General features: G+C 67.6%; 55 protein-coding genes, 1 tRNA gene and 1 riboswitch (1 of these 57 running past the window's edge). Of the genes, 37 read left to right on the forward strand and 19 right to left on the reverse strand.

What is annotated here, in order from left to right; genetic code table 11:
• From AC5RVS_RS05645 to AC5RVS_RS05655, 3 genes are all read left to right on the forward strand, one after another.
• Positions 1-263, forward strand: partial view of a FecCD family ABC transporter permease gene (locus tag AC5RVS_RS05645; RefSeq protein ID WP_494107862.1) — the 3' portion only. The gene continues 814 nt to the left of window position 1, outside the view; the window shows 263 of its 1,077 coding nt (coding positions 815-1,077); its start codon lies off the left edge, out of view; the stop codon is at positions 261-263.
• On the forward strand, positions 264-1,133 hold the full coding sequence (locus tag AC5RVS_RS05650) for an ABC transporter ATP-binding protein (protein WP_494107469.1): 870 nt from the start codon (positions 264-266) through the stop codon (positions 1,131-1,133). It abuts the gene before it with no gap.
• Between the two features lie 99 nt (positions 1,134-1,232).
• The gene (locus AC5RVS_RS05655) at positions 1,233-2,282 is read left to right on the forward strand and encodes a siderophore-interacting protein (RefSeq protein WP_494107470.1); all 1,050 of its coding nucleotides are present in this window, start codon (positions 1,233-1,235) and stop codon (positions 2,280-2,282) included.
• A gap of 214 nt (positions 2,283-2,496) precedes the next feature.
• Here the strand turns inward: AC5RVS_RS05655 and AC5RVS_RS05660 are convergent, their stop codons facing one another.
• Both AC5RVS_RS05660 and AC5RVS_RS05665 read right to left on the reverse strand, forming a co-directional pair.
• Entirely contained in the window at positions 2,497-3,885 is a 1,389-nt protein-coding gene (locus tag AC5RVS_RS05660) for an aspartate aminotransferase family protein (protein WP_494107863.1), read from the reverse strand.
• Positions 3,886-3,959: 74 nt separating this feature from the next.
• Positions 3,960-4,454: an Lrp/AsnC family transcriptional regulator gene (locus AC5RVS_RS05665; protein WP_493989620.1), complete on the reverse strand. Its 495-nt coding sequence runs from the start codon at positions 4,452-4,454 to the stop codon at positions 3,960-3,962.
• Between the two features lie 369 nt (positions 4,455-4,823).
• Between AC5RVS_RS05665 and AC5RVS_RS05670 the strand changes: the two genes are divergently transcribed.
• The 16 genes from AC5RVS_RS05670 to AC5RVS_RS05745 all read left to right on the forward strand — a co-directional run bounded on the left by AC5RVS_RS05670 (position 4,824) and on the right by AC5RVS_RS05745 (position 19,675).
• Positions 4,824-6,047 (forward strand): ABC transporter substrate-binding protein, encoded by a 1,224-nt coding sequence (locus AC5RVS_RS05670; RefSeq protein WP_493989619.1) that lies wholly within the window; start codon positions 4,824-4,826, stop codon positions 6,045-6,047.
• The gene (locus tag AC5RVS_RS05675) at positions 6,047-7,210 is read left to right on the forward strand and encodes an ABC transporter ATP-binding protein (protein WP_494107471.1); all 1,164 of its coding nucleotides are present in this window, start codon (positions 6,047-6,049) and stop codon (positions 7,208-7,210) included. Before AC5RVS_RS05670 ends, AC5RVS_RS05675 begins: the two co-directional genes overlap by 1 nt.
• Positions 7,210-8,145 (forward strand): ABC transporter permease, encoded by a 936-nt coding sequence (locus AC5RVS_RS05680; protein WP_494107472.1) that lies wholly within the window; start codon positions 7,210-7,212, stop codon positions 8,143-8,145. The genes AC5RVS_RS05675 and AC5RVS_RS05680 overlap by 1 nt, the downstream gene beginning before the upstream one ends.
• 11 nt (positions 8,146-8,156) lie before the next feature.
• Positions 8,157-8,954, forward strand: a complete 798-nt coding sequence (locus tag AC5RVS_RS05685) for an ABC transporter permease (protein ID WP_494107473.1) — start codon at positions 8,157-8,159, stop codon at positions 8,952-8,954.
• A 32-nt stretch (positions 8,955-8,986) separates the two neighbouring features.
• Positions 8,987-10,342, forward strand: coding sequence for a transaminase (locus AC5RVS_RS05690; RefSeq protein ID WP_494107474.1), 1,356 nt, complete (start codon positions 8,987-8,989; stop codon positions 10,340-10,342).
• Positions 10,343-10,381: 39 nt separating this feature from the next.
• On the forward strand, positions 10,382-10,717 hold the full coding sequence (locus tag AC5RVS_RS05695) for a YnfA family protein (RefSeq protein ID WP_494107475.1): 336 nt from the start codon (positions 10,382-10,384) through the stop codon (positions 10,715-10,717).
• 96 nt (positions 10,718-10,813) lie between these two features.
• Positions 10,814-11,596: an SGNH/GDSL hydrolase family protein gene (locus AC5RVS_RS05700; RefSeq protein WP_493989613.1), complete on the forward strand. Its 783-nt coding sequence runs from the start codon at positions 10,814-10,816 to the stop codon at positions 11,594-11,596.
• A gap of 121 nt (positions 11,597-11,717) precedes the next feature.
• Complete coding sequence (locus AC5RVS_RS05705) at positions 11,718-12,209, forward strand: MarR family winged helix-turn-helix transcriptional regulator (RefSeq protein WP_493989612.1); 492 nt, start codon at positions 11,718-11,720, stop codon at positions 12,207-12,209.
• A gap of 413 nt (positions 12,210-12,622) precedes the next feature.
• Complete coding sequence (gene rpmB, locus AC5RVS_RS05710) at positions 12,623-12,859, forward strand: 50S ribosomal protein L28 (protein ID WP_136785732.1); 237 nt, start codon at positions 12,623-12,625, stop codon at positions 12,857-12,859.
• Positions 12,859-13,026, forward strand: coding sequence for a 50S ribosomal protein L33 (gene rpmG / locus AC5RVS_RS05715; protein ID WP_127512989.1), 168 nt, complete (start codon positions 12,859-12,861; stop codon positions 13,024-13,026). The genes rpmB and rpmG overlap by 1 nt, the downstream gene beginning before the upstream one ends.
• A gap of 2 nt (positions 13,027-13,028) precedes the next feature.
• Positions 13,029-13,334: a 30S ribosomal protein S14 gene (rpsN, locus tag AC5RVS_RS05720; protein ID WP_493939214.1), complete on the forward strand. Its 306-nt coding sequence runs from the start codon at positions 13,029-13,031 to the stop codon at positions 13,332-13,334.
• A 353-nt stretch (positions 13,335-13,687) separates the two neighbouring features.
• A complete protein-coding gene (locus AC5RVS_RS05725; protein WP_493989611.1) occupies positions 13,688-13,972 on the forward strand; it encodes an HU family DNA-binding protein in 285 nt (94 codons plus the stop codon).
• Positions 13,973-14,119: 147 nt separating this feature from the next.
• Positions 14,120-14,731, forward strand: coding sequence for a hypothetical protein (locus AC5RVS_RS05730; protein WP_494107476.1), 612 nt, complete (start codon positions 14,120-14,122; stop codon positions 14,729-14,731).
• A 36-nt stretch (positions 14,732-14,767) separates the two neighbouring features.
• Positions 14,768-15,445: a copper resistance CopC family protein gene (locus AC5RVS_RS05735; RefSeq protein WP_494107477.1), complete on the forward strand. Its 678-nt coding sequence runs from the start codon at positions 14,768-14,770 to the stop codon at positions 15,443-15,445.
• Positions 15,438-17,639 carry a bifunctional copper resistance protein CopD/cytochrome c oxidase assembly protein gene (locus AC5RVS_RS05740; RefSeq protein WP_493989608.1) on the forward strand — a complete coding sequence of 734 codons (2,202 nt, stop codon included), beginning with the start codon at positions 15,438-15,440 and terminating at the stop codon, positions 17,637-17,639. Before AC5RVS_RS05735 ends, AC5RVS_RS05740 begins: the two co-directional genes overlap by 8 nt.
• Entirely contained in the window at positions 17,636-19,675 is a 2,040-nt protein-coding gene (locus AC5RVS_RS05745) for an NHL domain-containing thioredoxin family protein (protein WP_493989607.1), read from the forward strand. Before AC5RVS_RS05740 ends, AC5RVS_RS05745 begins: the two co-directional genes overlap by 4 nt.
• A gap of 80 nt (positions 19,676-19,755) precedes the next feature.
• On the opposite strand, the gene AC5RVS_RS05750 is transcribed toward AC5RVS_RS05745, so the two are convergent.
• Entirely contained in the window at positions 19,756-20,742 is a 987-nt protein-coding gene (locus tag AC5RVS_RS05750) for a hypothetical protein (RefSeq protein WP_494107478.1), read from the reverse strand.
• A gap of 114 nt (positions 20,743-20,856) precedes the next feature.
• On the opposite strand from AC5RVS_RS05750, the gene AC5RVS_RS05755 reads away from it, so the two are divergent.
• Positions 20,857-21,336, forward strand: a complete 480-nt coding sequence (locus tag AC5RVS_RS05755; RefSeq protein ID WP_493989605.1) for a nucleoside deaminase — start codon at positions 20,857-20,859, stop codon at positions 21,334-21,336.
• 9 nt (positions 21,337-21,345) lie between these two features.
• On the opposite strand, the gene panD is transcribed toward AC5RVS_RS05755, so the two are convergent.
• Positions 21,346-21,762 carry an aspartate 1-decarboxylase gene (gene panD, locus AC5RVS_RS05760; protein ID WP_494107479.1) on the reverse strand — a complete coding sequence of 139 codons (417 nt, stop codon included), beginning with the start codon at positions 21,760-21,762 and terminating at the stop codon, positions 21,346-21,348.
• A 137-nt stretch (positions 21,763-21,899) separates the two neighbouring features.
• On the opposite strand from panD, the gene AC5RVS_RS05765 reads away from it, so the two are divergent.
• Complete coding sequence (locus tag AC5RVS_RS05765; protein WP_494107480.1) at positions 21,900-22,778, forward strand: hypothetical protein; 879 nt, start codon at positions 21,900-21,902, stop codon at positions 22,776-22,778.
• A 70-nt stretch (positions 22,779-22,848) separates the two neighbouring features.
• Here the strand turns inward: AC5RVS_RS05765 and AC5RVS_RS05770 are convergent.
• From AC5RVS_RS05770 to AC5RVS_RS05790, 5 genes are all read right to left on the reverse strand, one after another.
• A tRNA-Gly gene (locus tag AC5RVS_RS05770) sits at positions 22,849-22,922 on the reverse strand.
• Positions 22,923-22,996: 74 nt separating this feature from the next.
• Positions 22,997-24,265 (reverse strand): ABC transporter ATP-binding protein, encoded by a 1,269-nt coding sequence (locus AC5RVS_RS05775; protein WP_493989602.1) that lies wholly within the window; start codon positions 24,263-24,265, stop codon positions 22,997-22,999.
• A gap of 24 nt (positions 24,266-24,289) precedes the next feature.
• On the reverse strand, positions 24,290-25,132 hold the full coding sequence (locus AC5RVS_RS05780; RefSeq protein ID WP_493989601.1) for a carbohydrate ABC transporter permease: 843 nt from the start codon (positions 25,130-25,132) through the stop codon (positions 24,290-24,292).
• Positions 25,132-26,082, reverse strand: a complete 951-nt coding sequence (locus AC5RVS_RS05785) for a carbohydrate ABC transporter permease (RefSeq protein ID WP_494107864.1) — start codon at positions 26,080-26,082, stop codon at positions 25,132-25,134. The genes AC5RVS_RS05780 and AC5RVS_RS05785 overlap by 1 nt, the downstream gene beginning before the upstream one ends.
• Positions 26,083-26,105: 23 nt before the next feature.
• Entirely contained in the window at positions 26,106-27,425 is a 1,320-nt protein-coding gene (locus tag AC5RVS_RS05790) for an extracellular solute-binding protein (RefSeq protein ID WP_494107481.1), read from the reverse strand.
• A gap of 221 nt (positions 27,426-27,646) precedes the next feature.
• Here AC5RVS_RS05790 and AC5RVS_RS05795 point away from each other — a divergent pair, with 221 nt between their 5' ends.
• From AC5RVS_RS05795 to dcd, 4 genes are all read left to right on the forward strand, one after another.
• A complete protein-coding gene (locus tag AC5RVS_RS05795; protein ID WP_494107482.1) occupies positions 27,647-28,462 on the forward strand; it encodes a DUF1684 domain-containing protein in 816 nt (271 codons plus the stop codon).
• 51 nt (positions 28,463-28,513) lie between these two features.
• The gene (locus AC5RVS_RS05800; protein WP_494107483.1) at positions 28,514-29,131 is read left to right on the forward strand and encodes a DinB family protein; all 618 of its coding nucleotides are present in this window, start codon (positions 28,514-28,516) and stop codon (positions 29,129-29,131) included.
• A 94-nt stretch (positions 29,132-29,225) separates the two neighbouring features.
• A complete protein-coding gene (gene kynA, locus AC5RVS_RS05805; RefSeq protein WP_494107484.1) occupies positions 29,226-30,083 on the forward strand; it encodes a tryptophan 2,3-dioxygenase in 858 nt (285 codons plus the stop codon).
• Between the two features lie 201 nt (positions 30,084-30,284).
• On the forward strand, positions 30,285-30,866 hold the full coding sequence (gene dcd, locus AC5RVS_RS05810) for a dCTP deaminase (protein ID WP_494107485.1): 582 nt from the start codon (positions 30,285-30,287) through the stop codon (positions 30,864-30,866).
• A gap of 25 nt (positions 30,867-30,891) precedes the next feature.
• Here dcd and AC5RVS_RS05815 read toward each other — a convergent pair whose 3' ends face one another.
• Positions 30,892-32,268, reverse strand: coding sequence for an MFS transporter (locus tag AC5RVS_RS05815; RefSeq protein WP_494107486.1), 1,377 nt, complete (start codon positions 32,266-32,268; stop codon positions 30,892-30,894).
• Positions 32,269-32,485: 217 nt separating this feature from the next.
• Between AC5RVS_RS05815 and AC5RVS_RS05820 the strand changes: the two genes are divergently transcribed.
• Genes AC5RVS_RS05820 through mnhG form a run of 6 tightly spaced genes read left to right on the forward strand, consistent with a single transcriptional unit; the run spans position 32,486 to position 38,929 of the window.
• The gene (locus AC5RVS_RS05820) at positions 32,486-35,488 is read left to right on the forward strand and encodes a Na+/H+ antiporter subunit A (RefSeq protein WP_493989653.1); all 3,003 of its coding nucleotides are present in this window, start codon (positions 32,486-32,488) and stop codon (positions 35,486-35,488) included.
• Positions 35,485-35,958, forward strand: coding sequence for a Na(+)/H(+) antiporter subunit C (locus tag AC5RVS_RS05825; protein WP_493989594.1), 474 nt, complete (start codon positions 35,485-35,487; stop codon positions 35,956-35,958). The genes AC5RVS_RS05820 and AC5RVS_RS05825 overlap by 4 nt, the downstream gene beginning before the upstream one ends.
• Complete coding sequence (locus AC5RVS_RS05830) at positions 35,955-37,577, forward strand: Na+/H+ antiporter subunit D (RefSeq protein WP_493989593.1); 1,623 nt, start codon at positions 35,955-35,957, stop codon at positions 37,575-37,577. Before AC5RVS_RS05825 ends, AC5RVS_RS05830 begins: the two co-directional genes overlap by 4 nt.
• Positions 37,574-38,134 carry a Na+/H+ antiporter subunit E gene (locus AC5RVS_RS05835; RefSeq protein ID WP_493989592.1) on the forward strand — a complete coding sequence of 187 codons (561 nt, stop codon included), beginning with the start codon at positions 37,574-37,576 and terminating at the stop codon, positions 38,132-38,134. Before AC5RVS_RS05830 ends, AC5RVS_RS05835 begins: the two co-directional genes overlap by 4 nt.
• The gene (locus AC5RVS_RS05840; RefSeq protein WP_493989591.1) at positions 38,131-38,415 is read left to right on the forward strand and encodes an MrpF/PhaF family protein; all 285 of its coding nucleotides are present in this window, start codon (positions 38,131-38,133) and stop codon (positions 38,413-38,415) included. The genes AC5RVS_RS05835 and AC5RVS_RS05840 overlap by 4 nt, the downstream gene beginning before the upstream one ends.
• Positions 38,405-38,929: a monovalent cation/H(+) antiporter subunit G gene (gene mnhG / locus AC5RVS_RS05845; protein WP_493989590.1), complete on the forward strand. Its 525-nt coding sequence runs from the start codon at positions 38,405-38,407 to the stop codon at positions 38,927-38,929. The genes AC5RVS_RS05840 and mnhG overlap by 11 nt, the downstream gene beginning before the upstream one ends.
• Positions 38,930-39,079: 150 nt before the next feature.
• Here the strand turns inward: mnhG and AC5RVS_RS05850 are convergent, their stop codons facing one another.
• On the reverse strand, positions 39,080-39,340 hold the full coding sequence (locus AC5RVS_RS05850; RefSeq protein WP_494107487.1) for a DUF4235 domain-containing protein: 261 nt from the start codon (positions 39,338-39,340) through the stop codon (positions 39,080-39,082).
• A gap of 170 nt (positions 39,341-39,510) precedes the next feature.
• A riboswitch (TPP riboswitch) is annotated at positions 39,511-39,644 on the forward strand.
• 43 nt (positions 39,645-39,687) lie between these two features.
• Here AC5RVS_RS05850 and AC5RVS_RS05855 point away from each other — a divergent pair.
• From AC5RVS_RS05855 to AC5RVS_RS05865, 3 genes are read left to right on the forward strand one after another with little or no spacing between them, the layout of a single operon-like run.
• The gene (locus AC5RVS_RS05855) at positions 39,688-40,308 is read left to right on the forward strand and encodes an ECF transporter S component (protein WP_493989588.1); all 621 of its coding nucleotides are present in this window, start codon (positions 39,688-39,690) and stop codon (positions 40,306-40,308) included.
• 8 nt (positions 40,309-40,316) lie between these two features.
• Entirely contained in the window at positions 40,317-41,834 is a 1,518-nt protein-coding gene (locus AC5RVS_RS05860; RefSeq protein ID WP_494107488.1) for an ABC transporter ATP-binding protein, read from the forward strand.
• Entirely contained in the window at positions 41,831-42,628 is a 798-nt protein-coding gene (locus AC5RVS_RS05865) for an energy-coupling factor transporter transmembrane component T family protein (RefSeq protein ID WP_493989586.1), read from the forward strand. Before AC5RVS_RS05860 ends, AC5RVS_RS05865 begins: the two co-directional genes overlap by 4 nt.
• A 51-nt stretch (positions 42,629-42,679) precedes the next feature.
• On the opposite strand, the gene AC5RVS_RS05870 is transcribed toward AC5RVS_RS05865, so the two are convergent.
• Complete coding sequence (locus AC5RVS_RS05870; RefSeq protein ID WP_494107489.1) at positions 42,680-43,855, reverse strand: zinc-dependent alcohol dehydrogenase; 1,176 nt, start codon at positions 43,853-43,855, stop codon at positions 42,680-42,682.
• A gap of 215 nt (positions 43,856-44,070) precedes the next feature.
• Positions 44,071-44,946: an aminodeoxychorismate lyase gene (locus AC5RVS_RS05875; RefSeq protein WP_494107490.1), complete on the reverse strand. Its 876-nt coding sequence runs from the start codon at positions 44,944-44,946 to the stop codon at positions 44,071-44,073.
• Positions 44,947-45,032: 86 nt separating this feature from the next.
• Here AC5RVS_RS05875 and cls point away from each other — a divergent pair, with 86 nt between their 5' ends.
• Complete coding sequence (gene cls / locus AC5RVS_RS05880) at positions 45,033-46,511, forward strand: cardiolipin synthase (RefSeq protein ID WP_494107491.1); 1,479 nt, start codon at positions 45,033-45,035, stop codon at positions 46,509-46,511.
• Positions 46,512-46,600: 89 nt separating this feature from the next.
• Here the strand turns inward: cls and AC5RVS_RS05885 are convergent, their stop codons facing one another.
• From AC5RVS_RS05885 to AC5RVS_RS05910, 6 genes are all read right to left on the reverse strand, one after another.
• Positions 46,601-47,239 (reverse strand): HD domain-containing protein, encoded by a 639-nt coding sequence (locus AC5RVS_RS05885; RefSeq protein WP_494107492.1) that lies wholly within the window; start codon positions 47,237-47,239, stop codon positions 46,601-46,603.
• A gap of 123 nt (positions 47,240-47,362) precedes the next feature.
• Entirely contained in the window at positions 47,363-48,343 is a 981-nt protein-coding gene (locus AC5RVS_RS05890) for a GlxA family transcriptional regulator (RefSeq protein WP_494107493.1), read from the reverse strand.
• Between the two features lie 62 nt (positions 48,344-48,405).
• Complete coding sequence (pabB, locus tag AC5RVS_RS05895) at positions 48,406-50,433, reverse strand: aminodeoxychorismate synthase component I (protein WP_494107494.1); 2,028 nt, start codon at positions 50,431-50,433, stop codon at positions 48,406-48,408.
• A gap of 130 nt (positions 50,434-50,563) precedes the next feature.
• Positions 50,564-51,184, reverse strand: coding sequence for a LysE family transporter (locus tag AC5RVS_RS05900; protein ID WP_494107495.1), 621 nt, complete (start codon positions 51,182-51,184; stop codon positions 50,564-50,566).
• Positions 51,185-51,219: 35 nt separating this feature from the next.
• A complete protein-coding gene (locus AC5RVS_RS05905; RefSeq protein ID WP_494107496.1) occupies positions 51,220-52,797 on the reverse strand; it encodes a phytoene desaturase family protein in 1,578 nt (525 codons plus the stop codon).
• Positions 52,798-52,824: 27 nt separating this feature from the next.
• Positions 52,825-53,631, reverse strand: a complete 807-nt coding sequence (locus AC5RVS_RS05910) for a class I SAM-dependent methyltransferase (protein WP_493989577.1) — start codon at positions 53,629-53,631, stop codon at positions 52,825-52,827.
• A gap of 346 nt (positions 53,632-53,977) precedes the next feature.
• Between AC5RVS_RS05910 and dnaK the strand changes: the two genes are divergently transcribed.
• The gene (dnaK, locus tag AC5RVS_RS05915; RefSeq protein WP_493989576.1) at positions 53,978-55,852 is read left to right on the forward strand and encodes a molecular chaperone DnaK; all 1,875 of its coding nucleotides are present in this window, start codon (positions 53,978-53,980) and stop codon (positions 55,850-55,852) included.
• Positions 55,853-55,854: 2 nt separating this feature from the next.
• Positions 55,855-56,520 carry a nucleotide exchange factor GrpE gene (locus AC5RVS_RS05920; protein ID WP_494107497.1) on the forward strand — a complete coding sequence of 222 codons (666 nt, stop codon included), beginning with the start codon at positions 55,855-55,857 and terminating at the stop codon, positions 56,518-56,520.
• Positions 56,521-56,562: the final 42 nt, after the last annotated feature.

The following is a 56,562-nucleotide window of genomic DNA, read 5'->3' on the forward strand; positions in this document are numbered from 1 at the left end:
CGGCGGCAGGCCCGGTGGCGTTCATCGCGTTCCTGTCCGGGCCGATCGCCCGCCGGTTGCTGGGCGGTGCGGCATCGCTGCCGGCGGCCGCGCTGGTGGGCGCCCTGATCGTGCTGGCCGCCGACTTCGCCGCGGCCAACCTGATTCCGATGTATGTGACCGATGGCGCCTCGCTGCCGGTCGGGGTAGTGACGGGTGCGCTGGGCGCGCCGTTCCTGCTCTGGCTGCTGGTCAACACCAACCGCCGAGGCCAAGGAGGCTAAGTGCGAACGCTCGAATCCCGCGACCTCACGCTGGCATACGACCAGCGCACCGTGGTGCAGGACCTCACCGTCCGGCTGCCAGAGGGCAAGGTGACGATCATTGTCGGGGCGAACGCCTGCGGCAAGTCGACGCTGCTGCGTGGACTGGCTCGGCTGCTCAAGCCGGTTGGCGGGTCCGTGCTGCTGGACGGCAAGGACATCCACCGGCAGTCCACCCGCGAGGTCGCGAAGGTGCTGGGCCTGCTGCCGCAAAGCCCGGCGGCCCCGGACGGCATCACGGTGGCGGAACTGGTGGGCCGCGGCCGGTACCCGCACCAGGGCTGGTTCCGGCAGTGGACCCGCGAGGACGACGACGCCGTGGACGCGGCTCTGACGGCCACCGACACCTTGGAGCTGGGCGACCGGAACGTGGACGAACTTTCTGGTGGCCAGCGCCAGCGGGTGTGGATTGCGATGGCGCTCGCGCAGGAGACCGATGTGCTGCTGCTGGATGAGCCGACCACTTTCCTGGACGTGTCGCACCAGGTGGAGGTGCTGGACCTGATCACTGACTTGAATCGGCGCCGGGGCACCTCGGTGGCCATCGTGCTGCACGACCTGAACCTGGCCGCCCGTTACGCCGACCAACTCGTGGCGATGAAGGGGGGCCAGGTGGTGGCCGAGGGCGCACCGGCCGACGTGGTCACCGAGGAGCTGGTGCAGACGGTGTTCGGACTGGAATCACGGGTGATCCCGGACCCGGTGTCCGGAACGCCGATGGTGGTTCCGGTGGGCCGCCACCACTGCGAGGCCTCCGCCCCGGCTGGAGAACCAGCCACCGCGCCGGTCCTCTCCACGGCGGACCTCGAGCACAAAGAACCTGCGGCGTGAGCGGGGCCGGACGGCGTCACCGACTGCCCGCACAGGCCCCTGCTGCGCTGAAGGGACCCGCCGGCGCAGCCGATGGAACAACATGGAGAACGGAGCACGATGACCGCCGTAGCAACTGAGACATCCGCCGTAGTGCCCGTGCTGGCCTTCGGCGTCGCCGTCGCCCGGGTAGAGGACCTCTCGCCGAGCTACCGGCGGGTCACGTTTTCCGGGGAGTCACTCCGCCGTTTCGGCGTGGACGGGCCCACGCTGGATCTGCGGATCAAGGTGATGATCCCGTCCACCGGCCCCGACGGACATCCGCTGCCGCTGCCGGCATTCGGCGGCCCCGTGCCCGCGGCCAACCCCGGATCCACGGCCACCCAGGGAGCCACGGCGGTCACCACCGGCACCGCGGTGGAACTGGGCGGCGGCTGGTACCAGCAATGGCTGGCCATGGACCCGGCCCGACGCGGCTCCATGCGCACCTATACCGTCCGCGGATTCCGGCCGGCGGAAGGCGGCCGGGGCGCGGAACTGGACGTGGACTTTGTGCTGCATTTCGACGCCGAGGGAAAGGGCGGCCCGGCGTCGTGCTGGGCGGCCGCTGCCGCCCCGGGCGACGAGGTCACCATCATTGGGCCGAACGCCGCCGCGGCCAATTGCGCGACGGCCAAGAGCTACGGCGGCATTGAGTGGCGTCCCGGGCTGGCTTCGCACGTGCTGCTCGCCGGCGACGAAACCGCCGTTCCCGCCATCGCGGCCATTCTGGAAAGCCTCCCGGAGCACATGACGGGCCACGCCGTGCTCGAGGTTCCCGACCCGGCGGATTTCCAGGACATCCGGACTGCCGCGGACGTGCAGATCTCCTGGCTGGCGCGGGCCGGCCGCCCCCACGGCGAGTTGCTGGACGAGGCGGTGCGCGCCGCCGTCGTTGTGCCCGGAGCCGGCCTGGCCCCGGCCACGGGGGAGGACCCCGAAGACGTGGATATCGACCAGGTGATCCTGTGGGAAACCACCGCAGGTTCCACCCGGCCCTTCTATGCGTGGATTGCCGGGGAGGCGGCGGTCATCCGCGGGCTGCGCCGCTACCTGGTCCGGGACGTGGGAGTGGACCGCAAACAGGTGGCGTTCATGGGCTATTGGCGGGCCGGCAAGGCCGAACTGTAGGGGTTCCGTACCGGCCCGTCCTCCATCGCGGCGCACTTGGCTGGCGGCGGACACGAGAGTCGGTAAACGGGCCCGGTGGTCGCGCCTGGCCGGACGGCGCGCGTGGCTGCGGCAGGTCCGCGGCGAAGCCGGATGAAGGCGGCGGGTGCCCTGCCCGGCCACCCGCCGCCTTGCCGTCCCGGGGATAAGCTCCCTCCACCGGGGGTCCTGCCGGTCAGAGATGGTTCATCCCCTCCATGAGGACGGAGCGCAGGATTTGCTCGATCTGGTCGAATTCGCGCTGGCCGATGGTCAGCGGCGGAGCCAGTTGGACCACGGGATCACCCCGGTCGTCGGCGCGGCAGTACAAGCCGGCGTCGAACAGCGCGTTGGACAGGTAGCCGCGCAGCAGGTGCTCCGACTCTTCGTCGTTGAACGTCTCCTTGGTGGCCTTGTCCTTGACCAGTTCGATCCCGTAGAAATAGCCCTCGCCGCGGACATCGCCGACGATCGGCAGGTCCAGCAGCTTTTCCAGCGTCTTGCGGAAGGCCGGGGCGTTCTTCTTCACGTGGTTGTTCAGGCCCTCGCGTTCGAAGATGTCCAGGTTGGCCATGGCAACGGCGGCCGAGACCGGGTGCCCGCCGAAGGTGTAGCCGTGGTAGAACGTCGTGTCGCCGTGCTTGAACGGTTCGAACAGGCGGTCGGAAGCGATCATCGCGCCGATCGGTGAGTAGCCGCTGGTCATGCCCTTGGCGCAGGTGATCATGTCCGGCACGTAGTCGAAGTCGGTGGAGGCGAACATCGAACCGATCCGGCCGAACGCGCAGATGACTTCGTCGGAGACCAGCAGAACGTCGTACTCGTCGCAGATTTCGCGCACCCGCTCGAAGTACCCGGGCGGCGGCGGGAAACAGCCGCCGGAGTTCTGCACCGGTTCCAGGAACACGGCGGCAACGGTGTCCGGGCCCTCAAACTCGATGGCTTCGCCGATCCGGTCCGCCGCCCAGCGGCCGAAGGCCTTCGGGTCTTCCAAGCCCGCCGGGGCGCGGTACTGGTTGGTGTTGGGAACGCGGAAAGCGCCCGGCACCAGCGGTTCGAAGGGTGCCTTCATGTCCGGGATGCCGGTGATCGACAGCGCTCCCTGCGGGGTGCCGTGATAGGCGACGGCGCGGGAAATCACCTTGGTCTTGTTGGGCTTGCCCTGCAGCTTGAAGTACTGCTTGGCCAGCTTCCACGCAGATTCCACGGCTTCGCCACCGCCGGTGGTGAAGAAGACCCGGTTCAGATCGCCCGGGGCATGGTGGGCCAGGCGTTCGGCCAGCTCGATGGCCGCCGGGTGGGCATAGGACCACAGCGGCATGAAGGCCAGTTCCCTGGCCTGCCGTGCGGCGGCCTGCGCGAGTTCCTCGCGGCCGTGGCCCACCTGGACCACGAAGAGCCCCGCGAGACCGTCGATGTATTCGCGGCCCTGGTCGTCGTAGATGAGATGGCCTTCGCCGCGGGTAATCACCGGTACGTTGCCGCCGGCAACCAGCGGTGAGTGGCGGGCCATGTGCATCCAGAGGTGGTCGCGGGCCGCCTGCTGGCGGTCCGTTCCCATCGGAGTGGTGTAGGTCCGGCGCATCGGGGCGTCGGTCGTCGTGCCGGCGGGCGTGCCTTGGCCCGGGATGCTGGTGCTTGGCGATGCGGATGTCTGTGTCATCGGGTTCCCCAGTTGTATTCCTGCTTGCGCAGAGAGAGGTACATGAATGTTTCGGTGCTCAGGACACCGGGAATGCCGCGGATCTGGTTCACCAGCCGCAACAAATCCTGGTCGTTTTCGCAAATGACTTCGGCCAGAATGTCGAACGAGCCCGCGGTGACCAGGCAGTAGTCCACCTGGTCCAGTTCGGCGATCTTGTCCGACACTTCCAGCAGGTCGGCAGCGGTCTTGATGCCCAGCATGGCCTGCCGCGCAAAGCCCAGCTGCAATGGATCGGTCACCGCGACGATCTGTACGATGCCGGAGTCGATCAGCTTCTGCACGCGCTGCCTGACGGCTGCTTCGGAGAGCCCGACCGCCTTGCCGATCGCGGCGTAGGAGCGCCGGCCGTCTTCCTGCAGTTGCTCGATGATGGCCTTGGAGACCTGGTCAACCGCAGGGCTGTGCCCGTTGCCGATGGGGCCGTGGCCGGCGCTGGGCAGCAAGGTCAAGCGTATCCACCTCCTAAGCGAATACCCGCCACCGGCAGGATTGCTGACTATTGAATCCGTTGTCTGGGAAGAGCGCAAGTGCTGATTTCGAAAAGATTAGCCGCAGCGGCTATCGATATACGAAGACCTTGAGGCTACTATCTGTTGTGAAGCAGCTCACATCAGCTTTTTGGCGCGGCCGTTTCGTCCGCCGGGTGCATACTTCGCGGGTGTGCCCGTTTGCGAGGGGGCAATCGGCGTTCAGGAAGCGGGCTTGCTTCGGATTTCGTCGTGTAACCAAAAATTTACAACTGAAACTATTGTCGGGGTCTCCGCCGTCTGCAATTATCGACGCACCAGCGAGGTCCGATCCGTCAACAGGAGCACCAGATGCCGAAACGACTACCTGAAGACCCACGCCTGCGACGCCTGGTCGCTGCGCAAATGTCCCGCCGCAACGTCCTCATGGGCGCCGGCGGACTGACTTTGGCCGGCCTGCTCGCTGCGTGTGGCACGGGCGGCACGGGCGGCTCGTCGAACACCGGCTCGGCAGGCGCGCTGTCCCCGGCGGAAGACCTGTCTGACCAGGAAAAGGAAGTGAACTGGGCCAACTGGACCCTGTACCTGGACTATGACGACTCCACCCAGACCTACCCGTCGCTGGAGGCCTTCACGAAGCAAACCGGGATCCAGGCCAACTATTCCGAGGACATCGACGGAAACGACACGTACTTCGGGAAAATCCAGGGCCAACTCGCCGCCGGGCAGGACATCGGACAGGACATCATCACGCTCACCGACTGGATGGCGGCACGCCTGATCCGGCTCGGCTACACGCAGGAACTCGACCACGCGAACATACCGAACGCGGCCAACCTGTTGGAAACCCTGAAGAACGTGGACTTCGATCCGGACCGGAAGAACTCCCTGACCTGGCAGTCCGGATACGCGGGCATTGCCTGGAACAAGGAAGCGGTCCCGGGCGGGCTGCGGACGGTATCCGACTTGTGGAAGCCCGAGCTCAAGGGACGCGTGGAAGTGCTCGACGAGATGCGCGACACCATGGGCTTGCTCATGCTGGAGAACGGCGTGGACATTTCCGGCGACTGGGGCACGAGCGAATACGACGCTGCGCTGGAGGTCCTGCAAAAGCAGATCGCCGACGGCCAGATCCGCCAGGTCAAGGGCAACTCCTACAAGGAAGACCTGATCTCCGGCGACGCGCTGGCAGTGATCTGCTGGTCGGGCGACATCACGCAGCTGAATTTCGAAGAGGGCGACAAGTGGCAATTCGCGCTCCCGGAAGCCGGCGGAACCCTGTGGTCGGACAACCTGCTGGTGCCGATCGGCTCGCCGCACAAGAAGAACGCGGAGGCGCTGATGGACTTCTACTACGATCCGGAAAACGCGGCGACCGTCGCGGCCTACGTGAACTACATCTGCCCGGTGCAGGGGGCCAAGGAAGCCATGGAGAAGATCGATCCGGAACTGGTCGACAATCCGCTGATCTTCCCGACGGACGAAGACCTGGCCAAGGTCAAGGTCTTCCGCAGCCTGGAGGCCGATGAGGAAACCGATTTCGGCAACCGTTTCCAGCAGGCGATCGGCAACTGATGACCCAGGCACCACTGAGGACAGAGCACGCCAACGCCATCGGCGAAGACAGCGGCGCGGATCTGGTACTGGCGTCCGTGACCAAGCGGTTCGGCGACTTCGTGGCCGTCGATGCCCTGGACCTGACCATTCCGGCGGGCCAGTTCTTCGCCCTGCTCGGCCCCTCCGGCTGCGGCAAGACCACCACCCTGCGGATGGTAGCCGGGCTGGAACAGCCGACGTTGGGGAGCATCAGCATCGGCGGCAAGGACATCAGCAACACCAGCCCGCATCAGCGGCCGGTTAACACGGTGTTCCAGAACTATGCCCTGTTTCCGCACATGAGCGTGCTGGACAATGTGGCGTTCGGGCTGCGCCGGCGCAAGGTCCGCGACGCCCAGGAGCAGGCGAAGAAGGCGCTGGAGCTGGTGGAGCTGGCGCACCTGGCCACACGCCGGCCGGCCCAGCTCTCCGGCGGGCAGCAGCAGCGGGTGGCGCTGGCGCGGGCGATCGTCAACCAGCCGGCGGTCCTGCTGCTGGATGAACCGCTGGGCGCACTGGACATGAAGCTGCGCCGGCAGATGCAGGTGGAACTGAAGAAAATCCAGACCGAGGTGGGACTGACCTTTGTCCACGTCACCCACGACCAGGAGGAAGCCATGACCATGGCGGACACCGTGGCCGTCATGAACGCCGGCAGGGTGGAGCAGATGGGTGCGCCCCGGGAACTGTATGAGTTGCCGCGCACCGTCTTCGTGGCCAACTTCCTGGGCAAATCCAACCTGGTCGCCGGTGAGATTATCGAGGACCGGGGCGACGCCGTCGTCGTCAATGCCAATGGCAACCGGCTGGCCGTGCTCAAGGAGCGCGCGACGGTGCACCGGGGCAAGGCGCTGATCGGCATCCGCCCGGAGAAGCTGAAGATGATGTGGCCGAACGATGCGCCGGCCGAGGCAGCCAACATCCTGCGCGGAACGGTGCTGGACACCTCGTTCACCGGGGTCAGCACCGAGTACCTGGTTGAGGTCGCCGGGGTCGGCACGGTAGGCGTCTTCAGCCAAAACCACGGCCAGCAGCTGGCGCAGCCGGGCGACGCCGTGGTGCTCAGCTGGGACACGGAACACGCCTTCGGCCTGGACGGCGACGAGGAACCGCAATACGGGGCGCCCGAGGACGGTGACTGATGAGTTCCCTGGCCACCGCGGACAAGCCACCCGCTCCGGATAAGGGACGCGGCAGCGACGAGCTCAAGGAGGAACGCCGCCGGGGGCGGATGGGCTACTGGCTGATCCTGCCGGGTTTCTTCTTCCTGCTGCTGTTCTTCGTGCTCCCGGTGTTCTCGCTGCTGGCGACCTCGCTCTACACGAAGCCGCCGGGGGCCGACATCGGCCAATTCGTCCCGGCGCTGGAATTCAACAACTACGTGCGGATGCTGGGCAGTTACTGGCCGGAGCTGCTGCGTTCCTTCGGCTTCGCACTGGTCGCCACTGCCGCTGCACTGCTGATCGGCTATCCGATGGCCTATCTCATTGCGGTCAGGCTGCGCGGTCGCGGCCTGCTGCGGGGCATCCTGCTGGTGCTGATCATCGCGCCGTTCTTCACCAGCTTCATCCTGCGCACCCAGGCCTGGAAACAGATCCTTGCCGACGAGGGCCCGGTAGTCGCCGTGCTCAGGACGTTTGCCTTGCTCCCGGAGGACGGGCGGCTCACGGCCACCGCCTTCGCCGTGGTCTGCGGCCTGACCTACAACTTCCTGCCCTTCATGACGCTGCCCATCTACGCGAACCTGGAACGGCTGGACACCCGGCTGATCGAGGCGGGCAATGACCTCTACGCGAACGGCTTTACCACGTTCAGGACGGTCACGCTGCCGCTGTCAATGCCCGGGGTGATGGCCGGAACGTTGCTCACGTTCATTCCGGCTGCCGGCGACTACATCAATGCCTCGCTGCTGGGCAACAACCAGAACACCACCATGATCGGCCAGGTCGTCGACTCCCGGTTCTTCCGCGTCGTCGACTATCCGGGCGCTTCGGCACTGTCCTTTGTGCTGATGCTCGCCATCCTCGCCCTGGTCTTCATCTACGTCCGCCGTTTCGGCACCAAAGAACTGCTGTAGGGGGCTCTGACGTGAAAAACTCCTTCGGCCGCTGGCTGGTCCCTGTGTTCGGCGGACTGGCATTCGTCTTCCTGCTGGTCCCGATCGCCTACGTCTTCGTGTTCTCCTTCAACGACGCCGGGCGCACCAACCTCACCTGGCGCGCCTTTACCTGGGACAACTGGGCCAACCCGTGCGGCGCCCCGGCAGTCTGCCAGGCGCTGGGCAACAGCCTCCAGATCGGCGCGGTCGCCACGTTGATCGCCGTCCTGCTGGGCACGGCCATTGCCATCGGGCTGGTCCGCTACCGGTTCCGCTTCAATGCCACCGCCAACATGCTGATTTTCCTCCCGCTGGCCACTCCGGAAGTGGTCCTCGGCGCCTCGCTGCTGGCGCAGTTTCTGAACGTGGGCGCGGAACTGGGCAAGGGCACCATCATCATCGCCCACACCGTTTTCTGCATCTCGTTCGTCGTGGTCACGGTTAAGGCCCGGGTGTCCAGCCTCGACCCGAAGCTGGAGGAGGCAGCGGCGGACCTCTATGCCTCCCCGATGCAGGCTTTCTGGCGGGTCACCTTCCCGCTGCTGCTGCCGGGGATCGTGGCTGCAGCCCTGCTGAGCTTCGCGATCAGCTTCGACGACTTCATCATTACCAACTTCAACTCCGGCAACGTGGATACCTTCCCGAAGTTCATCTACGTGGCCGCCACCCGCGGCATTCCCGCCCAGGCCAATGTGATCGGCTCGGCGATGTTCATCATTGCGCTGCTGATCGTCATCGGCGGGCAGATCCTCGCCCACCGCCGCGCCAAGATGTTGGCGGCACGCTGACCGCCGCCCGGCTTGCTGACCAGGAGTACTTCATGATCGACCGGAACCGGCTGGCAGTGCTCTTCGCCCGCGAACTGCAGGACTTTGAGGCGAAGCATCCCCAGTCCAAGGCACTGTACGACGGCGCCTCCCACCTTTTCGGGAAAGTGCCGATGACGTGGATGAACAAGAAGCCGGGCAGCTTCCCCCTCTATCTGGCGCGGGCCCGCGGCTGCCGGGTGTGGGACGTGGACGGTCTCGAATACGTGGACTTCGCGCTGGGCGACACCGGCGCCATGGCCGGCCACTCCCCGGAGCCCACCGTCGAGGCGATGATCCGGCGTGCCGCCGACGACGGCGGACTGGCCACCATGCTGCCCACCGCGGACGCGGAGTGGGTGGGGGCTGAGCTCGCCCGCCGGTTCGGGGTGGAGCGCTGGAGCTTCTCGCTCACCGCCACCGATGCCAACAGGTGGGCCATCCGGCTGGTCCGCGCCCTGACCGGCCGGAGCAAGATCTTGTTCAATCCGTACTGCTACCACGGGTCGGTCGACGAATCGCTGATCGTGGCCGGACCCGACGGCGCGGGGATGAACCGCCCGGGCAACGTCGGGGCGCCGGTGGACGTCACGGAGACCAGCAGGGTGGCGGAGTTCAACGATCTTGAGGCCCTGGAGCGCCAGTTGGCCCACGGAGACGTGGCGGCGGTGCTGATGGAACCGGCGCTGACCAACATCGGCATCGTGCTGCCCGAACCGGGCTACCTGGACGGCGTGCGGGAACTGACCCGCCGGCACGGCACGCTGCTGATCATCGACGAAACGCACACCTTCTCCGCCGGCCCGGGCGGGGCGACCGCGGCGTGGGGGCTCGAGCCGGACGTGGTGGTGATCGGCAAATCGATCGGCGGCGGCATCCCCTGCGGTGCCTACGGGCTCAGCGCCGAACTGGCCGAGCGGGCACTGGGCCGGACCGACCTGGATCTGGTGGACATGGGCGGTGTGGGCGGCACCCTGGCCGGAAACCCGCTGTCCGTCGCCGCCATGCGGGCCACGCTCGAACATGTGCTGACGGATCAGGCCTTCGCCACCATGACCGCGCGTGCCACGGAGTTCGCCGACGGCGTGCAGCGGGTGATCGATGCGTATTCGCTGCCGTGGTCGGTGTCCCGGTTGGGTGCGCGTGCCGAATACCGTTTCGCCAACCCGGCCCCCCGGAACGGCACGGAGTCGGCGGCCAGCCACGACGGCGGGTTGGAAGACTTCCTGCATTTGTACCTGGCCAATCGCGGCATCCTGCTCACTCCGTTCCACAACATGGCCCTGATGTGCCCGCAAACCACCAGCGCCGACGTCGAACGGCACCACGAGGTCTTCGAAGAAGCCGTCCGGGAGCTGACGGGCCGCTGAGGCGGCCGCGCTGGGCCGTCGGCTTGGGATACTGGCTGGATGACGATCGCCAAATCCGCCATCCTGTTTGTCCTCGCCGCCATCGCGGAGATCGGCGGCGCCTGGCTGGTCTGGCAGGCAGTCCGCGAAGGCCGGGACTGGTGGTTCGCCGGCCTGGGCGTGATGGCCCTGGGCCTGTACGGTTTCATCGCCGCCCAGCAGCCGGATGCGAACTTCGGCCGGGTGCTGGCCGCGTACGGCGGAGTGTTCATCGCCGGGTCACTGGCCTGGGGGATGCTGCTGGACGGATTCCAGCCGGACCGCTGGGATTACATCGGCGCCGGGATCGCGCTCGCCGGGGTCGCTGTCATCTTGTACGCACCGCGCAGCGGCTAAGCGGCGGCCGTGGTCCGCGCCCCTGCTGCCGACCGCCAGCCCACGGCCGCCGACGCGCGGGCCGCTGCCGGAACGGTTCTTTGTTAATCTGGTCCGGTGACTTTTGCGAAGCGTTTTGTGGCCTTGGGGGATTCGTTCACCGAAGGGGTAGGGGACAAGGACCCTAACCTGCCCAATGGCGTGCGCGGTTGGGCCGACCGGGTTGCCGAGCAGCTGATGCTCGCCGATACCGGCTGGGGCTACGCGAACCTGGCCATCCGGGGCAAGAAGATCTCCCAGGTGCTCAACGACCAGGTCGACGCCGCCGTAGCGCTCCGGCCGACCGTGGTGACCCTCTATGCCGGCGGCAACGATATCCTGCGCCCGCGGGTAGACATCGACGCCCTGATGGCCGGGTACGAAGCCGGGGTGGCCAAGCTGGCCGCCACCGGGGCCGACGTCGTGCTGTTTACCGGCTTTGACACGGTGGCCTCGGCGGTCTTCGGCAAGACCCGCGGCCGCACCGCCATCTACAACGAATGGGTGCGGGAGATTGCCGACCTGCACGGAGCCAAAATCGTTGACTACTGGCGGATGCGCGAGTTCCGTGACTGGCGCTACTGGGACGACGACCGCCTGCACATGTCCACCGCCGGACACACCTTGATGGCCAAGAAGGTTTTGGAAGTGCTGCAAGCCGAGGACATCATCGACTTGCCGGCGCTGCCTGACCTGGCGGCACTGACCCGCCGCCGCGCGATGGCCGCCAATGTCCGGTGGGCCCGGGAGTACCTGGGCCCGTGGATGGGGCGCCGGCTGCGCGGCACGTCTTCGGGGGACTCGCTCACCGCGAAGTACCCGCAGTTAACGGGGCTCCACGCCACCGGCCGAGCGGGGTAAGGGCCGCACAGAAGCGGATCGGCGCGGGCCCGTCGCGGGGGCGACCGGTGGCCGGTCCTTGTCCCGGCGCCCCTGCCGCCAAGAACACTTGAAGCCTCAAGTTTTATGGCAGAATAGGGGTATGACTTCTGCACGCTGGCTCGACCCCGAAGAACGCCAGGCCTGGCTGGCCTTGCTGGCGGTGTCCACCCTGTTGCCGGGCAACCTTGACGCCCCGCTGTACCGGGAAGGAAAGCTGACGCTCTTCGACTACAACGTGCTGGCCATGTTGTCCGAGGCGCCGGACCGGTCGCTGCCCATGAGCGAGCTGGCCTCCCGCACCTATTCCTCGCTGTCCCGGCTCTCGCACGTGGTCAAGAAGCTCCAGGGCCGCGGCTGGGTCTCCCGGACGCAGTGCGCCGAGGACGCCCGGGTGACCATGGCGTTGCTCACGGATGCGGGGATGGCTGCGATCGTGGCCCTCGCGCCGGGACATGTCGAAACCGTGCGCCAGGCAGTTTTCGACGGACTGGACCGCAAGGATGTCCGGGATCTGGAGCGCATCGGCAAGAAGATCGTGCAGCAGTTGGAGCCCAGCAGCTGGGTGCTGCGCGAACCGCGGCTGAACAGCTGAGCCGCGCGCCCGGCACCGCGGCTCGCCGCCGCCGTCGTTGGCTGGCAGTTGGTTTGATCCAAACCGCCGCTGCCCCTAAGATGGAGAGGCGTTAAGTCACGCAACTTTGGCACCCCCTTGCCCAGGCAGAGGATGGCGACGTGGCGTGGCGTCCGTGTTTACCTAGAATTGAGGGTCGCGGATAGGCCGTGCTTCCCCCGGGAAGTACGCGGTTTATCGCACCTGACTTCACCGTCTTCCCCGCGGCGAGGCACTTCGGCTGGATCTCACCCCGCCAGGTTCACCTCCGGAAAGTCGCAGTAATAACGGTGTCACAACTGGTGGCGGGCGCTCTTACACGCAGATTCGCAGGCCGCTTTACTTACGTCTCTGCGTCAGGTCCGTCAATATTTACTACAACTGGAGGAGAGATCATGGCAGCACACTGCCAGGTGACCGGAGCCGAGCCCGGCTTTGGCCACAGCATTTCGCACTCGCACCGCCGCAACAAGCGCCGGTTCGATCCGAACATTCAGAAGAAGCGCTACTGGGTTCCGTCCCTGCGCCGCAACGTTACGCTGCAGGTTTCCGCCCGCGGCATCAAGACCATCGACGTCCGCGGCATCGACGCAGTCGTTGCCGAGCTCCTCGCGAAGGGTGTGAAGCTCTAATGGCAAAGGACAAGGACGTACGTCCCATCATCAAGCTGAAGTCCACCGCCGGCACCGGTTTCACCTACGTGACCCGGAAGAACCGTCGTAACGACCCGGACCGCATTGTCCTGAAGAAGTACGACCCGGTTATCCGCAAGCACGTCGAATTCCGAGAGGAGCGCTAAACATGGCCAAGAAGTCCAAGATTGCTCGCAACGAGCAGCGCAAGGTCGTTGTCGAGCGTTACGCCGCGAAGCGTGCCGAGCTGAAGAAGACCCTGGTCGATGTCAACGCGACCGACGAGGCCCGCGAAGAGGCTCGGCTGGGCCTGCAGAAGCTGCCCCGCAACGCGTCCCCGGTCCGCGTCCGCAACCGTGACCAGATCGACGGCCGTCCCCGCGGCACGCTCCAGAAGTTCGGGATCTCGCGCGTGCGTTTCCGCACGATGGCGCACAACGGCGAACTGCCGGGCATCAAGAAGTCCAGCTGGTAGGAATCCGGCTGGCTTCCTGGTGAAGCTGCTTCAAAGGGCGGCGGTCCATTCGGGACCGCCGCCCTTTGCCATGTCCGGGATGCATCGGGCAGGCGGCGGGAAGAACGACGGCGGTGCAACACGGAACCGGGCAGCCGGGGGCGCGCGGAAACGGCCCATCATATGCTCTCGGCGCAAAAAGCGGACCCCGCGGGGCGAAATCGGTCCAAAATCAGGGTATTTCGCTAAAAATTCCGCCAGATTCCGCGGATTTTGCCGGATCCGGGCGGCCAAGCTGGTAAGTTTTCGCTCAGTAGCTTTTCCGCAGCCTGCGGAGGCTCTGACCAAACCGAAGCAGTCCAGGAGGACAAAAATTGGCTATCAATCGCAGTGAACTCGTTGCAGCTGTTGCAGAGAAGGCCGGCACCAGCCAGACCGCAGTGAACGGTGTCCTGGACGCCGTGTTCGACATCTTCGCAAACTCCGTTTCCAAGGGCGAGAAGATCACCATCCCGGGCTGGCTCGCCGTCGAGCGCACCGACCGTGCGGCCCGCACCGGCCGCAACCCGCAGACCGGCGAATCCATCCAGATTCCGGCAGGCCACAGCGTGAAGCTGACCGCTGGTTCCAAGCTGAAGGCTGCTGTCGCCAAGAAGTAGTTTTCCCACCAGACTTCCGCAGGACCGTCACCGGCAACCGGTGGCGGTCCTGCTCTTTAACGCGTTAACTTCTACCGGCGGTAAAATAGCCGGGCGGGGCGTGCGCCATGAGCACGCCCGGAAGCATCGGGACGGAGGACTCAGGGCATGGTCCAGCGGGAAGCGCGGCTGCTGCGCGGCTGGCTCGGCGCTGCCGTGGCCACCTCCGCGGCTGCGCTGTCGCACTTTGCCGGTGGAGGACATGCGCCGGCCCTGGCCGTCTGGACACTGTCCCTCGCCCTCTCCGGGCTCGTTTGCGTGGGCCTGGCCGGCAAGTCCCTGTCCTGGCCGCGCCTGTTGGCCGCGGTGGGGGGCAGCCAGGCCATCTACCACCTGCTCTTCCGGATGGGCCACGGCGCCCCTGCGGGAATTACCCCGGGCCCGGGAGCCCATGCCGGACACGGCATCTCGTTGCCTCCCGGCGAATCGGTGGCGGCCGTGCCAGCCCCGCCGGCTGCGGCCGAGGATCCGGCGATGCTGGCAGCCCACCTTGCTGCAGCCGTTGCCACGGTCCTGTTGCTGCGCCGCGGTGAGCAAGCGGCCGCGGCCCTGGCCGGAACCATGTCGCTGGCAATTCCGCGCCGGCTGTACAGCTGGCATCCGGTACCGCGGGCCAGGCTCGCCGTCCCGGGGGTACGGGCTGTCCGCACACTCGCGGCGCTTGGCGCACCGCTGCTTTCCCTGCGCCACCGGGGACCACCCCTGCATCACGCTTTCTGACCGGCGCACGTGCGCATCCCCCAACGAAAGAACGTGATGAACCCCCAAACGAACACCCCTGCACCCGTCCGCGTTGCCACCTCCGGGTCTTCGGCCGCCAGGCAGCGCCGCGAGGACGCCCGACGCACTGCCCAGCAGGCTGCCCTGCGCCGGCTGCTCGTGGCCGCCTTGGTTGCCATGCTGCTGTGGCTGTCGGCGGCGCTGGCGCTGGCACGTCCGGCGTCGGCCCACGACGAACTGATCGGATCCACCCCGGAAAACGGCGCCGTCCTCGACGTCCAGCCCGAGAGCATCGTGCTGGAGTTCAGCGCGAATGTGATGGATATCGGCACCACCACCCAGGTCCTGGACACCGCCGGCACCGACTGGGCCGCCGGCGCACCGGTGCTCGGCGGCCGCGAGGTCACCATTCCCCTGCAGGACGGCATGCCCGACGGCGACTACCAGCTGGGCTGGCGGGTTGTCTCCAGCGACGGCCATCCGATCGAAGGAACCACGAAATTCTCCCTTGCGGCCGGTGGCACCGACTCGCCCGCGGCGTCCGTGTCCGCGGCCGGCGGATCCGGCGACACCGCCGAGGCGGCCGGGGAAGAGGACGGGCCCAGCGGCGCCGGACTGTTCCTCGCGCTGGGCGCCGGCACGCTGGCCATCCTGGCCGGGCTGGCCGCCTTCGTGATGAGCAAGCGGGGCGGAGGCGCTGGCGGTCGTGGCTGAGAAGCTGACCCCTGCAGCTGACCGGCGTCCTGCGGCCATCACCGCCGACGGGATCGGCAGGGGATGGCTCCTGGCCGGTGTGGTTGTCCTCGTCCTGGCGCTGGCGGCCGCCCTGCTCTACTCCGGGGCGGCCGCTACCCGCCAGCTCTCAGACCCCGGCGCCTTGACCCGATGGGCGCTGCCGGTGGCCAAGGCCGCCAACAACACCGCCCTGGCGACAGTCATTGCGGCGCTGCTCTTCGCCGTCGGAATCCTGCCCAAGCAGTTGCGTCCCGGCCGCAGGCCGGGCAACGGCGACGAGGGCCCTGAGCATCCCGCCTTCACGGCCGCACTGCGGCTGGCCGGGGGCGCCGCCGTCGTCTGGACGCTGGCGGCCATGGCCGTGCTGGTCTTCAGTTTCTCCGACGTCGCCGGGCTGCCCGTGAGCGGGGACGCCAGTTACACCGCCGGCTTCATCGGCTTCATGACGGACATCGGGACCGGCCAGGCCTGGCTGTCCATCACCATCGTGGCCGCCGTCGTGGCCACGCTGATCTTCGGACTCCGCTCCCTCCCCGGGCTGGGAGCCACCCTGGCGCTGGCCACCATCGGCGGGCTGCTGCCGATGGCCCTGATCGGGCACTCGGCCGGCGGCGACGACCACTACGGGGCCGTGAACTCCATCGGACTGCACCTGCTGGGTGCCTGCCTCTGGGTGGGCGGAATCATCGTGCTCGCGGTCATCTCCGGGACGCTGGGCAGCAAGGACCTCACCGGGCAGGTGCTGCGCCGCTACTCATCGCTGGCGCTGATCAGCTTCGGCCTGGTTTTCTTCTCCGGCATCATCAACGCGTCCATTCGGATCACCTCGCTGGACCAGCTCTCCAGCCCGTACGGGGTGCTCGTGGTGATCAAAGCCCTCGCCACGCTGCTGCTGGGGGCGATCGGCTTCATGCACCGGCAGTGGATCATCCCCGAACTCGGAACGAAGTCCGGCAAGCGCGTCCTCTGGCAGCTGATCACCGTGGAACTCCTCATCATGGCGGCGGTCTTCGGCGTGGCCACGGCGTTGGCCCGCACCGCGCCGCCCACGCCCGAGGAACTGCCGCCGGACGCGTCCCCGGCACGCATCCTGACCGGCTACGAGTTGCCGCCGGAACTGGTCGGGAGCAGTTGGCTGACCGTCTGGCGGTGGGACTGGCTGTGGGTGACGTTCGCCTTGGTCACCGGCATCGCCTACCTGGTGGCAGCCGCCAGGCTGCGCCGGCGCGGCGATGGCTGGCCGGTGGCGCGGACCATCAGCTGGATTGTCGGCCTCCTGTTGCTCACCTATGTCACGTCGGGAGCGCCGGCGGTCTACGGGATGGTGCTGTTCAGCGCGCACATGCTGGACCACATGGCCCTGACCATGGTGGTGCCGCTGTTCCTCGTGCTGGGCTCGCCGGTCACCCTGGCGCTGAAGGCGCTGCCGTCGCGCCGCGACGGCAGCAAGGGCCTGCGCGAATGGATCCTCTGGCTGGTGCATTCGAAGTATTCCGCGGTCATCACCCATCCGCTCTTCACGGCAGCGAACTTCGCCGGCTCGATCATCATCTTCTACTACTCGCCGCTGTTCGGCTTCGCCCTGCGCGAGCACGTGGGGCACGAGCTGATGAACCTGCACTTCCTGCTCACCGGCTACCTGTTCATCCTCTCGATGATCGGCCAGGATCCGCTGCCGCGGCGCGCGCCCTATCCGTTGCGGCTGTTGCTGCTGTTCGCGACGATGGCCTTCCACGCTTTCTTCGGCGTCGCCCTCACCAGCTCCACGGCCCTGATCCAGGCCTCCTGGTTCGGCAGCATGGGACGGGAGTGGGGACTGCCGGCCATGGACGACCAGCAACTCGGCGGGGCCATCATGTGGGGCATCGGGGAAATACCCACCCTCTGCATCGCCATCGGAGTGGCCATTGCGTGGTCGCGGTCCGACGCGCGGGAAACAAAGCGTAAAGATCGTTCGGCCGATAGGAATAACGACGCCGAACTGGCGGCTTATAACGATATGTTTGCCAAGATGGCCCGGCAGGATGCACGCGTGGTCCCGCCGGGGGCCGCAAGGCCTGCCGCCGGGCCGGGCACGGACTCCGGCGACCATGAACTTCCGACAACCACCACCGGGCAGCCGCCCGTTCCGGAACCGGATGATGCCGGCCGGGCACAAGGAGAAACCAGATGACTGAGGCAGCCGACACCATCCGCAGCAACTACCGGGTCCGCGCCTCCGACCTGGTGGGCCGCAACTGGCTCAATACCGGCGGCAAACAGCTGGGGTTGGAAGACCTGCGCGGCAAGATCGTGCTGCTGGACTTCTGGACCTTCTGCTGCATCAACTGCCTGCACGTGCTGGACGAACTGAGGCCGTTGGAGGAAAAGTACAAGGACGTGCTGGTCACCGTCGGCGTGCACTCCCCGAAGTTCGAGCACGAGGCCGACCCCGTGGCGCTGGCCGCTGCCGTGGAGCGGTACGAAATCCACCACCCGGTGCTCGATGATCCGGAGCTGGACACCTGGCAGGCCTACGCCGCCCGGGCCTGGCCGACGCTGGTGGTCGTGGACCCCGAGGGCTACATCGTGGCGCACCTGTCCGGCGAAGGCCACTCCGGCGGCTTGGCGTCGCTGGTGGAGGAACTGGTGGCCGAACACGAAGCCAAGGGCACGCTGCACCGCGGCGACGGGCCGTACGTGCCGGCAGAAACCACCGCCGGCGACCTGCGCTTCCCGGGCAAGGTCATACCGCTGCCGGACGGCGTCGGCTCCGCCGGCGGGTCCTTCCTGGTCAGCGACACCGGTCACCACCGGCTGGTGGAACTTGCCGCGGACCTGTCGACCGTGCTCAAGACCTACGGTTCGGGCACGAAGGGCTGGCAGGACGGGCCGGCCGACGCTGCGCAGTTCAACGAGCCCCAGGGAGTGGCCCTGCTTCCGGAAGGGATCCGCGAGAAGGCGGGCTACGACGTCGTTGTTGCGGACTCCGTGAACCACCGCCTCCGCGGCCTGTCCCTGGCCACCGGCGAGGTGACCACGGTTGCCGGCAGCGGAGTGCAGCGGCTGCTCGATGCCGACTCCCAGCGCACCGCCCCCGGGCTAGCCGAAGCCGGTCCCGGATCCGTGGCCGACGAAGCGGCTTCCGGGGAAGCGCTGGGGGAGGAGCTGGCAGAAGCTATCGCATCGGGCCGGGAGCAGCTTCCCGCCGACCCGCTCGCCGTCTCGCTCAGTTCGCCGTGGGACGTCCTGTGGTCGACCCGCTTGGAGGCCGTGGTGATCGCCATGGCCGGCGTGCACCAGATTTTCACCTTCGATCCGGCGTCCGGTGCGGTCGACATCCTTGCCGGTACCGGGCTGGAGGGCCTGCAGGACGGCGAGGCCGCCGCGGCCTGGTTCGCCCAGTCGTCCGGGCTGGCCGAGGACGCGGCGGGCGCGATTTGGGTTGCAGACTCGGAAACGTCGGCCCTGCGCAAGATCTCCTTCGTGGAGGTCAAGGGCGGGCACCGGGCGCAGGTTTCCACCGCCGTCGGCACCGGCCTCTTCGACTTCGGATTCCGCGACGGGGAGGCAGCCGAGGCGCGGCTGCAGCATCCGTTGGGCGTGGCAGTCCTGCCGGACGGCTCGGTGGCCGTGGCGGATACCTACAACGGGGCGGTACGCCGTTACGACCCGGTCGGCGGGACCGTCTCCACCCTGGCGCGCGGCTTGGCCGAGCCGTCCGACGTTCTGTTGGACACCTCTGCAGTGGCCGGCGGCGGCGAGCCGCTGCTGCTGGTGGTGGAAACGAACAAGCACCAGCTCGTCCGGCTTCCACTCCCCAAGGAAGCCCTGAAGGTGGACGAGGGGGCCTCGCAGACGCAGCGGCCCAAGACCGAGGTCTCGGCCGGGCCGCTGGCGCTGACCGTCCGCTTCGCAGCCCCCACCGGCCAGAAGCTGGATGACCGCTGGGGAGACCCGACCCAGCTGAAAATCTCTTCTTCACCGGAGAACCTGCTGGTTTCCGGCGCCGGCACCTCCGTGGGGCTGGTGCGCGAACTGGTGCTGTCCGACGAGGTCGGCGAGGGCGTCCTGCACATCACCGCACGGGCGGCGGCCTGCGACGGCGAACCCGGCGGCGAGATCCCGGACCATGCCGCCTGCCACCTGTACCAGCAGGACTGGGGCATCCCCGTGGTCATTGGCTCCGGAACCGGCGAGATGACCCTGGACCTGCGCGGGCTGAACTAGGCCGGCCGCGGGGCAGGACTGCCGGCGCCGGAGGCGGACAGGACAGCCTGTCGGCCTCCGGCGTCCCACGTGGAGCGGACTCAGTACTCCACGACGGGGGTCAGGGTCACGTTGCCGCCATTGACGGACAGCCGGCCGGTGAAGCCGAACTCCTGCTCGATTTCCCGCTCGACGGCGGCGCCGGTGAACAAATCGATCTCCACGACGTTCAGCTTGGCGACGCCGGTCAGCGGGCTCAAGACCCAACTGCCCTTGAACGGCTCTATCTTGACGTCCGGATATTTCACGATCGACCAGTTGATGGTGCTGTCCTGGACGCGGTCCATCGCTGCGCTGAACGGGCAGCCGGAGGGCTGCAGCACGCGCTGCTCCGCGCACGAGTCAAGGAAGGCGTTGACCTGGGCGCCCAGGTCCGCAACGAGCTTGGGCGTGGCTGCCGTCGCCAGCGAGAGCCGGGCGTCCTGTGCGTTTTGCGGGCCGGTCAGCACGGATTCGACGACCGGGGCGGCGAAGTAGTCGCTGGCGTAGTGGGCCTCGAAGGTTCCGGGATAGAACACCGCAAAGGAATTCTTGCCATCCGGCAGGGCCACCCGGGTGCCGTTGAGGGAGGCTTCGTTCTCGTTGACCACGTCCACGCTGATGGTGGGAAGGGTGCTGGGCACGAAGGACCACTGGTTGAAAAAGAGCCACGTCGTGCCGGTCTTTTCCAAGGTGAACGTCGAGGTGTGCGCGTCACCGCCAACCGTGTAATGGACGGGCAGGTCCACCTTGTCCTCGCCCGCCGGCACCGGGTCCCCGATTTCCAGGTCTTCGAGATCCTCTACCGAGGCCTTGAGCGCGGCGCCGTCGAGCATGGCGGCGTTGGCGTCCGGCACGGTCGCGTGGAGCAAACCCAGCGCCGCACCGCCGTCGCCGTCTTCCAGCGCCTTGAAGTACGCCTTCACCTGGTGCTGCGGGCTGAACACGAACGCATTGACCAGCATGATCGTCAAGGCAGCAGCGGCCACGGCAAGCATCAGGCACAGCAGCCACGTGGCTACGGTCCTGAGCACTGTCGAATTTCCCACCCGCCCTACGTTACCTGCTGGCGGGGCGCGTTACCTGTTGGCGGCGCGGTTCCAAGGTATCAGCGTGGGCTGTGTAACACGCCGGAAAATGTGCCGCTCTGCCATAATCGGCTCATGGAAACGGCAGCGGAGGACCTCACGCATCTGCGGCGCTGCGTCGAACTGGCCCGCGAAGCATTGGACGACGGCGATGAGCCGTTCGGCTCGGTGTTGGTCGATGCCGGCGGCGACGTGCTGTTCGAAGACCGCAACCGGGTCAAGGACGGGGACCATACCCGGCATCCGGAGTTCGAGATTGCCCGTTGGGCCGCCAGGAACCTTCCACCCGAGGAGCGCCGTGCGGCGACCGTCTACACCTCGGGCGAGCACTGTCCGATGTGTTCGGCAGCGCACGCCTGGGTTGGTCTGGGACGGATTATCTACGCTGTGTCATCGGATCAGTTGGGCCGGTGGCTGGCGGAGTGGGGCATAGCGCCGGCGCCCGTCGCCGCGTTGCCGATTCAGGTGGTCGCGCCGGGAATCCCGGTCGGCGGGCCATCCGACGAGCTGGCGGACGAGGTCCGCGAGCTGCACCGGCAGTTCCACCGGCTCTAAGCTCAGGGACTACTGCTGAACCGCGAACGGCGGGCGCATCAGCCCGTCGTCCACTGACTCCGCCGGATCGGAGCCCAGCTCAACGATCCTGTTGCCGGCGTCCACGTGCACCACGGACGGCACGAAGGACCTGGCCTCGTCATCGGTCATGTCGGCGTAGGTGATCAGGATGACGAGATCGCCTTCGTGCATCAGGTGGGCGGCCGCACCGTTGATGCCAAGCACGCCTGAGCCGCGTTCGCCGGCGATGGCGTACGTCTCCAGCCGGGCGCCGTTCGTGACGTCCACAATGGAAACCAGCTCGCCGGGGAGGATGTCGGCGGCGTCCAGCAGGTCGAGGTCCACGGTCACGGACCCGACATAATGCAGATCCGCATGCGTGACCGTCGCGCGGTGGATTTTGGACTTGAACATTTTGCGCATCATCGCCTACCAGTTTAGTCTCCACCCCGGCCGCCCATGAAAGGGTTCCCGATCTGGCCCGGCGGCGGCGGCAGGTCTAGGGTGGAGCCACAGGGGGCAACAACCTGCTGAGCGAGAGCGATCGAAGCAGGAGGCATGCGATGAGTTCGGAAATCGGCAGCAGCAGGCGCGACGACGGCGGCGTGCGGCCGGGAGACGATGTTCCGGCAACTGCCCGGGAACCGCGGGACGTTGGAACGGAGCCCGCGCAGGCGGAACCTCTGCCGACCGAGGCGATGCCCGTGGCAAACCAGGACCGCACGCGCAGCGACCAGCCGGAAACGGCGGTTTTCGGCAGCCAGGCCACGGCGGACGACATGGACCCGGATGCCGTCGGCGGCAGCCCGGATGATGGGATCTACGCCGAGCGGAGCTATCGGGACACCAGCGCCTACCGCCCCGAGGCAACCCTCGACGAGGAATTGCTGTACCAGCGGCAGCACAATGCCTACGGCGGGCTGAGGCTGGGGTCTGCGTTTTTCGGCTGGCTGACCGCCACGGCCATGATCGTGTTGCTCACGGCTGCCGCCGCCGGTGTTGCCGCGGCTATCGGCGTCGCCAGCAATACCGAAGTGCGCGGCTGGCTGGACAGCATCGCCGGCGGCGACGGGCAGGCAGCCGGGATTGCCGGGGCGGCGGTGGGGGCCATCATCCTGATCGCCTATTTCGGCGGGGGCTACGTGGCCGGACGGATGGCGCGGTTCGACGGCGTCCGGCAGGGCTTCGCGGTCTGGCTTTGGGGCCTGGTCATGGCGGTCATCGCGGGTGTGATCGGGCTGTCGGTCGGTGGACTTGGCATGCTGACGGGACCGGCGCCGGTGATCGACCGCCCCGTCGGGCAGCTGGCGATGCCGGGCCTGATTGCGCTGGCTGTGGTGCTGCTAGCGAGCCTCGCCGGGTCGCTCCTCGGCGGTGCCGCGGGTATGCACTACCACCGGGCCATCGACCGTGCGGGCTTCGTGCCGGACGACGACGAGTAGGGCGGCCGCTTCCTGCAGGCAAAGGCAAAGAAAGGCACCCCGGTCCGAGGGCCGGGGTGCGCAGTGCGAGTGGAGCGGGCGACGGGAATCGAACCCGCGTATCGAGCTTGGGAAGCTAGCGCTCTACCATTGAGCTACGCCCGCACAGGATCCGCCGTGGAAGCCGGATCCGTCAACAACGAAACCGAGTTTACCCCAGTTCGGCGGCTGTCCGGAATTCAGGCCGGCTGGCCGGCCGTGGAGGCTTCACGTTCGCGGGCTTCGGCGATTTCCTCTGCCCGGGCACGGTTGGCTTCCTCCGTCAGCGCCGCGCCGGCCGAGGCGTCACGGGTCAGGTTTTCACCGGTCTCGGGGTCGAACAGATGCATCTTCCGCGTGTCCAGCCACAGTTCGGCGGAGCGTCCGCCGCGAATCCGGCTGGCGGCATCCAGTGTGACCACGATCTGGGGCCGCAGCTCCTCGGCGTCCATGTCGCTGGCCAGCGAATTCAGCAGCTCCCGCACGGCGGGATCCGGGTCGAAGTTGATGTAGCCATACTGCTCGTTCCCCAGCCACTCCGTGTGGGTCAGTTCGGCCGTGAACGTGGATCCCCGGTCCTTCTTGTGTTCTTCCACCAGCGAGGCGTCCTCGAAGAACTCGGGCCGCAGACCCGCGAGCACGACCTTCCTGCCTTCGGCCGCCCTGGCCCTGTCACCGGCTACGGGGATGTCGCCGATCGGCGTCTTCAGGACGCTGCCCTCCAGGGTGGCTGGCAGGAAGTTCATGGACGGCGATCCGATGAAGCCTGCCACGAAGAGGTTGACGGGCTGCTCGTAGAGTTCCCGTGGGGAAGCGATCTGCTGCAGCAAGCCCTTTTTCAGCACCGCCACCCGGTCGCCAAGGGTCATCGCCTCGGTCTGGTCGTGCGTGACGTAGACGCTGGTGACTCCCAGCCGCCGCTGCATCTGCGAGATCTCGGAACGCATCTGGCCCCGCAGCTTCGCGTCCAGGTTGGACAGGGGCTCGTCGAAGAGGAAGGCATCGGCCTGGCGCACGATAGCCCGGCCCATGGCCACGCGCTGCCGCTGGCCGCCGGACAGGTTCCCCGGCTTGCGCTCCAGGTGGTCGGTCAGTTCCAAGGTCTTCGCGGCACCGGTGACGCGCTTCCGGATGTCGTCCTCGGTGAACTTACCCTTGGCCAGGCGCAGCGGGAACGCGATGTTCTCGAACACGGTCAGGTGCGGGTAGAGGGCATAATTCTGGAAAACCATGGCCAGGTTCCGGTCCCGGGGGGCTTTCTCGTTGACGCGCTCGCCGTCGATCAACAGGTCGCCGGAGGTGATGTCCTCGAGCCCCACGATCATGCGCAGCAGGGTCGACTTGCCGCAGCCGGACGGACCCACCAGGATGATGAACTCGCCGTCGGCGATGTCGATGCTGACGTCGTTGACGGCCGCGAAACCGTCGCCGTACTCCTTGACGAGGTTCTGCAGCGTGATCGATGCCATGGGATTTCCTTTCCTGCCGCGGGCTCAGCCCTTGACGGCGCCTTGGGTCAGGCCGGAGACGATTTGGCGCTGGAACAGCAGGACCAGCAGCACGATGGGAATGGTGACGATAATGGCCGCCGCGGAAATGGCGCCGACGGGGGATTCGAACTGGGAGGCGCCGGTGAAAAACGCCAGCGCCGCGGGAACCGGCCGCGCCGCTTCGGTGGACGTCAGCGAAATGCCGTACACAAAGTCGTTCCACGCGATGAAGAAGGCGATGATCGCCGTCGTGAAGACGCCCGGTGCGGCCAGCGGCACGATGGCCTTGCGGAACGCCTGCCAGGTGGTGGCCCCGTCAACCTGTGCGGCCTGTTCCAGCTCCCACGGGATCTGGCGGAAGAACGCGGCCAGGGTCCAGATGGAGATGGGCAGGGTCAGGGAGAGGTAGGGGATGATCAGCCCGGGCCAGGTGTCATAGAGGCCGATGGTCCGCCAGACATTGAACAGCGGGGTGACGATGGAGATGACCGGGAAGATGGACACCGCCAGCGCGGTGGTCAGGATGACCTTCTTGCCCGGAAAATCCAGCCGCGCGATCGCGTAGGCGCACAGCGTGGCCAGCACGACGGCGATGAAGGTCGCGATCAGCGCGATGCCGATCGAGTTCCACAGGGAGCTGAGGAACAGCCCCTGTGCCGAGCCGACCAGGATCTGCTCGTAATTGGCGCCCGTCCACGTGCCGGGGAGGAACTTGCCGGACGTCAGGTCACTGGGCAGCTTGAACGATGTGGCCAGGATGGAGGCCACCGGGAACAGGGCATACAGCACCACCAGCACGGAGATGATGGTCCACGTAACCCGCTCCTTGGTCCGCAAAGCCCGCATCACTTGCCTCCTCTCTGGCCGGCAAGGTCGACCTTGAACAGCTTGACGGCAATGAAACAGATCAGCAGTACGCACACGAAGAGCAGCACGGAAACGGCCGAGCCAAGCCCGATCTCCAGCCGCCCGATGGACGTGCGGTAGGCCAGCAGCGAGAGCACCTCGGTGTTGAACGCACCGTTGGTCATGATGAACACGTTGTCGAAGATACGGAACGCGTCAAGCGCCCGGAAGAGCACGGCCACCATGATCGCGGCCTTCATGTTCGGCAGGACCACCCGGCGCATCCGTTGCCACCAGGTAGCGCCGTCAACCTCCGCCGCCTCGGTTAATTCGTCGGGGACCTGGGCCAGGCCGGCCAGCAGCAGCAGCGAGATGAACGGGGTGGTCTTCCAGATTTCGCTGGCCATTATCACGGACAGCGAGGTCCAGGTGCTGGCGAACCAGTTAAGGTCCTCATCGATCCCGGGCACCCAGTTAAACCAGGCATTCACGAACCCGGAGTTGATGTCGAACATGTAGAACCAGGCAAACGCGGAGACTACCGTGATGATGCCGTACGGGACCAGGATCGCGGTCCGCAGCCAGCCGCGCACGGCCTTGAGCGCCTTGTGCATGACCAACGCCAGCGCGAAGCCCAGGACAAGTTCGACGACGACGGTCACCACCGTGATCAGCAGCGTCACGCCCAGGTCCCGCCACCACACGATATCGGTGAGGATCACCGCGTAGTTGCCCAGCCCGAGGAACTCGCGTTCGTCGGGCGCGGTGAGCCGGTAGCTGAAGAGCGAGTCGAACAGCGCCTGCAGGATCGGGTAGGCCGTCACGGCCAGCATGAGGAAGAACGCCGGGCCGGCCAGCAGCCAGCCGAGCCGCCGCTCCGCTTTGGCCCGGTCGCTGTACTGCTGGACCGCCCGGCGGCGGCCGGCGCGTCCCGTCCGGCCGTTGGGCAGGGTTGGAATTTCGGTCGAGGTGCTCACAGCAGGTTCTCCCCCCGTAAGACGGAGACGATGAAGTCCGAAGTCTCCTGCGGCGTGGTGGCCGGATCCACTTGGGACGGCGGGGCGAAGTTCTGCTGCAGGCTGGTGGAAACTTCGTTGTAGAACACGGTTTGCGGCCGCGGTGCGGACATCTCCAGCGACTCCCGGATGGCGTCGGCCATCGGGAAGGCTTCCTCGATCCGGGGATCCTCGTAGGCCTCGGTGTTCGAGGGCGGATTGCCGTTGGTGATGAAGTACTCGGCTTGGTTCTCCGGGGCGACGATGCATTCAATGGCCGCATAGGCCAAATCCGGGTGTTCGCTGGCCGCCCCGACGCCCAGGTTGATGCCGCCGAGGGGCGGAGCGGTGGGGTCGGTTTCGTTCATCTGCGGGTAGAGCGTCCAGCCGATGTCCTCGATCAGCGAGGCATCCACCGTGCCGTCTTCAGCGGCGGTGTTCGTCGCCGGCCAGACGAACGGCCAGTTGACCATGAACGAGCCCTCGTCGCCCTGGAACAGGATCATGGAATTGTTTTCGTCCTGGGTCGGCAGGCCAGGGCCGCCCAGTCCCTCCCTGCCGATGGTGGAAATGACCTCTGCCGCCTCCGTACCGGCCTCGCTGGCCAGGCCCAGTTGAATCTGGTCCGCGTTCGCCTCGGGGTTCTCCAGGATTTGGCCGCCGGCCGATTCGACCAACGCGTTCAGCCAGACGGTCATGGACTCTCCGCGCTGGCCCTGGACGCCCAAAAACTTCTCCTGCTCGGCCGCGGCATCCATCAGCTGCTGCCAGGTGACCGGCTGCGTCATGTCCAGGCCCGCTGCCTCGGCCACGGACTTCCGGTACCACAGCAGTTGCGTGTTGGCCCAGAACGGGACGGCGACCAACCGGTCTTTCCACGTTGCCCCTGCGAGCGCGCCCTCCACGACATTCTGCGTGGTGCGCTGGGCCACCTCGTCCGGGACCGGCGCCAGGAAGCCGGGTTCGGCCAGTTCCGGGATGAACGGCGGGTCCAGGCTCATGATGTCCAGCGACGCATCGCCGGCCGCCAGGCGCCGGGCCAGCTGCTCGCGCTGCGACGCGGCTTCATTGGGCAGCAGCGACGTTTCGATCCGGTACTCGCCGCCCGCCTGCTCGGTGCACAGCTGCGCGATGGCGGCCTGCCCGCCGTCGTCGGGATTGATATACCAGGTCAGCGTGGGGGGCCCCTCCCCGGAGCCGCAGCCAGCCAACAGCGTGGCGCCCAGTGCCAGCGTCACTGCTGCCCCCAGGCGGGCTGTTGCGCGCCGGCGGCGCCGCCGGATTCCGTCTCTGGGCATCGGCATGAGCCTCCCATTCTGGTAGACGCACTGGCCGCCCGGCTTCCGTTGCGCTTTGTGCCACGCAGCCTTGTGCAATAGAGCGTATGCGCATGCAGGCGAATGCGCCATGGTTCCGGACGCCAAGCGTCCTGCCGGCCCGGGGGGAATACCGCGCGGCGGGCGGCACGTTGTGCCCGTACGCCAGGCAATTGCCCGGCGATGATTTTGGGAAGGCGAGCATGACCAATCCACGTGATGAGACGCGCAGGCGGGAAAGCTGGCTCCGGTTCAGGGACAACCGCAACCAGGCGCTGGCGGCGGAGCACGGCTGGCTCACGCTCACTTCGCTGCAGTGGCTGCCGGCCGAACCGGCGCGGCTGGAGCAGGTCACCGGCCTGTGGAGCGCCAACGGTCCGGCATCCGGCGGCGGCCACGCCTCGTTGACGGCGACCGCCGACGATGGCTTGTACCGGGCAGAAAGCGGGGAGCCGGCAATAGGCACCTTGACGGCAACCCTGGGAAATGAGGAATCGCTGCTCTGGGTGCGCCGCGGCAGCATCGCCGTCGAATTGGCCGTCCGGGGCGACCGGTACGCGGTCCGGACCCGGGACAATGACTCGCCCAACCGGCAGGATTTCGACGGCGTCCCGGTTTTCGAGTACAACCCGGACCTGGTGGTATCCGGCCGGTTCGAAGCGTATCCGGAGCCCGTCACCCTGCAGATTGCCACGTCAAACCCGGACGTGGGCGGGATCGCCACCGCGGTCGGGACCGTCAGCTTCGAATTGGGCGGCACCGTCCACACCTTGGTGGCGGAACCGGAGAAACTGGGCGCCTTGTCGTTGAACTTCCACGACGAAACCAACGGAGACAGCACCGCCGGCTGGCGCTCCGTGGTTACCCGCCGTCCCGGCCCCGACGGCACGGTACTGATCGACTTCAACCGGGCCACCAACTTTCCCAGCGCCTTCACCGACTTCGGCATCTGCCCGATGCCGGTGGAAGGCAACATCATCGCGGCACCGGTGGAAGCCGGGGAGCGCCGCGTGAGCTGACTTTCGCTGGGAACGGTGGCGCCGACGGCAGGTCTACGGCATCATCATCGGATGGAACCAACGGCGGAAGATTTCCGCACCATCACCGATGACCTGACCAGCCGCTTGGCGGAGCTCCCCGACGATGCCTGGGACAAGCCCGCGCTGGAGCTGGAGTGGAGCTGCCGCGAGACGGCGGCCCACGTCATGGACGACTTCGCGTTCTACGCCCTGCAGCTCTCAGGCCGGAAACCGCCGCAGGACGGCTACGTGGTGCTGCTGGACCCGCCGCCGTGGCGCCCGGGCGGGCCGCCCATCCTGTTCTGGCCCGACCCTGCCACGGGAACGGCCGGCATCGCCAGTTGTTTCGATGCCGCCGCTGGATTGCTGTACGCGGTGACGGCCGCTGCCCCCGACACCCACCGCGGCTACCATCCGGCCGGGACCTCGGACGCCTCCGGTTTCGCGGCGATGGGCATCGCCGAGGCCGTGCTGCATGGATTCGACATCCTGGCCGTCCACGGGGTCGGATACCGGCCCGACGAAGCTGTCATAGGGCGGGTCCTGAACCGCATCTTCCCGGCGGCGCAGCGCACGGACGATCCCTGGCAGGATCTGCTCGGCGCCAGCGGCAGGACGCCCGAAACCCGCGGCCGGAAGTGGCGGTGGGACTCCTCGGTCCGTGGCTGAGGGCGCCCAGCGCGGCGGCCGGGGCATTCGCGGCGTCGGGGCCGTAGGCTGGTAGCAGGCCTGCAACGAGGCAGGAGAACCGACGGAAGCCGCCATGACCGTAGACAAGAACACCCGACGCCTCGAGGAAGACATCGAGACCGATTTCTCGGACAAGATGAGTTACGGCTCCTATCTGTCCTTGGACCAGTTGCTCTCTGCCCAGCACCCGGTCAGCAGTCCGGAGCACCACGACGAGATGCTGTTCATCATTCAGCACCAGACGTCCGAGCTGTGGTTGAAGCTGGTGCTGCACGAGCTGCGCACCGTGCGGCAGAAGCTGCGCGACGACGACCTGCGGTTCGCCATGAAAGGCATCGCCCGGATCAAGCACATCCAGCGCTCGCTGACCGAGCAATGGTCGGTGCTGGCCACGCTGACGCCGTCCGAATACGCCGAATTCCGCGGCGATTTGGGCGCGGCGTCGGGCTTCCAGTCCTACCAGTACCGGGCCGTGGAGTTCCTGCTGGGCAACAAGAACAAGGGCATGCTGGCCGTCTTTGCGGACGATCCCGCCGCTCAGGCCATGCTCGGCGAGCTGCTGGAACAAAGCAGCGTGTACGACGAATTCCTGGCCTACCTGCACCGGCACGGCTACCCGGTTCCGGCGGAACTGCTGGACCGCGACGTGACCGAGGCGCACGAGTTCAACCGGGAACTGGTGGGGACGTTCAAGGCCGTCTACGAGAACGCCCGCGCGAACTGGGACGTCTATGAGGCCTGCGAAGAACTGGTGGACCTGGAGGACAACTTCCAGCTCTGGCGTTTCCGGCACCTGAAGACGGTGGAGCGGACCATCGGGATGAAGCATGGCACCGGCGGATCCTCCGGCGCCGGCTTCCTTCGCCGGGCGCTGGAGCTCACCTTCTTCCCCGAGCTGTACGCGGTGCGCACGGAAATCGGCAAGGCCTGACCGGCGGCTTCGAAGCTGCCGGCGGAGGCCGTTCGTTTCCCCCGCCGACAGCGGCCCGGCGGCCGCCAACGAGGTGCTGCGGCCCGCCTGGTTCAATGGTCGCACCCCGGCATCGATCGGGACAGGGGCCAGGCGCAAGAGCCCGGGGGGCGGCCGCGTCATGCGTCAGGGGAGAGGGTCGGTCCCGTGTATTTTTGAAGGGTGCTGATCTCCGACCGCGATATTCGTGCCGAACTGGACTCCCAACGCATCGTCCTGGATCCGTTCCAACCGGACATGATCCAGCCCTCAAGCGTCGACGTGCGGCTTGACCGGTTCTTCCGGCTGTTCGACAACCACAAGTACGCCCACATCGACCCGGAGCTGGAGCAGCCGGAGCTGACCCGGCTGGTGGAGGTGGACCCCGAGGAACCGTTCGTCCTGCATCCCGGCGAATTCGTGCTCGGCTCCACCTACGAGACGGTGACGCTGCCCGATGACATAGCGGCCCGGCTGGAGGGCAAGTCCTCGCTGGGCCGGCTGGGCCTGCTGACCCACTCGACGGCAGGGTTTATCGATCCCGGTTTCTCCGGGCACGTGACGCTGGAGCTCTCCAACATGGCGACGCTGCCGATCATGCTCTGGCCGGGATCCAAGATCGGCCAGCTGTGCTTCTTCCGGTTGTCCTCGCCGGCACAGCATCCGTACGGTTCCGGCGAATACGGCAACCGTTACCAGGGCCAGCGCGGCCCCACGGCTTCGCGCAGCTTCCAGAACTTCCACCGCACGGTCATCGAACGCTGATCCGGGCCGGGCCGGGCCGGGCGGCTCAGGCGCTGGGGGTGCTGGCGCGCTGGATCCGGGCCGGCGTCTTGACCGGCAGCAGTGCCAGCAGGCCGGCCAGCAGCACCACCAAAATGCCCAGGATGCCGTGACGCTGTTCGCCGAAGACGGTGATGGACAGGGCAAACAGGGACGGGGCCAGGAAGCTGACGGCGCGCCCGGTGGTGGCGTAGAGGCCGAAGAACTCGCCCTCCTCGCCGCGCGGTGCCAGCCGGGCCAAGTAGGCGCGCGACGACGATTGGGCCGGCCCAACGAACAGGCACAGCAGCAGGCCGAAGACCCAGAACGTGGTATCACCGGACCACGCGTTGCCCAAGAACACGTGGTTCCCCGGGCCCAACGCGAAAATGGCGACGGCGGCGACGATTAGCCCGATCAACGAACCCACAATGACGTTCTTCGGGCCGATGCGGTCGTCCAGCACTCCGCCCGCCACGGCACCGAACGCGGCGACAACGTTTCCGGCGATGGCGAAGACAATCACCTGGCTGAGCGAGAAACCGAAGGTGCCCGCGGCGATCACCCCGCCAAAGGTAAATACCGCCGCGAGCCCGTCGCGGAAAATGGCGCTGGCGATCAGGAAGAAAATCGTGTGCGGGCTGGAAGTGTAGATTGCCTTGATGCGGCGGAAGAGCAGCCCGTAGGACGCAAAGAAACTGAGGGACGCGGCCGCAGGCTGGCGCGGGATCTCCGGGACGGCGAAAAGTACCGGCAGCGCGAAGGCCATGAACCACACGGCGCAGAACACCGCCACCAGGCGGATGTTCAGTCCGTTCTCCGCAGTCGCCCCGAACCATCCGGTTTCCGGCAGGACAAACCCGATCAGCACCAGGGCAAGGGCCACGACTCCGCCGACGTAACCCATGGCCCAGCCGAAGCCGCTGACCTTGCCAATGGTCGACGGCGTGGAGATCTGGGTGAGCATCGCGTAGTAGTTCACATTCGCGAACTCGAAAAAAATGTTGGCCAGCGCGATCAGTCCCACGCCCAGGAAGAGGAAGCCGGGGGAGGGGAAGACGAAGAAGCACAGGCCGGTCAATACTGCGACAGCCACGCTGTTAAGCCCGAGCCAAAGCCTGCGGCGGCCCCCGGTGTCGGAACGCTGCCCGGTGACCGGGGCCAGCAGTGCGATGGCCAGCCCGGCGATGGCCAGTCCGTAACCGAGGATTTCGGACGCGAAGGCTTCGCCGCCGAACGCATCGCTGGTCAGGTAAACGGTGAACACAAACGTTGTCATGACCGCGTTGAAGGCCGCCGAGCCCCAGTCCCAGGAGGCCCAGGCCAGGACGTGCTTTTTATTCAACCGCTCCGCGGCGACGCCGCCCGCATCTTGGGTTGCCGGAATGCCGGCCGAGTCAGTCATACCGCGATGCTATCCGTTTCGCCTGCTGCGAACTTTGAACAGCGCCGGGAGACCGCGTGAATCTTTGGCGAACAGGCAGATCGCCCGCTTGCGGGGGGCTTCCCGACGGCTGTTTGTGACTCTCCACGGGCGCCGCACCGTTTATGCCATGGGTAGAATGGACCTTGGCCATGTCCGTCTAATCCTTGTAAACCTGAAGGAAGTTCCGGAGTATCCCGTGCTGATTGTGCTCACCCTGCTATTTGCGGTGGCCTTTATAGCGCCCTTAATTTTCCGGAAGCTCGGACGGTCAACGTTCTATATCCTGGCCGCGGTTCCCGCCGCCGGATTTGTCTGGCTGATCGCCACGTTCGACAACTACACCGGCGCGAACCAGAAGGCGCTCGACGGCGCTCCCAACGCTCCGCCGTCGGAGGTCTTCGCCTGGGTCCCGGGCCTGCAGCTGGAACTGGCCTTTCGGATGGACACCCTCGCGGCGGTGCTGTGCATCCTGATCCTGGGTGTCGGCGCCCTGGTGCTGTTCTACTGCGCCCGCTACTTTAAGGCCGACGATCCGGACATCGGTCCTTTCGGCGCGCAGTTGCTGGCCTTTAGCGGCGCCATGTTCGGCCTGGTCACCGCCGACGACCTGATCCTGCTCTACATTTTTTGGGAACTTACCACCGTCCTGTCCTACCTGCTGATCGGGTACGCCAGGCACCGCCTGTCCGCGCGCCGGTCCGCGCTGCAGGCCCTGATGGTCACCACCTTCGGCGGATTGACCATGCTGGTTGGCCTGCTGATGATCGGTCAAACGGCCGGCACCTACCGGATCTCCGAGATCCTCGCAGCAGCCGGAACGCTGATGGCCCACGGGCAGATCATCGACATAGCCATCCTGCTGGTACTCATCGGGGCCATCAGCAAGTCCGCGCTGGTGCCCTTCCACTTCTGGCTCCCGGCGGCCATGGCGGCCCCGACGCCGGTCAGCGCCTACCTGCATGCCGCCGCCATGGTGAAGGCCGGCATCTACCTGGTAGCGCGGCTGTCGCCCGGATTCTCCAGTACCGACTACTGGCACGGCGTCGTGCTGGGGCTCGGGCTGCTGACCATGCTGGTGGGCGGCTGGCAGGCCATGCGCCAGAACGACCTGAAGTTGATCCTGGCCTACGGCACGGTCAGCCAACTGGGGTTCCTGACCCTGGTGGTCGGGCTCGGCTCGCAGGAAGCCGCGCTGGCCGGTATGGGCCTGCTGCTGGCCCACGGTTTCTTCAAGGCGACCCTGTTTCTGGTGGTGGGCATCATCGACCATCAGGCCGGAACGCGTGACATCCGCGAACTGTCGCACCTGTATCGCAAGGCCCCGAAACTGTTCGCGGTCGCCCTGATCGGTGCCGCGTCCATGGCCGGCCTGCCGCCGTTGCTGGGTTTCGTCGCCAAGGAGTCGGTCTACGAAGCCTTCGTCCACCGGGCCGGCGTCTCCGGCTGGGTGGGGGGCCTGCTCCTGGCCGGCGTCGTGGCCGGTTCCATCCTGACCTTCGCCTACAGCGCCCGCTTTGTCTGGGGCGGCTTCGCGGCCAAACCCGGCCGCGAGGCCATCGAATTCAAGGCCGTTCCGTGGGCCTTCCTGGCGGCACCCGCCGTGCTGGCCGTGGCCACCGTGTTGTTCGGTCTCTGGCCGGCTCCGGTCGAAGCCGCCGTCGCGCCCTATGCCGGCCTCTTCACGCTGGACACCGCGGCCACCCATCTGGCGCTGTGGCACGGATTCACGCCGGCTCTCGGCCTGACCGTCGTCACCATCGCCGCCGGCGTCGCCCTGTTCCTGCTGCGCACCCCGATTGCCGCCTTCCAGGCCAGGATCCGCTTCATCCCGGACGCCGACCGGATCTACCGCGGCGTGATCGGCGTCCTGGACGAGGTGGCCATCTGGGTCACCGGACGGACCCAGCGAGGCTCGCTGGTCTTCTACCTGTGCGTGATCCTGATCGTGGCGATCGTGACTCCACTGAGCGCCATCGTGCTGATGGATGCCCCGCTGCCGGAGAGCGTGGTGTGGTTCGACACCCCGGCGCAGGCCATCGCGGGGCTGATCGTGGCGGCAGGCGCGTTGGGGGCCATCCGCGCGAACAAGCGCTTCATGGCGGTGCTGATGGTCTCGGTAGCCGGCTACGGGTTGGCCTTCATCTTCGCCATGCACGGGGCGCCGGACATTGCACTGACCCAACTGCTGGTGGAAACGATCTCCCTGGTGGCCATCGTGCTGGCACTTCGTTCGCTGCCGGCCCGGCTGTGGCTGCGCACGCCCGGACGGTTTAAACTGTTGCGCGCCGTCATCGGAGCCGCTTTCGGCCTCACGATGATCGTGATCGCGATGACGGCGATGGCGGCACGCACGGCAGCTCCGGTGTCCCTGGCCATGCCGCAGCTGGCCTATGAGGGCGGCGGCGGCGAGAACATCGTCAACGTCATCCTGGTGGACATACGGGCCTGGGACACGTTCGGCGAGATCGCGGTGCTGGCACTGGCAGCTACCGGCGTAGCCAGCCTGATCTTCATCCGGAGCCGCGGGGAGAAGCGTCCGGAGCCCGTGGACGCCGTGGCCAGCGGATCGGTGGGACGAGGTTACGAGACGGTGGCCCATTCGGACCGCGAGGCGGCGGCCTTGGCGACTGCCCGCAAGTTCGCCGTCGTCCCGCGCGACGCCTGGCTGGTGGCCGGCCGGACCCTGGCCCCGGAACGCCGCTCCATCATCTTCGAGGTGATCACCCGCCTGCTCTTCCACTCGGTGATGATCTTCTCCGTCTACCTGCTGTTGACCGGCCACAACCTTCCCGGCGGCGGATTCGCGGGCGGCCTGCTGGCCGGCATCGCGCTGACCGTCCGCTACTTGGCCGGCGGACGGATCGAGCTGGCCGAAGCCACGCCCATCAGTGCAGGCCTGCTGCTCGGCCTGGGGCTTGGCGCCGCGGCACTGACCGCCGTCGTCCCGATCTTCCTGGGCGGCCAGGTCTTCCAGAGCGCGATCCTTGAGTTCAGCCTCCCGGTCTTCGGCGAACACAAGTTCGTCACGTCGACGATCTTCGACATCGGGGTCTACCTGGTGGTGGTGGGCCTGGTGCTCGACGTGCTGCGCAGCTTCGGCGCCGAGATCGACGAACGCACCGAGGAACGCACGCATGGCCGCCGCAAGAGTGCCGAACTGCAAGTACCCGAAGCGATCGAGGAGGAGGTGTCCCGGTGACTGTTAACCTGACGCTGCTCCTGGTGATGGGCGTACTGTTCGCCGTGGGTGTTTACCTGATCCTCGAGCGCAGCCTGACCCGGGTGATGCTCGGCCTGATGCTCATCACCAACGGCGCCAACCTGCTGCTGCTCAGCACCGGCGGGCCCGCGGGCCTGGCGCCCATTTTCGGCAGCGACATCCCCGCGGACGCCTACAGCGATCCGTTGCCGCAGGCGTTGATCCTTACCTCCATCGTGATTTCCTTCGCCGTCACCGCTTTCATGCTGGCCATCATCTACCGCTCCTGGGTGCTGGGACGGCAGGACGAGGTCCAAGACGATATCGAGGACCGCCGGGTGGCCAACCAGCCCACCTTCGATGCAGAGGACGACGCGGAGATCCCGGCCGAGACCACCGAGTTCGTCCCGCCGGACGAAGCCGAAGAAACGCCAGCCACCACCAGGTCCCGGATGGAGAGAAAGCAGTGAACGCCGCCACCATCGCGCCGCTGGCAGTAGTCCTGCCGCTGCTGGGTGCTGCCCTGGCGTTCGTGCTGATCCGCCACCCAAACGCGCAGCGCCGGACCGGTGCCATCACGCTCACGGTGACGCTGGCACTGGAGACCGTGATGCTGGCCTCGGCTTGGACCAACGGGGCGCAGGCAGTGAACCTCGGCGGCTGGCTTCCTCCCTTCGGCATCACCCTGGTGGTGGATGAGCTATCCGCACTGATGCTGGTGGTCTCCTCGGCCGTCAGCCTGGCGGTGCTGCTGTATGCCTCGGGCCAGGGCATGACGAACAGCGACGAGGAAGGCCCGGTCTCGATCTTCCACCCGACGTACCTGATCCTGGTGGCCGGGGTTTCCAACGCGTTCCTGACCGGCGACCTGTTCAACCTGTATGTCGGGTTCGAAATGCTGCTCACGGCCAGTTACGTGCTGATGACTCTTGGCGGCACCAGCCCGCGGATCCGTGCCGGGGTGACCTACGTCGTCGTCAGCGTCATCTCCTCGGTGCTGTTCCTGGTCTCCATCGCGATGATCTACGCGGCCACCGGGACCATTAACATGGCCGACCTGGCGATCAAGCTCGGCGAACTGGATCCGGCAACGCAGATGACGCTGCATTTGATGCTGCTGGTGGCCTTCGGCATCAAGGCGGCGGTCTTCCCGCTGTCCTTCTGGTTGCCCGACTCGTATCCGACGGCGCCGGCGCCGGTCACCGCGGTGTTTGCCGGCCTGCTCACCAAGGTCGGCGTCTATGCCATGATCCGCACCGAGACGCTGCTGTTCCCGGGCGACCGGCTCAACACGTTCCTGATGGTCGTGGCGGTCCTGACCATGGTGGTAGGCATCCTCGGGGCCGTGGCGCAGATCGACATCAAGCGCATGCTCTCGTTCACGCTGGTCAGCCACATCGGCTACATGGTCTTCGGCCTGGCCATGTCCTCGGTGGTGGGCCTGGGCGCGGCGGTCTATTACGTGGCGCACCATATTACGGTGCAGACCAGCCTGTTCCTGGTCGCCGGCCTGATCGAACGCCGCGGCGGAACTACCAACATGGACCGGCTGGGAGGCATGGCCAAGCTGTCGCCGCTGCTGGCCATCCTGTTCTTCGTGCCGGCCATGAACCTGGCCGGCATCCCGCCGTTCTCCGGTTTCCTGGGCAAGATCGGGCTCGTGCAGGGCGGCGTGGAGCTGGGCACCCCGGTCGCCTGGGTACTGGTGGCGGGCAGCATGGTTACGTCCCTGCTGACCCTGCTGGCCATGGCGCGGGTCTGGAACCGCGTGTTCTGGCGGCGCCCCGAAGATGCCGAGCACCCGGACCCGGTGCTGGTGGCCACCAAGCCTGACGGATCCGCCGTGCGGACCACCCGTCATGTGGAGGACCACCCGCACGGGCGTTTCACTGGACGGGGCATCGTTCAACTGCTGCCGCTGCCCATGGTCTGGCCGACGGTCGGGCTGGTGGCGATGGGCCTTGCCCTGACGCTGTTCGCCGGGCCCCTGTTCGAGCTCAGCGACCAGGCGGCGCGGGAGATGCTGCAGCGCACCCCCTACATCGAGGCCGTCCTGGGTGAGGGCGCCCTGCAGGAGGGGGGCCAATGAGGAAACCGCGCATCTCCATCTGGGTCGAGCTGCCGCTGCTGGCTTGGCTGGTCATCCTCTGGGGCTCCCTGTGGCAGGATTTCAGTCCCGGCAACCTGATTTTCGGCCTGCTGATCGCGCTGGTCATCGTGAACCTGTTCTACCTGCCGCCGGTCGAACTCAGCGGACGCTTCAATCCGCTGGCGGCGCTGGTGTTCGCCGTCACGTTCGTGTGGCAGGTGGCGGTGGCGAGCGTCGAAGTCCTGTGGCTGGCCCTGACCCGCGGCCCGACGCTGCGCAACGCGGTGGTGGCGGTCCGGCTGCGAAGCCATTCCGACCTGCTGGTGACTGCCACCGGGCATGCCATTTCGCTGATCCCCGGCAGCTTCGTGGTGGATGTGGACCGCTCGACGTCCACTCTTTACCTGCACGTGATCGACGTGGCCACCGAGGAGGCCGCCGAACGTTTCCGGGCAGACGTGCGGCGGATCGAGGCGGGACTGATCCGGATGATGGGCACGAAGGAAGAACTGGCAATGGTCAAGGCCGAAGGTACCGGCAGGGGAGGTGCAGTGTGAACGGGGAAGTCATTCCGGTTGCCCAAGTCGTCGTGAGCGCAGTGCTGGGCGTGGCCGCGGTGCTGTCGCTGATCCGCCTCGCCCGCGGCCCCTCGCTGCTGGACCGGCTGCTGGCCATTGACGTGCTGCTGGCGATTGTCTGCGCCGGACTCATCGTGGACATGGCCGCCGGCGGCCACATGAACAACCTGACGCTGGTCGTTGTCATTTGCCTTGTCGGTTTCATCGGCTCGGTCGCCGTGGCTCGTTTCGTGACGGACGGGCGGCCCCGTGAACACTGACCTGATACTCGACATCGCGACCGCCGTCTGCCTGATCGCCGGCGCGGGGATGTCCCTGGCCGCGGCCATCGGCCTGCTGCGGTTTCCGGACCTGCTATCCCGGATGCACGCCGCCACGAAGCCGCAGGTCTTCGGCCTGCTGCTGCTGCTGACGGCAATGGCCCTGCAGTTGCGCAGCTGGACGGCGGTGCCCTTGCTCCTCATAGCCTGGCTGTTCCAGTTGCTCACCGTGCCGGTTTCCGCCCACATGGTGGGCCGGGCCGGATACCGAACCAAGCACCTGCGCAAGGAAATCCTCAGCGTGGACGACCTCGACGCGGTGGTGGAGGCAGCGGCCGAGGAGGATTCCGAGGTGGCATCCGACGACGTCGCGCCTTCCAGCGCCGACGCCGGCAGCGGTGATGTTCCCGGCGGCCAGCACGCCGGCGAGCCGGGGGAGCGGCGTACCGCGGCGGCGGCCGCTGGTCCCGGGCGGAACGACCAGGACGACGCCGGGCCGGCGGACCAAAAATAACCCGCGGACAAAAGATAACCCGCGGACAAAAAATAACCCGCGAACAAAAAAATGCCGGTCCGGCGGCGGCTGCCGGCGGACCGGGACCAGAAGCGCGATGGGGGACGGGACCGCGGCCCCGTCCCCCATCGGACTCCCTCAAGGGACCGCTTAGACCATTTCCCGCGTCTTGTCGTAGCGGATGACCGCCTTGGCGGTGGCGCGTTTGGTCAGCACCTGGATCACGCGCGCCACGGTGCCGGACACCACGGCGAAGGCGACCGCCGACCGCAGGCTGTTCTCCAGGTCATCGTCGCTCTTCGGCGCATCTTTTCCGGTGACTCTCTTCCAGACGAACCCCAGCAGCTGGCTGGCTGCCAGGCCCGCGCCGATACTCACCAGTGTGCCCAAGAGCCTCAACACAACGTTCATGCCCGCTCCCTTCCGGGGCCGCGGCCCCGTCTCAACTGCTGTTCCGGTTCCCAGCCTACTGCCCGGCACCCGCCCGGGCCGTAAGCCGTCGTGCATTTTCCAAGGGTCTGAAGCCCGAATCGCCCGCCGCTGCGGGCAAGTGTAGACTGGTGCGTGCTGCTAGACAGCACCTATGACGACAGGGGAGCGTCCGACCGGCCGGTACACACCGGAGACCGGGAGGGACGCTGAGAGTGCGGATGAACCGCAGACCCTCGAACCTGCTCCGGTTAGTACCGGCGAAGGGAGTCGAGTTCTCGGGGCGCGCCGCATGGCCGCCCTCCCCTCCTGCAACCAGGAGGATCCCAGTGAGTACCGTTTCGAATGCACCCGCCACGCCTACCCCTGCCCGGAAGCCGCGCTACGGCTGGCGGGTGGTGGACATCGTCGTGGCCTCGGTGGTCGCCGTGGCCGTCGGCGTCATCTTCTGGGCCTGGTCGGCGGGCTGGCCGCTGATCGAGGGCCTGACCCTTGCCTTCCCGCCTTCGGCCGGACTGTACACCGGCGGCTGGCTGATGGCCGGCGTGCTGGGCGGGCTGATCATCCGCAAGCCCGGCGCCGCCATCTACTGCGAGATGCTGGCCGCCATTGTCTCCGCGCTGCTGGGCACGAGCTTCGGCATGACCGTCCTGGTCTCCGGCCTGATCCAGGGGCTGGGGGCCGAGATCGTCTTCCTGCTCTTCCTGTACCGCAAGTTCAACCTCGGCGTGGCGCTGCTGGCCGGCCTGGGCGCAGGCCTGGCGCTGTCCATCAGCGAGAACATCCTCTACAACATGCTGTGGGCCGCCGAGTGGCAACTGGCCTACGTGGGCTTCGCGGCCGTGTCCGGCGTCGTGATTGCCGGGCTGCTGCCGTGGCTGGCGGTCAGGGGGCTGGCGAAGACGGGCGTGCTGTCCTCCTTCGCCGCGGGACGCTCGGCCGACGTCTGAGCCGTTCCATGGGAGAGCAGAGTACGACGGCGGTGCCCGGACCTGTGCCGGTCCTCGCCGAAGGGTGGGGCTGGCGGCACGCTGGCCGCAAGGACCCGGCGGTGCGCGGGGCCAGTTTCAGCATCGCCCCGGGCGAACGGGTACTGCTGCTGGGCGCCTCCGGGGCCGGCAAGTCCACGCTGCTGCACGCCCTGGCGGGCGTGCTCGGCGACGAGGGCGAGGGCGAGGAGACCGGCCGGCTCACCGTGGCGGGTGTGCGTCCCTCCGAGGCCCGCGGCCGGGCCGGCCTCGTGCTGCAGGATCCGGAGAGCCAGCTGGTGCTGGCCCGGGTTGGCGACGAGGTGGCCTTCGGCGCGGAGAACCTGTCGCTGCCGCGCGCGCAGATCTGGGACAGGGTCCGCGAATCCCTGGCCGATGTCGGCCTGGCGGTACCGCTGGATCACCCTACCTCGGCGCTGTCCGGGGGTCAGAAGCAGCGGCTGGCGCTGGCCTCCGTCCTGGCCATGCGGCCGGGGCTGCTGCTGCTGGACGAGCCGACCGCGAACCTGGACCCGGACGGCGTGCAGGAAGTACGCGACGCCGTGGCCCGGGTGCTGGACCGCACCGGCGCCACCCTGGTGGTGGTCGAGCACCGGGTGGCTGTCTGGGCGGACGTGGTGGACCGCGTGATCGTGCTCGCGGCCGGCGGCGGCGTGCTGGCCGACGGGCCGCCGGGCACGGTGCTCGCCGAGAGCGCCACCCGCGCCCGGTTGATCGAGGCCGGCGTCTGGGTTCCCGGACACACCCCGCGGCTGGACCTGCCCGCGGCACCGGCCCCGGGCGGGCCGTTGCTGCGGGCGGCGGCGCTGGACGTGTCGCGGAACCGGAGAGCCGCACCGGTGCTGCGCGGGGTGGACCTGGACCTGTTGGCCGGGCAGGCGCTCAGCATCACCGGCGCGAACGGCGCCGGCAAATCCACGCTGGCACTCACCCTCGCCGGGCTGGTGCCTCCAGCGGGAGGGGAACTGTCGGCGACACCGGCCTTGCACCGCGGCGCCGGCCTGTCACCGGCAAAATGGAAGTCCGCGCAGCTGGTGACCCGGATCGGCAGCGTCTTCCAGGAACCGGAACACCAGTTCCTCACCGGCACGGTGCTCGACGAACTCGAGTTCGGCCCGCGCCGCGTGGCCAAGCTGCCCAAGGCGACGGTCCGGCAGCGCGTGGACACGATCGCCGAGCGGCTCCGGCTGACCCGCCTGCTGCAGGCCAACCCGTTCACCCTCTCCGGCGGCGAAAAACGCAGGCTCTCGGTAGCCACCATGCTGGCCACCAGCCCGGACATTCTGCTGCTGGACGAGCCGACCTTCGGACAGGACGCCAGCACCTGGGCCGAGCTGGTGACGCTGCTGGCCGAGCTGGTGGCCGATGGCAGGAGCGTGGTCTCGGTGACGCACGACGCCGACTTCACCGCCGCGCTCGGCGGTGCCGGCATACGGGTGGCAGACGGCGGCGTGCGCCCGGCCCAGCCGCTTCGGAGGGCAGCATGAGCATGGACCTGATGACCCCCCGGCTGGCAGCCTCCCCGTTCAGCCGCGCCAACCCGGTATCGAAGCTGGCCGCCGCCACCCTGATCACCGTGGTGGTCATGCTCAGTGTGGACTGGGTCAGCGCCTCCGTGGTGCTGGCCGCCGAACTGTTGCTGATGCCCGTGCTGGGCGTCAGCCCGTGGCTGCTGCTCAAGCGCGGCTGGCCGCTGCTGGCGGCGGCAGCCGTCGGGGCCTGGGCAACGGCTTTGCTGGCCGAGAAGACCGGGGCCGTGCTGTTCCAGTTCGGTCCGCTGATCTTCACCGAGGACTCGGTGGCCGGAGGCGTTGCCATCGGCCTGCGTTCGCTCGCCGTGGCGCTGCCGGGCATTTTCCTGCTCCTGACGACCGACCCCACGGATCTGGCGGACGCCCTGGCGCAGAAGCTGAAGCTGCCCCACCGGTTCGTGCTGGGAGCGCTGGCCGCCATGCGGTTGGTGGGGCTGCTCGTGGAGGAATGGCGGATTCTCGGTTTGGCGCGCCGCGCCCGAGGTGTCGGAGCGGAGAACCGGCCGCTGGCCAAGGCGGGGGCGTTCGTGGGCCAGGCGTTCGGCCTGATCGTGCAGGCCATCCGCCGTGCCACCCGGCTGGCCGTCGCCATGGAGGCCCGCGGCTTCGGCGCCGGACCCAGGACCTGGGCGCGGGAATCCACCTACAGCGTGGTGGATGTTTGGGTGTTGCTGGGCGGCGCCGTCATCGCCGGAGCAGCAGCGGCCGCCGCCGTGGCCGCCGGGACCTGGAACTTCATCTTCGTGTGAACCGGGCCCCGGCCGTCCCATGAAAGCCGGGGTCCGCCGTCCCGTTCGGGGCTACGGCTTGAGCACCACCTTGATGCAGCCGTCCTCCTTCTTCTGGAACTTCTCGTACATCTCCGGCGCCTGCTCCAGCGGAACCTGATGGGTCGCCAGGTCGAGCACGCCCAGCGGGTCCGACGGGTCGTCGACCAGCGGCAGCAGATCGTCGATCCACCGCTTCACGTTGCACTGGCCCATCCGCAGCTGGAGCTGCTTGTCGAACATGGTCAACATCGGCAGGGGGTCCTTCATCCCGCCGTACACGCCACTGATCGAGATCGTGCCGCCGCGCCGGACGGCGTCGATCGCGGTGTAGAGCGCGTCGAGCCTGTCCACCCCGGCTGTCTCCATCGCCTTGCGGCCCAGAGCGGACGGCAGCAGCCCCACCGCCTGGTGGACCGCGCCTGCCACGGGCGAGCCGTGCGCCTCCATGCCCACCGCATCCACCACCGAGTCCGGCCCGCGGCCGTCCGTGCGCTCCCGCAGCTCGTCCGCGACGTCGCCGTTCAGGTCCAGCGTCTCGATGCCGTGACGCTCCGCCATGGCCCGCCGCTCCGCGACGGGGTCCACCGCGAGCACGCGGTAGCCGAGGTGCCGGCCGATCCGAGCGGACATCTGGCCGATAGGGCCAAGGCCCAGCACAGCCAGGGAACCGCCCTCCGGTGGGGCCGCGTACTGCACGGCCTGCCACGCGGTGGGCACCACATCGGAGAGGTACAGATAGCGCTCGTCCTCACCGGTCCGGGGCACCTTGATGGGCCCGTAGTCGGCGTGCGGGACACGCAGGTACTCGGCCTGCCCGCCGGGCACGGAGCCGTAGAGCCGCGAGTAGCCCAGGAACTGGGCATTGTTGTTGTACTCGCGGACCTGGGTGGTCTCGCACTGGGACTGCAAACCGTTGCGGCACATGAAGCAGTGGCCGCAGGAGACGTTGAACGGGATGACCACCCGGTCCCCGGCCTTGATGTGGGTGACGGCCGAGCCGACCTCCTCCACTATCCCCATGGGCTCGTGTCCGATGATGTCGCCCTTGTCCATGAACGGAGTGAGCACCTCGTAAAGGTGCAGGTCCGAGCCACAGATGCCGGTCGAGGTGATCCGCACGATCGCGTCCGTGGGCTCCTGGATCCGCGGATCCGGGACCTCCTCCACGCTGACCGAGCGCTTCCCCTGCCACGTCAGAGCCTTCATTGCCCTCCTTCTCAGGGCTGCCGCCCCGGACGGAACGACAGCATGCTGATCTTTCGGTCCAATCGACCCTAACACCGCAGTAGCGCGGTAGTCGAAGCGGCGCTGTCGTCGCCGGAGCAGCCGCCGCTGCCGCCGTGGCCGCAGGGACCTGGACTTCATCTTCGTGTGGACCGGGGCCCGGCGGGCAGAACCTCCGGCGGGATGACTCCGGCCGGCTACTCCTTCTGGCTGCCCTGGGCCAGCAGCGCTGTCAGCTCCTCCGTCAGGTCGGGCGAGACGGGGATTTCCTTGCCGTCGATGCTCTTGACCGGGGCGAGCAGGCGGATACTCGAAACCAGCCAGACGGCGTCGGCTTCGTAGAGATCGTGCGGCTCCAGCGGACCGTAGCCCAGCTGCCAGCCGGCAGCTTCCGCCTCCTTGAACAGCACCGACTGGGACGTGCCCGGCAGGATGCCGCTCTCCAGCAGCGGCGTCACCAACGTCTTCACGCCGTCGCGCACCCGCGCCATCAGCACGGTGGAGGTGGGCCCTTCGAGCACGCGGCCGTCGCTGGACGTGAAGATGGCATCGTCGGCGCCGTTCTTGTGCGCATAACGCAGTGCGGCCATGTTGACCGCGTAGGAGAGCGTCTTGGCCCCCATGAGCAGCCACGGGGCGCGTTCGGCCAGCGAGCTGTCGTACCCGCGGTCGAGCAGCAGCACGGAAATGCCGTCGGTGCGCTGGCGCCGTCCGGCGGCCGGCGGCCGGGAAGCCTGGACCCAGGCCGTGGGTGTGGGAGCGCCTTCCACGCCGCGGGTCACCAGCAGCTTGATTACCAGTTCTTCGACGGGCGGATGCTCGGCGATCGCCGTCGCAATGGCACGCTCCCAGGCGTCCGGGGCGGGAAGCTGCAGGTCCATGATCCGGGCCGAGCTGGCCAGCCGCTCCAAGTGCGCCTGCAGCTTGCGCGGGACCCCGTTGACTGCCAGCAGGGACTCGAAGATGCCGTCCCCGCGGGTGGCGCCGAGATCGGTGGCCATCAGCTGAGGCCGGGAAGCATCTGCGACGCGGCCCGCCTCGTGGGCAGGGTCCAAAAACACCAGAACTGTCATGGCTACAGCTTAGTTAGTTTGCCCCCAAAGGCCGGGTAGGCTGGGAGGATTGCGCCGGCACACGGCGGGAGGGGAGGAACAGCCGCGTGCTGTGGTCGTTTGCGGGGCTGGGCACGTTCCCCGACTGGGCCGTCGCCATTCTGGGCGTGGTCGATATGGCCATCCGCATCATTGCCTTGGGCGTGATCCCGGGGAACCGCCGCCCCAACACCGCCATGGCCTGGCTGCTGGCCATCTTCTTCATCCCGCTGATCGGCCTGTTGCTCTTTTTCATGTTCGGCAGGTACCGCCTCTCGGAGCGCCGGATCGCCAAGCAGTCGGAGATCAACAGCCGGGTGTGGGCCGCCACCCGGAACCTCAAGGAGCCCAGCAGCGAACAGGAAGCTCCGGCCTGGGTGCATTCGGCGGCGGAGTTGAACCGGCGGCTCGGCGCCTTCCCCATGGTGGACGGCAACCACGCGGAGCTGTACGCGGACTACGACGAGTCCATTGCCGCGATGACCGAGGCCGTGCGCGAGGCGCAGGAGTTCGTGAACATCGAGTTCTACATCATGAGCCGCGACGAAAGCACCGGCAAGCTCTTTACCGCCTTGGAAGAAGCCGCCGCACGGGGTGTCCGCGTGCGCCTGTTGTTCGACCACATCGGCACCCTCCGCGTCGCCGGCTACCGCAAGTTCCGCCGCTGGCTGGAGACCACCGACATCGACTGGCGCCGGATGCTGCCCGTACTGCCGGTCCGCGGCCAGTGGCGCCGGATCGACCTGCGCAACCACCGCAAGATCCTGGTGGTGGACGGCCGAGTGGCGTTCACCGGATCGCAGAACCTGATCGAGCCCGGCTACCGCCGCACTTCCAGCCATAAGATCGGCCGCAAATGGGTGGAACTGATGGCGCGCTACGAAGGCCCCATCGTTACCGCGCTGAACGTTGTGTTCGCCACCGACTGGTCCAGCGAAACCGACGACACGCTCGAAGGCGAACTGTTCACCCCGGCCCCGTTCCGCGAGCCCGGCCCCATGACCTGCCAGGCCCTGCCCAGCGGCCCCGGCTTCGCAACCGAGAACAACCTGCGCCTGTTTAACACGCTCATTTATGCGGCGGTGGACCGGCTGTCCATTTGCAGCCCGTACTTCGTTCCGGATGACTCGCTGCTCTATGCCATTACGACGGCGGCCCAGCGCGGCGTCGAGGTCGAATTGTTCGTGTCCGAACGCGGCGACCAGCTGCTGGTCCATCACGCCCAGCAGTCCTACTATCAGGCGCTGCTGGAGGCCGGCGTGCGGATCTACCGCTACCCGAAGCCCCTGGTGCTGCACGCCAAGCACTTTACCGTGGACAATGAGGTCGCGGTCATCGGCTCCAGCAACATGGACATGCGGTCCTTCTCCCTGAACATGGAAGTCTCCGTGATGATGCTCGGGGACCACATCGTCGAGCGTGTGTCGGAGATCCAGGACAGCTATCGGGTGGTTTCCCGGGAGCTCACGTTGGAGGAGTGGAGGCAGCGGCCCCGCTGGCAGCGCTACGTGGACAACGTGGCCAGGCTGACGGCCACGCTGCAGTAGCCGCGCTCCACCGCCCGGACGAGACGGCGTGCCGGCCAGGCGCTCCGCCGGCACGCCGGGTGTCACGACCGCCGGTATCCGGCAAGGGCCTATTCCGGCCAGGCGGAGTTCTGGATGATGTCCACGAAGTCGATGCGGCGGAAGCCGGGGCTGAAGTGCTCGAGTACGTCGGCGTTGACATTGCCGAAGGTAGTTTCCGGGCGGTGCTTGTTGCCGTCCGTGAAGGCGGCCAGGATCCGCCGCTTGAAGTCCGGACGCGGGTGCGCCGCGGTGACCGCGTCGATGTCGTCCCGCGTCAGGTCCTGGTAGCCGACCCCCAGGACATCGGTCTCCACGCCGGCGGTCACCAGCGCGATTTCCGGATCCATGAATTCGGGCACCCCCGGCGTGGTGTGGAGCGCGATGGCAGTCCACACCTTGGCCGCGTCTGCCTCCGGGCGCCCCTGCTCCAGCAGGAACGACTTCGCGGCATTGGCGCCGTCGACCTCGAAGCGCAGGGTGTCGGTGCCGTAGGTGTCGGTGAGGCCAAGATCGTGGAAGAGCGCGCCGACGTAGAGCAGTTCGTGGTCGACGTCGAGGCCGAGCCGCCGGCCCTGAAGGGCGCCGAAGAGGTACACCCGCCGGGAATGGTCGAACAACAGGTCGTCGGTGGTATCGCGGACCAACTCGGTCGCCTTCCGAACGAGTTCCGTGTCCGGAATGGTAATGCCGGCGATGACTTCTGCCATGGTTGTCTCCTTTTCTCCAGAGGCATGGGAATGTGCCTTGCTTCCCATACTGCCCGGCCGCCGTGAGCGGGGCACCGTCACAAAGGACGACAATCCCTCGGATTCGGCCAACGGGGTTGCCTCTCAGCCGTACTTCGCCGTGGACCGGAAACGCTGCTGGTATTTCGATGGCGGCACGCCGATCCGTGCCACGAACGTCCGCCGCAGCGCTTCGGAGTTGCCGAACCCCGAGCGTTCGGCTGCCTCGGTGACGCTGTACCCCGAGTCCAGCAGCGCCTTGGCGGTGTCGAAGCGGACGAGCTCCACATACTTCGCAGGCGTCGTCTGCAGTTCTTCACGGAAGAGCCGCGTCAGGTGCCGCACGCTCAGATTGGCGTCCCGAGCGAGTGCCGGAACGGAGAGCACCGCAGCCGGATCGGCGCGCACGGCGTCGAGCGCCGGCCGCAGGGGCGAGGACTTGGGCGGATCCCCCTGGAGCGGCGCAGAGAACTGCGACTGTCCGCCGGAGCGCTGCATGTACACCACGAGGGAGCGGGCCACCTCGCGGGCCAGATCCGGGCCGTGGTCCTCTTCAATCAGCGCAAGGGCCAGGTCGATGCCGGCCGTGACGCCGGCCGAGGTGTGGATCCGGCCGTCGCTGACGAAGATGGCGTCCGGCTCCACCTCCGTTGCCGGATAACGCCGGGCCAGCTCGCGGGTGTGTTTCCAGTGCGTCGTGGCACGGCGCCCGTCCAGCAGTCCCGCCGCAGCCAGAACGAAGGCGCCGGTGCAAATCGAGGACATCCGCCGCGTGTTGTCGGCAAGATGTCCGGCGGCGGCAACCAGCCCGGCGGGAAGTTGGCTCCCGGGCAGGGCATCCCCGCCGGCTACCAGGACCGTGTGGAAGTTTCCGGCACCGGCCGCCGCGGCATCCACCGATACCCGCAGCCCCACCGACGAGGCGACGTCGTTCCCGTCCGGTGACAGGAAAATAAGCCCGTAGGAGCCGCCGAGGCGGTTTGCCTCGGCGAAAGCCTCCGCCGGGCCGGCGACATCGAGCAGCTTTACCCCGTCGAAGACCAAAATGCCCACCCGGGCGGTCATGTCGCGACCGGCTCCTGCCACGATTCCTCGATTCTGGTCACTGGCTCCACGAGCCGTCCATGTCTACCGGCACAGTGTATGCGCTACTCCGGGAACGTTGCCCCGAGCGCCGAGAGCACCCCGTAGGCCTTGGCCCGGACCTCGTCCCATTCGTCCTCGGGAACCGAGTCCGCCGTGATCGCGCCGCCTACGCCCAGGCTCAGCCGGTTGCCGTCCATCACGAGGGTGCGGATCACCACGGACAGGTCTGCCGCCCCGTCCAGCGAAAAGTAGCCCACGGCACCGGAGTAGACGCCGCGCGGTCCGGTCTCCAGCCGGTCCAGGATGTCCATGGTGCTGATCTTCGGTGCGCCCGTCATCGACCCGGCGGGAAACGCCGCCGCCACGGCTTCGGCCCGCACCGCCCCGGGCAACAGCTGCGCGTCGATCGTGGACACCATCTGGTGCACCGTCGCGTAGGACTCGACGGCACACAGCCTGCTGACCTGCAGCGAGCCCGGCACGGCAAAGTGGCTCAGGTCGTTGCGCAGCAGGTCCACGATCATGATGTTCTCGGCGCGGTCCTTCGCGCTGCCGGCCAGCTCCTCGACGACGGCGGCATCGGCGTCGGGATCGGCAAGCCGGCGCCGGGTGCCCTTGATCGGTTCGGCCCGCAGCCGGCCACCGGCATCGAGGCCCAGGAACCGCTCGGGCGACGTGCTGGCCACCGTGAGCCGCCCGAACCGCAGGAGGCTGGCGAAGGGCGCGGGGTTGCGGTGGCGGAGGGTCAGGTAGGTGTCCAGCGGATCCAGCGGTTCCGCCGCGGTCGCGTGCAGCCGGGTGGTCAGGCAGACCTCGTAGGTGTTGCCCTCGGCGATTTCGGCCTGCGCTTCCCGAATCTTGGCCAGGTAGGCTTCGCGCGTGTCGCGGCACCGGAAGCTCAAGGCCGTTGGCCGCGCAGCGGGATCCGGGGCAGGGCAGGTGGCTGCGGACAGGCCGCGGATCACCGCCGCGGTCGCCGCGATCCAGTCGGCGGCGTCGTCCCCCGCGGAAGGGCCGGCAAGGGCGAGCAGCCAGGTGCACCGCCGCTCGTGGTCCAACACGATGGCGCGGCCGGCGAACAGCAGTGCGGCATCCGGCGCCCCGTCCGGCGCAGCGCCGATGTCCGCGCCCCCGGTCTCGCGCTTGAGCTCGTATCCCAGGTAGCCCATCCAGCCCAGGGCGAAGTCTCCGGGGACCTCGCCCGGCAGGGTGACGATGCGGCGTCCCCACACGGTGTCCAGCCAGCGGAAGAAGCCGCCACGGATCCGAGCGGTGGCGTTGCCCTGGCCAACCACGGTGGTGCCGTCGCGGTGTTCCGCCCAGGCGCCGAAGCCGCCGCCGTCGTCGGCCAGGACGCTGATCCGGTTCCGGTCGGCGGACTCACGGGTGTTGGAACTGTCCAGCCAGACGCTGCGCCCGGAGCCGGCGTACAGGCGCCGGTAGATGTCTTCGGCGTCCGGGTAGGCTGCCAGGCGTTCGGCGACCAGGCGGACGCCCTCGCGGGCCGCCCGCTCCGGGGCCAGGGCGTGTTCGAGGGCGGGCACCGAGGCCAGCGCGTGGAGCACGTGCCGGGGATCGGTGCCGGAGGGACCGGATTCGACGACGACGTCCGCGGCCGCCGCGACGTCGTCGCCGGCCAGCCAGGCCTCTTCCTGCTCCGCCCAGACGTCCCAGAACGGTTCATACGTCGCGCCGTCCCGGGACAGGGCGCGGGTGCGCCGGTCGGCGGAGGGTGCCTGCAGCCAGATCACGGCGTCGAGGAGCCCGCGGGCGGCGGCATGGGCGGCACCGACGCCCTCGAACACCACCACGTCGGCCGGCTCCGTGGTGCGGGAGGCGCCGTCGTCGTTCCTGTCCCAGTCCCAGGCGGTCCAGTGCGCGGTATCCCCGGCGGCCAGGGGCCGCAGCACGGTCTCCAGGTACCGTTGCTGCCCGCCGGCCAGGCCGTGCCAGCCCGGGTAGATGTCCTCCAGATGGAACAGCGACACCGTGCGGTGGACCCGCAGCATCGCTGCCAGTTCCACCGCCAGCGTGGTCTTGCCGGCACCCGAGCGCCCGTCGACGGCAATCAGGACAGGCTTAGTGCGCACGGGTTTCCCAGCGGCCGGACACGGTGGCGGCCCGGACCGGGAGATGCCCCCGGACCGTATCGCGGCGGCAGGGGCTGCCGGCGCTGGCGGCGATGATGCGGTACATGTCCTTGAGTCTATGAGAACCCGGCTACAGGAACGCCAGCATGAGGCCGACGGCGATGAACAACGTGCCGAAGACCCGGTTCATCAACATCAGCCCGCGCACGGTCCGGGTGAAGCGCCGGAAGGACCGGGCCGCGGCGGCGAAGAAGAACCACATCACCAGGATGTCCACCACCACCACGGTGGCGATCAGGATCAAGTATTGCGGCAGCTGGGGCTGGTCCAGCCGGATGAAGCCGGGCATGAACGCCAGGAAGAAGACGATCGCCTTCGGGTTGAGCAGGTTGACCCAGAGGCCGCGCCGGAACATGGAGAAGCCGGGCTCGTTGCGGCGCGACTCTTCGATTTCCGCGCCGCCCGTCGGCTTGGCAAAGAACTGGCGCAGGCCCAGGTAGATCAGGTACGCCGCACCCGCGTACTTGATGGCGGCGAACAGCATCGGCGAATTGGAGACCAGCAAACCCAGGCCCAGCGCCACGATCACCACGTGGACGACCAGGGCGGCCTGCTGGCCCAGGATTCCCCAGATGGAGCGGCGGAAGCCGGCATTGAGCGAGTTGCTCATGGTGTTGATGGCACCGGCGCCGGGGGTGAAGCTGATTACCACGGTGGCGCCGAGCAGCGCCAGCCATAACGAGATTTGCACCAGATGATCCTACGGCGCGGCCCGGCCGGTTTCGGTCAGCGGGCCTCGAGCACGGCCATGGCCGCGTTGTGGCCGCCCAGGCCGCTGACTCCGCCGCCGCGCCGCGCACCGGCCCCGCACAGCAGGATCCGCTCGTGCGCCGTGGCCACGCCCCAGCGCCGCGCCGGCGTGTCGAGCGGTTCGTCGTCTTCGGCGAACGGCCAGTCCAGGGGGCCGTGGAAGATGCTGCCGCCGGTCATGTTCAACGCCTGCTGCAGGTCCTGGGTGGTCTTGGTTTCGATGCACGGCTCGCCGCGTTGATCGCGCAGGATGCAGTCCTCGATCGGTTCGGCGAGCACGGAATTGAGGGAGGCCAGCACCGCGTCCTGCAGCCGCTGCCGCATCGCGTCGTTGTTCTCCTCGGTGATCAGCCGGTGCGGGGTCTGCAGCGTGAACACGGTGAGTGTGTGGGCGCCGGCCGCCTGCAGTTCCGGCGAGAGGATGGACGGGTCGGTCAGGGAGTGGCAGTAGATCTCGGCGGGCAGCGGGTCCGGCACCCGGCCCGCGGCCGCTGCGGCAGCGGCCATTTCCAGCTGTGAGTACAACTCGTTGACATGGAAGGTGCCGCCGAAGGCCGCCTCCGGCGCCACCGAGCCCTCCCGCAGCTTCGGCAGCCGGGACAGCAGCAGGTTCACCTTCGCCTGCGCGCCTTCCGGCGCCGCCTCCGGCCGGGTGGCCGGGCCGGCGCCGCCGGCGGCCAGCAGCCCGTTGAGCACGGCGGGGGAGACGTTGGCGAGCACCCGTTCCGCCGAGACGACGACGCCGCCCGCCCCGCCGTCGTCGTACCTCACCTCTCCCTCGGGGGAAACGGAGGTGACCGGCGCCCGGGTCCGCAGCTCGGCGCCGGCGCTGCGGGCCGCCTTTTCCAGCGCCGCGGTGACTGCCCCCATGCCGCCTTCGGGCACGTCCCAGTCACCGGTACCGCCGCCGATCACGTGGTAGAGGAAGCATTTGTTTTGCGGCAGGGAGGCGTCGTGGGCGCCGGCAAAGGTGCTGATCAGGGCGTCGGTGAGCACCACCCCGCGGACCAGGTCCGAGCCGAAACTGCGCTCAACCACCTCGCCGATCGGCCGGTCGATGAAGTCGTGCCAGGCCTCGTCGTCGCCGACCCGGCTGCGCACCTCGGAGCGGCGCAGCAGCGGTTCGGTGACCGAGGGCCAGAGTGCCCGGGCCAGCCGGTTGGTGCGCTGATAGAACCCGATGAAGGGCTCGAAATCGGTTGCCGCGCCCACCGCGGCGAAGGACGAGCGGGTGGCGTCCGGGTCCTGGTTGTCCACCAGCAGGCCTGTCGCGGCCCCGGGCAGGGGTGTGTAGGACGAGAAGCGCCGGCGCAGCAGCCGCAGGTCCAGCTGCAGATCCTCGATGATGCGCCGCGGCAGCAGGCTGACCAGGTACGAATAGCGCGAGATGCGGGCGCCGGTGCCGGGAAAGACTTCCGCCGAAACCGCGGCTCCGCCGACCTGGTCTTCGCGTTCGAGCACGAGCACGCGCCGCCCGGCGCGCGCAAGGTAGGCGGCCGCCACCAGGCCGTTGTGGCCGCCGCCGGCGATGATCACGTCGTAGTGCCCGGGCATCTCAGTCCTTCCGTCCCGCCGGCGGGATCAGGGTTTGCGGGCCAGGATCTCCCCGTTGGGAATCAGGAACCACGCATCCGGGGCAGCTGCCCACGTCAGCCAGCCGCGGGCAATCCGTTCCAGCCCGGCCCGGTCGATCAGCCCCCGCTCCAGCGACTGTTCGGCGTAGCCGGAGTGCAGGACCCGTTCGGACCACACGTCGCCCTGCCAGCGGCGCTGCTCCTCGGTGGCGTACAGCCAGTTGGACGACGACGGAGTGATGTCGTGGAAGCCTGCCGCCTGCGCCCAGGAGATGAGGCGCCGGCCGGCATCCGGTTCCGCACGGTTGCCGCGGGCGAGCTGCTGGTAGGTGTCCATCCAGTCGTCGAGTTCGGGTAGTTCCGGGTACCAGCTCATGCCGTGGAAGTCGGCGTCCCGGACGGCCACGATGCCGCCGGGCTTGACCACACGCCGCATCTCGTAGAGCGCGGCGACCGGGTCGGTCAGGTGCTGGAGGACCTGGTGGGCGTGCACCACGTCGAAGGTGTCGTCGTCGAACTCGAGGTCGTAGATGTTGCCGGCCACGAAGGTGGCGTTCTCGATCCCGCGCAGGGCGGCGAGTTCGGCCGCCTGGGTCAGGACGTCGTCGGACCGGTCCAATCCGGTCACCTGTCCCGGGGCCACCCGTTCTGCCAGATCCACGGTGATGCTGCCCGGGCCGCAGCCCACGTCCAGCAGCATCATCCCGGGCTTGAGCTCCGGCAGCAGGTACGCCGCGCAGTCCTCGGCGGTCCGGATCGCATGGGCTTTGACCACGCTCTTGTGGTGTCCGTGGGAGTAGACCTCGTCCTTCATAGTGGGAGACTACTCCGCGCCCCCGCGGCCACGTAGCTGCCGTGCCGGAATGTTGCGCTATTTGTCGGCCGCGGTGACCTCGGAACAGGCGGCTTCGGTGGCGGCGATGATGTCCGGCAAAATCTCCGCCCGCCGCTGCCGCCCCGCCGCGGGCCCAGGGAACCAGTCGGGCAAAACTTGAGTCCGGTTCGCTCAACTTGATTGACAAAGCGGAAGGCGCGGGTAAACTTGAGTGCAGAAGGCTCACATCGGCTGCCGCTCATGCGGCGCCGCCCGGGTGCGCCCGGGTGTCGGGCCGCCACAGTAATCAAGGCCGCGAAAGCGGCCGCAAAGGAAGGACACGCGTATGTCTCGTGCAGTAGGTATCGACCTCGGAACCACCAACTCCGTTGTTTCTGTTCTGGAGGGTGGCGAACCCACCGTCATCGCCAACGCCGAGGGTGGCCGCACCACGCCGTCCGTCGTCGCGTTCTCCAAGTCCGGCGAGGTGCTGGTCGGCGAGATCGCCAAGCGCCAGGCCGTCAACAACATCGAGCGCACCATCGCCTCGGTCAAGCGCCACATGGGCACCGACTGGAAGACCGAGATCGACGGGAAGAACTACACCGCGCAGGAAATCTCCGCCCGCATCCTGCAGAAACTCAAGCACGACGCCGAGTCCTACCTGGGCGAGAAGGTCACCGACGCGGTCATCACCGTTCCGGCCTACTTCAACGACGCCGAGCGCCAGTCCACCAAGGAAGCCGGCGAAATTGCTGGCCTGAACGTGCTGCGCATCGTCAACGAGCCGACCGCAGCCGCCCTGGCCTACGGCCTGGACAAGGGCAAGGAAGACGAACTGATCCTGGTCTTCGACCTCGGCGGCGGCACCTTCGACGTGTCCCTGCTGGAAGTCGGCAAGGACGAGGACGAATTTTCCACCATCCAGGTCCGCGCCACCTCCGGCGACAACCGCCTGGGCGGCGACGACTGGGACCAGCGGGTGGTCGACTTCCTGCTGAAGCAGGCCAAGTCCAAGGGCGCCGACCTGTCCAAGGACAAGATCGCCCTGCAGCGGCTGAAGGAAGCGGCCGAGCAGGCCAAGAAGGAACTGTCCTCGGCTTCCTCCACCAACATCTCCCTGCAGTACCTCTCCGTCACGCCGGAGGGACCGGTGCACCTGGACGAGCACCTGAGCCGGGCCAAGTTCCAGGAACTGACCGCGGACCTGCTCGAGCGCACCAAGAAGCCGTTCCACGACGTCATCACGGAAGCCGGCATCAAGGTCTCCGACATCGACCACATCGTGCTGGTCGGCGGTTCCACCCGCATGCCCGCCGTCGTCGAACTGGTCAAGGAAATGGCCGGCGGCAAGGAGCCGAACAAGGGCGTGAACCCGGACGAGGTCGTGGCCGTGGGCGCTGCCCTGCAGGCCGGCGTCCTGAAGGGCGAGCGCAAGGACGTGCTGCTGATCGACGTCACCCCGCTGTCGCTGGGCATTGAGACCAAGGGCGGCGTGATGACCAAGCTGATCGAGCGCAACACCGCGATCCCGACCAAGCGGTCCGAGACCTTCACCACCGCCGATGACAACCAGCCGTCGGTGGCCATCCAGGTCTTCCAGGGCGAGCGCGAGTTCACCCGCGACAACAAGCCGCTGGGCACCTTCGAGCTGACCGGCATCGCGCCGGCGCCGCGCGGCGTGCCGCAGGTCGAGGTCACCTTCGACATCGACGCCAACGGCATCGTGCACGTGTCCGCCAAGGACAAGGGCACCGGCGCCGAGCAGTCGATGACCATCACCGGCGGCACCGCGCTGTCCAAGGACGACATCGACCGCATGGTGCGGGAGGCCGAAGAGCACGCCGCCGAGGACAAGAAGCGCCGCGAGGCCGCCGACGTCCGCAACTCGGCCGAGCAGCTGGCCTACTCCGTGGACAAGCTGCTCGCCGACAACGACGACAAGCTGCCCGAAGAGGTCAAGACCGAGGTTAAGGCCGACGTCGACGCCCTGAAATCCGCACTGGAAAAGCAGGACAACGACGACGAGGTCAAGGCCGCGTTCGAGAAGCTGCAGGCATCCCAGACCAAGCTGGGCGAGGCCATCTACTCGCAGGCGCAGGCCTCCGGCGCGGCCGGTGACGGTGCAGCCGCCGGTGACGGTTCCTCCGAGGCCGGCTCCGGCGCGGCCGACGAGGACATCGTGGACGCCGAAGTGGTCGACGAAGACGAGAAGAAGTAACCATGGCCGAAAAGGGTAACGAAGAAGAACGCCAAGCAGAGCCGGTGAACTTCCGCGACAACCGCAAGATCGATCCGGAAACCGGACAGGTCCGCGGCGCCGCTGGAGCCACCGGGAACGCCGGGCAGGCCGCTGGAGGAACCTCCGCGGCCGGCCCGGGCGCCGACGCCGACGCGCTGGCACAGGCGGAGCAGATCCTGAACGGGGCCGAGGTCCCGGCGGGGGAATCTGTTGCCCAGGGGGCCACGTCGCAGGAAGCCGAGGAACTGAAGAACGATCTGCTCCGGCTGCAGGCGGAGTACGTGAACTACCGCAAGCGGGTGGAACGCGACCGCGCCGTGGCCGGCGAGATGGCCGTCATCGGTGTGCTGAACTCGCTGCTGCCCGTCCTGGACGACATCGACGCGGCCCGCCAGCACGGCGATCTCGCGGACGGACCGTTCGCGGCCATTGCCGCCAAGCTGGACGGCGTGCTCAAGACCTACGGCCTGGCCCGCATCGAGGAGACCGGCGTCGAATTCGACCCGAACATCCACGAGGCCTTGATGCAGCAGCCCGACGCCGAGGTGGAAATGGACACCGTCAGCCAGGTCCTGCGCCTGGGCTACAAGGCCGGCGACCGCGTGCTGCGCGCGGCCCAGGTAGTGGTAGCCGTACCGGCGGAATGACACCGGCAGGGGGCGCCCCGGCGCCCAGCCGCAGATGATGAC

Source organism: Arthrobacter sp. Y3221048 (genome assembly GCF_059092685.1).

Excerpts from the sequence above, each read along its gene's own strand:
- AC5RVS_RS05655 (WP_494107470.1), top strand. The coding sequence starts at position 1,233 with ATGACCGCCGTAGCAACTGAGACATCCGCCGTAGTGCCCGTGCTGGCC.
- AC5RVS_RS05660 (WP_494107863.1), bottom strand. The coding sequence starts at position 3,885 with ATGCGCCGGACCTACACCACTCCGATGGGAACGGACCGCCAGCAGGCG.
- AC5RVS_RS05670 (WP_493989619.1), top strand. The coding sequence starts at position 4,824 with ATGCCGAAACGACTACCTGAAGACCCACGCCTGCGACGCCTGGTCGCT.
- AC5RVS_RS05675 (WP_494107471.1), top strand. The coding sequence starts at position 6,047 with ATGACCCAGGCACCACTGAGGACAGAGCACGCCAACGCCATCGGCGAA.
- AC5RVS_RS05680 (WP_494107472.1), top strand. The coding sequence starts at position 7,210 with ATGAGTTCCCTGGCCACCGCGGACAAGCCACCCGCTCCGGATAAGGGA.
- AC5RVS_RS05690 (WP_494107474.1), top strand. The coding sequence starts at position 8,987 with ATGATCGACCGGAACCGGCTGGCAGTGCTCTTCGCCCGCGAACTGCAG.
- AC5RVS_RS05695 (WP_494107475.1), top strand. The coding sequence starts at position 10,382 with ATGACGATCGCCAAATCCGCCATCCTGTTTGTCCTCGCCGCCATCGCG.
- AC5RVS_RS05705 (WP_493989612.1), top strand. The coding sequence starts at position 11,718 with ATGACTTCTGCACGCTGGCTCGACCCCGAAGAACGCCAGGCCTGGCTG.
- rpmB (WP_136785732.1), top strand. The coding sequence starts at position 12,623 with ATGGCAGCACACTGCCAGGTGACCGGAGCCGAGCCCGGCTTTGGCCAC.
- rpmG (WP_127512989.1), top strand. The coding sequence starts at position 12,859 with ATGGCAAAGGACAAGGACGTACGTCCCATCATCAAGCTGAAGTCCACC.
- rpsN (WP_493939214.1), top strand. The coding sequence starts at position 13,029 with ATGGCCAAGAAGTCCAAGATTGCTCGCAACGAGCAGCGCAAGGTCGTT.
- AC5RVS_RS05730 (WP_494107476.1), top strand. The coding sequence starts at position 14,120 with ATGGTCCAGCGGGAAGCGCGGCTGCTGCGCGGCTGGCTCGGCGCTGCC.
- AC5RVS_RS05735 (WP_494107477.1), top strand. The coding sequence starts at position 14,768 with ATGAACCCCCAAACGAACACCCCTGCACCCGTCCGCGTTGCCACCTCC.
- AC5RVS_RS05745 (WP_493989607.1), top strand. The coding sequence starts at position 17,636 with ATGACTGAGGCAGCCGACACCATCCGCAGCAACTACCGGGTCCGCGCC.
- AC5RVS_RS05755 (WP_493989605.1), top strand. The coding sequence starts at position 20,857 with ATGGAAACGGCAGCGGAGGACCTCACGCATCTGCGGCGCTGCGTCGAA.
- panD (WP_494107479.1), bottom strand. The coding sequence starts at position 21,762 with ATGATGCGCAAAATGTTCAAGTCCAAAATCCACCGCGCGACGGTCACG.
- AC5RVS_RS05765 (WP_494107480.1), top strand. The coding sequence starts at position 21,900 with ATGAGTTCGGAAATCGGCAGCAGCAGGCGCGACGACGGCGGCGTGCGG.
- AC5RVS_RS05775 (WP_493989602.1), bottom strand. The coding sequence starts at position 24,265 with ATGGCATCGATCACGCTGCAGAACCTCGTCAAGGAGTACGGCGACGGT.
- AC5RVS_RS05780 (WP_493989601.1), bottom strand. The coding sequence starts at position 25,132 with ATGCGGGCTTTGCGGACCAAGGAGCGGGTTACGTGGACCATCATCTCC.
- AC5RVS_RS05790 (WP_494107481.1), bottom strand. The coding sequence starts at position 27,425 with ATGCCCAGAGACGGAATCCGGCGGCGCCGCCGGCGCGCAACAGCCCGC.
- AC5RVS_RS05795 (WP_494107482.1), top strand. The coding sequence starts at position 27,647 with ATGACCAATCCACGTGATGAGACGCGCAGGCGGGAAAGCTGGCTCCGG.
- AC5RVS_RS05800 (WP_494107483.1), top strand. The coding sequence starts at position 28,514 with ATGGAACCAACGGCGGAAGATTTCCGCACCATCACCGATGACCTGACC.
- kynA (WP_494107484.1), top strand. The coding sequence starts at position 29,226 with ATGACCGTAGACAAGAACACCCGACGCCTCGAGGAAGACATCGAGACC.
- AC5RVS_RS05815 (WP_494107486.1), bottom strand. The coding sequence starts at position 32,268 with ATGACTGACTCGGCCGGCATTCCGGCAACCCAAGATGCGGGCGGCGTC.
- AC5RVS_RS05835 (WP_493989592.1), top strand. The coding sequence starts at position 37,574 with ATGAGGAAACCGCGCATCTCCATCTGGGTCGAGCTGCCGCTGCTGGCT.
- AC5RVS_RS05850 (WP_494107487.1), bottom strand. The coding sequence starts at position 39,340 with ATGAACGTTGTGTTGAGGCTCTTGGGCACACTGGTGAGTATCGGCGCG.
- AC5RVS_RS05860 (WP_494107488.1), top strand. The coding sequence starts at position 40,317 with ATGGGAGAGCAGAGTACGACGGCGGTGCCCGGACCTGTGCCGGTCCTC.
- AC5RVS_RS05865 (WP_493989586.1), top strand. The coding sequence starts at position 41,831 with ATGAGCATGGACCTGATGACCCCCCGGCTGGCAGCCTCCCCGTTCAGC.
- AC5RVS_RS05870 (WP_494107489.1), bottom strand. The coding sequence starts at position 43,855 with ATGAAGGCTCTGACGTGGCAGGGGAAGCGCTCGGTCAGCGTGGAGGAG.
- AC5RVS_RS05875 (WP_494107490.1), bottom strand. The coding sequence starts at position 44,946 with ATGACAGTTCTGGTGTTTTTGGACCCTGCCCACGAGGCGGGCCGCGTC.
- AC5RVS_RS05885 (WP_494107492.1), bottom strand. The coding sequence starts at position 47,239 with ATGGCAGAAGTCATCGCCGGCATTACCATTCCGGACACGGAACTCGTT.
- AC5RVS_RS05905 (WP_494107496.1), bottom strand. The coding sequence starts at position 52,797 with ATGCCCGGGCACTACGACGTGATCATCGCCGGCGGCGGCCACAACGGC.
- AC5RVS_RS05910 (WP_493989577.1), bottom strand. The coding sequence starts at position 53,631 with ATGAAGGACGAGGTCTACTCCCACGGACACCACAAGAGCGTGGTCAAA.
- dnaK (WP_493989576.1), top strand. The coding sequence starts at position 53,978 with ATGTCTCGTGCAGTAGGTATCGACCTCGGAACCACCAACTCCGTTGTT.
- AC5RVS_RS05920 (WP_494107497.1), top strand. The coding sequence starts at position 55,855 with ATGGCCGAAAAGGGTAACGAAGAAGAACGCCAAGCAGAGCCGGTGAAC.